Below are 57,092 nucleotides of genomic sequence, written 5' to 3'. Positions count from 1 at the left end.
CCATTTCCATCCGCTGAAGTACGTGCTCGGCGTCGCGGCGGCCGCGTCGCGCGGCGGTGCGCGCGTGTATGAACGCTCGGCCGCGCTCGGCATCGCACGCGAAGGCGCCGACTACGTCGTACGCACGGCGCAGGGCACCGTGCGCGCGAAGGACGTCGTGTTCGCCGGCGGCGGTTACGCACGCGGCGTGTCGCCGCGCATCGAGCGCGCGGTGCTGCCGATCGCGACCTACGTGATCGCGACCGAGCCGCTCGGCGCGCGCCTGCCGGACGCGATCGACGCGCCGTACGCGATCTACGACACGCGTTTCGCATTCGACTACTACCGCCCGCTGAAGGACACGCGCATCCTGTGGGGCGGCCGGATCTCCGTGCTCGACCGCGGCCCCGACGCGATCGCGCGCCTGCTGCGGCGCGACCTGTTGCGCGTGTATCCGCAACTCGAAGGCGTGAAGGTCGACTACGCGTGGGGCGGGCTGATGAGCTACGCGCGGCACAAGATGCCGCAGATCGGCCGCGACGCGGACGGCGTGTGGCACGCGATCGCGTTCGGCGGCCACGGGATGGCACCGACCACGGTCGCCGGCGAAGCGCTCGCGGCCGCGCTGGCCGAAGGCCGGCCGGTGCCGGACGGCTTCGCCGCGTTCGGGCTCACGCGCACGTTCGGGCTGGCGGGCCTCGCCGCCGCGCAGCTCACGTACACGGCTTACCAGGCCCGCGACGCGCTCGCGTCCTGCCGCCGCTGAGCCGCCGCGGCGGCCGAAACGGCCCCGCCGATTAGAGCGGAAGGTCGGCCGGACGCGGATTTCCCACATGCTAGAATGGCTGGTCCAAGCTGCCGCGAAGCCAGAACAAGATCACATGAAAGCAGGAAGCAAGGCCGCCACGTCCGAAAGCCGCGCGCTTGCGTCCGACGCGCGCCGCAAATACGATCCCGAGCAAACCAAGCGCAACATCCTCGATGTCGCCACGCAGGAATTTTCCGCGATGGGCCTCGCCGGTGCGCGCGTCGACGCGATCGCCGAGCGCACGAACACGACGAAGCGGATGCTCTATTACTACTTCGAAAGCAAGGAAGGCCTGTACGAGGCCGTGCTGGAGAAAGTGTATGGCGACATCCGCGCGCTCGAGCAGGAACTGCACGTCGGCGACATGGAGCCGCGCGAAGGCATGCGCCGCCTCGTCGAATTCACGTTCGACTATCACGACAAGCATCGCGACTTCGTCCGCCTCGTGTCGATCGAGAACATCCACGGCGCGAAATATCTCGAACAGCTCAAGTCGTTCAAGAACCGCAACGTCAGCATCATCAAGACGCTCGAGGAACTGGTCGAGCGCGGCGCGGCAAGCGGCGCGTTCCGCAAGGACATCGACGCGTTCGACCTGCACCTGCTGATCAGCTCGTTCTGCTTCCACCGCGTGTCGAACCGCTACACGTTCGGCGCCGCGTTCGGCCGCGACCCGTCGGCGCCGCGCCTGCGCGCGCGGCATCGCGACACGATCGCCGACGCCGTGCTGCGTTACGTCGCCGCATAAGCGACGGCTGCCCGGGCTCCCGGGCAGCGCCTACCGGGCACGAAACAGCCGTGCCCGTCACGCGTCAGCGCGTCAATCCGTCGGCGCGGTCGACGCCAGCGCGATCCGCGCCTTCTCTTCCGGGCTTCCCGCCACGTAATACTTCTTCGCCCAGCTCGAATCGGGCGCAAGCGCGAGCCGCGCATGCGCGCCCGTGCCTGTGCCCGTACCCGTGCCGTGCTGCTTCGCATCGATCGCCAGCGCCCGTGCGCGGTAGTGCTCGTAGAGCCGCAGGAATTCCGCGAGATAGATTCCAGCGATCCGCTGGTCGCGAATCTCGAGCAGGTTCTCGTCGTTGAACTGCTCGGAATTGCGGCTCATGTTCGCCGAGCCCGTATAAACGACCGGATTCGCGCCCTCCGCGTCGATCACGATGAACTTGTGATGGATCACGACGGGCGGATAGGCCGGCGCCGGTTCGCCCGGAAACTGCCGCAATTCCGGCTCGAAGCCCTGCGGCACCGTCGCCGCCGAGAAGTACTCGGCGTCGATCACGTCGTGGTTGTCGCGGCTGCGATGGTATAGCTCGAGGTTCGCGAGCGTCGCCGCATCGAGCGTCTGGCCGGCCTGCTGCTCGGCATCGGCCTTCGTCGCGCTGCCGACGTTGATCTTGTTCACCAGCCCGAACATCATCAGCCCGCGGTCGCCGGCCGCGAAGCACGCGTCGCGCAGCGCCGCGTCGGTCGGCATGAACAGGCAGAACGACACCGAATGCTTCGCGGCCGCGATCGCGGCGACGATCGTGTCGATCTCGGTGCGCTGCCCCGTCGGCTCCGGCGAGAACGCCAGCCGCACCTGCGCGCTGCCGATCGTCATCGGCGCGGACCAACCCGGCGACAGACGCGCCGTCTCCGCGATCGGCGGATTCGCGGCCAGCGCATGCGCACGATCGTTGTACAGCGCGGCGAGCGCCGGCGAGTCGAATGCGTGCAGCACGTTCGCCTGTTCGGTGAGCCCTTCGGTCGTGAAGTTCGCGGACCCCGTCAGCACACGCGTGGGCGTCGCGCTTGCCGACGCATCGGTCACGATGAACTTGTCGTGCATGATGTGCGTCTTGTCGCGCGGTGCGAGCGTCGCGAGGCCCTGCAGCGCGTCGACGGCCGGCTGGTTCGGCGACGGCAGCGGCGGCTTGCCCTTGCGCGCCGTCGTGTGCGCGTCGTAGACGATCGCAAGCGACGCGTCGCCGTGCTTGCGCCCGAACGCCTCGAACGCGGGCAGCGCCCACAGCGTGTCCGTCAGGTGATAAACGGCCGACGCCGCGCGCGACGCGGGGTCGAGCATCTCCGCGAACACCTGCTCCATGTCGTTCGCGAGCCAGGTGCGCAACTTCAGCGCCTGCGCGTCGCTCGGCGCCGCATTCGGCGCGAGGCCCAGCGCCGCGACCTGCTTCGCGAACGCCTGCGAGCTGACCACCGCGCGGTTGAACCACGTGCCGATGCCGTCCTCGATGTGCGCGGGCAGCACGACGTCGCACACGCCGGCTTGCGCGTCGAGCACCTGCAGGTCCGCCGGCGTGCCGACGACCGGATACACGTCGTAGCGGAACGATGCATCGCGGTCCTGAGGATCGATGCGCGCGTCCCACCACATGAATTTCTGGATCGGCGCCTGGTCGGTCGGCGCATCGCCCTGCGTGTCGGCGGCCGGGCCGTCGAACGTCAGGCGGTTCGGCAACCAGCTGTTCGGCGCACGCGTCTTGCCGTCGGCCGACCAGAATCCCGGCGTGCGCCGGATCGCGAAACCGAGGAAATCGGACCGCGACGCCGCATCGGGCCAGTCGAAGGCCAGCAGGACGAGAGTGGGGGAAAGATAGCTGCGCACGCTGACGGACATTCGTTGCTCCCTGGCCCTGCGGCCGGTCGAGATGAATGGGTCAGTGTTGACGGCGGTTCTTCCCGCGGGATGACGGTTCGATGAACCTTGTATGTCGGACGCGCGTCAGTCGCACACGAGCAGTTCGATCCCGCGTGCGGTCAACGCGCGGCGCAGCGCCTTGTCGGGCGCGCGTTCGGTCACGAGATAACGCGCGGCGGCCGTGCCGTTGATCCGCACCGGCGTCACGCGGCCGAATTTCGAATGGTCGGCGACGATGATCGCCGTGCCGGCCGCCGCGATCATCCGGCTGCGCACCTCGGCCGCGAGCCGCGAGTAATCGGTGCATTCGCCGTCGGGCGTGATGCCGCCGGCGCCGACGAACGCGAAATCGACGTGGTATTGCGCAAGCTGATGGATCGTGTCGAGCCCGAAGGTTGCGTCCTCATCGTCGGACAGTTCGCCGCCGAGCAGCGTCACGCGGTTGCCGTTGCGCCGCGCGAGCACGAACGCGGTGCGCCAGTCGTTCGTATAGATCGACAGCCGGTGCCGGTCGGCGAGCGCAAGCGCGACCGCATGCGGCGTGCTGCCCGAATCGATCAGCACCGATGCGTCGTCGGGCACGAATTCGGCCGCACGCCGCCCGATCGTGCGCTTCGCGTCCGCGTTCGCGGCTTCGCGCTCGGACAGGCTCGGCTCGCGGCGATCCGCGGCCAGCGCGCCGCCGTGCGTCATCACGAGCAGGCCGCGCGCGGCAAGCGCATTCAAATCGCGCCGCACCGTTTCGCGCGACACGTCGAGCGAACGCACGAGTTCCGCGACCGACAACGCGCCCGATCGTCCGAGCTCCGACAGGATGAATTGATGACGTTGTTCCGCCAGCATCGCGTGTGCGCCCGAGGCGACTGGTAATGGGTAAGCCGGCCATTGTATTACGGACGTTTGACCGACATTTGACGGTGGCGCGAAACGGGGCCGGCCGCGTTCCCCGAAAGCGAAATTCTGAATTGCCTGACGCGCGCGAATCGGCGCGGCGCCGGTTGCTACACTTCGAGCTTCGCCGAACGACAGACAAGCCAAGGGGCTCGCGCAATGTATCGCAAAGGCAGTGTGATCGAAATCCAGTTTCCGCCCGAAAGACTCAACGACGCCGCCGGTGATCCGTACTGGATCGACCTGACGCTCGACGAGGCCCGCCGGCTGTACGAGCAGCTCGCCGCGCGCTTCGCGACCGACGCGCGCGCCAACCAGCCGCTCGATACGTTCTCGATCGACTGATTCGACTGATCTCCGCTTCACCACGCTCGCCCGTCCGCTGCGCACCGCGCAGCAAAACGCACGCCGCCGCATCCTCGCGATATGCGGCATGAGATGAGTGCAGGATTCGACAAGACGCCGGCGGAGCTTGCCCCGATACTGGCCGACTTCACGGTTCTGCCCGGCCGCCTCGCGGCCCGCCTCGCATGCTTACCTCGCTCGTCGCCGCCGCTTTCGTCGCGCTCTGGTCCACCGGCTTCATCGTTGCGCGGGCAATCAAGCCCTACGCCGATCCCAACCTGTTCCTGCTCGCGCGTTTCGCGGGCACGGCCGCGCTGTTCGGTATGGTGGCGCTCGTCGCACGCGCGCCGTGGCCGGCCCGCCGCGAGTGGCCGCGCCACCTGATCGCGGGCGCGCTGCTGCAGGGCGTCTATCTCGGCGCAAGCTACTGGGCCGTCGCGCAAGGGCTGAACGCGGGCGTCATGGCGCTGCTCGGCGCGCTGCAGCCGCTCGCCACCGCCGTGCTCGCCGTGCCGCTGTTCAACGAGCGCCTGCCCGCGCGCGGCTGGCTCGGGATGGCGCTCGGGCTGGCCGGCGTCGCGCTCGTGCTGGCACCGAAGGTCGCGGGCGGCGTCGCATCGCCGCCGGGCGCGGCGCCCGCGTGGCTCGTGGTCGCCGTGTCGGTGCTGGCGGTCGGGTCGATCACCGCCGGCTCGCTGTACCAGAAGGGCAAGCTCGCGCAGAGCGACCTGCGCACCGCGGTCGCCGTGCAGAACTTCGGCGCGGCGATCGTCGCGGCAATCTTCGTCATGCTGCTGCACGAGACACGCTGGATCGGCGCGCCGGCGCTGTGGGTGTCGCTCGTGTGGGGCGTCGTGTTCCTGTCCGGCGGCGCGGTCACGATGCTGATGTGGATGCTGCGGCGCGGCAACGCCGCGCGCGCGACGTCGCTGCTGTTCCTCGCGCCGCCGCTCGCCGCGCTGCAGGGCTACCTGCTGTTCGGCGAAACGCTCGCGGCGATCCAGCTCGCCGGCTTCGCGCTCGCGCTGGTGGGGGTCGTGCTCGCGCGGCGCTGACGCCAGCCGTCGATCAAGCCGGCACCGTCATCGCGGCCGCACGCACGGATGCGCTTCGCGCGGCATCCTGCACCCGCCCGGCGCACCGTGCACCATGGCGATGCAGCGCGTCTCGCCGAAGCAACGCAAGGCCGCCGGATCGCACGCCCGGCGCGGCGCCCCGCCACGATTGCGCTTATGATGGGCGCCTTGCATTTCGTTCCGGAACTCCCTTCATGACATCCGCCGATTACGCCAGCCGCCAACGCGCGATCATTGCCGAACTGAACGTCGCCCCGCAATTCGACGCCGAGGCCGAGATCGCCCGTCGCGTCGAATTCCTCGCGCAATATCTTCGTTCAACCGGCCTGCGGACCTACGTGCTCGGCATCAGCGGCGGCGTCGATTCGTCGACGGCCGGGCGGCTCGCGCAACTGTCGGTCGAACGCCTGCGCGCCGACGGCTACGATGCGCGCTTCATCGCGATGCGCTTGCCGAACGGCGTGCAGAACGACGAAGCCGATGCGCAGCGCGCGCTCGCGTTCGTGCGCGCGGACGAGACCCTGACGGTCGACGTGAAACCGGCCGCCGATGCGATGCTCGCGTCGCTGGTCGCGTCCGGCCATGCGTTCGAAACGCCGGCGCAACAGGATTTCGTGCACGGCAACATCAAGGCGCGCGAGCGCATGATCGCGCAGTACGCGGTGGCCGGCGCGCGGCGCGGCATCGTGATCGGCACCGATCACGCGGCCGAATCGCTGATGGGTTTCTTCACGAAGTTCGGCGACGGCGGCGCGGACATCCTGCCGCTCGCGGGCCTGAACAAGCGTCGCGTGCGTGCGGTCGCACGCGCGCTCGGCGGCGAGGAATCGATCGTGATGAAAGTGCCGACGGCCGACCTCGAGGAACTGCGCCCGCTGCGCCCCGACGAGCACGCGTACGGCGTCAGCTACGACGAGATCGACGATTTCCTCGAAGGCAAGCCGGTCAGCGACCATGTGTACGAGACCGTGCTGCGCTTCCACGCAGGTTCGCGGCACAAGCGCGCGCTGCCGTACACGCTGTTCGACTGGCCGACCGCGTAAGCCGCGACTGCGGCTGAGCGATCGGCGCGTCACAATCATCCGATGCTGCCGCCCGGCGACCGGCCGGCAGCATCGGAGCCCAATCGCCGCGCGCGGCCGTGACGGCGACGCGCGGCAACCCGGCGACGGGCAACGTCACGCGTGCCCGCCCGTCTTCGTCGCCTGCAGCGCACGAATCCGCATCCGCGCGCCCGTATCGCTGACCGTCGTGTCGTACATCGTCGCGAGATCGCGCTTGAGCGCGGTGCGCGAGCCGCCGTCGAGATACACCATGTGCCCCGACGGATAAAAACGCGCGGACAGGTTCTGCCGTACCTTCTGATCCTCGAGCGGCATCTGCTGCAGGTCGATCACGGTCTGGTAGAACGGCGTGACGAAGTCGTAGAAGCCGTTCGCCGACAGCACCTTCAGGTCGACGTTCAGCGCCATCACCGCGGCGAGATCGCCGGCCGTGTAGAGAATCACGTTCCCCTGTGCATCGATGCCCTGCTGCGCGCCGGTCGGGTCGATGTGGCTGAAATCCCAGTTCTGGAACGCCTGGTCGTTCAGGTCCGTGAACGCGGAATTCGACGTGAACTTCAACTGCTCGTTCAGGTAGCTGTTCCACATCGCCGTATACACACCCGTCACGGCCGTCATCGTCGGATCGTTGCCGCCCGAGTTCGGGTCGATCTTGCCGGCGATGCCCGACGAGATCCCGGTCACGCGGCCGTCGTACGAGCCGAGCGCGAGCCCCTGCGCCTGCAGCAGCGTCGTCAGGAACAGCGAATTGCCGCGCGCGTCGTAACTGGCGATGTTGAGGCTCCACGACTGCAGCGTCGCCGTATCGATGCCCGTGTATTGCGACAGTTTCTGCACGGCGGCCGGGTCCGCATGCGGGACCGCGCGCAACGCGTTCAGGTAGTCGGTGCGCGAGAACTGCGCGACTTCCTCGACGAACGCGCCGAGATCGGTCGGCGCCGGCGTGACGCCGAGCTTCTTGTGATACCACGCGTCGGCCGTCGCGGTCGGCAATGCGCCGACCGGGTTGCCGGCCTGCCGGTAGTCGAGGATCGACGATTGCAGCGTGACGCCGTTCAGGTCGACACCGTCCTCGTGCAGCTTGTACGCGAGCACGCAGCTGCGCGCGGTGCCGTACGATTCACCGAACAGGTATTTCGGCGAATTCCAGCGGTTGTTCTTCGTCAGGTAGCGCTTGATGAACTGCTTCAGCGAATCCGCATCCTGGTCGACGCCCCAGAAGTTGCGGTTCTTGTTCGGCGCGACCGCCGCCGAATAACCGGTGCCGACCGGGTTGATGAACACCAGGTCGCTGTGATCGATCATGCTGTCCGGGTTGTCTTCCATCTGGTACGGCGCGGGCGGCGTGAAACCCGGCATCGACGTCTTGATGCGCTTCGGCGCGAACGAGCCGAGCAGCACGAACACCGACGACGAACCGGGCCCGCCGTTATAGAAGAACGTCACGGGACGCGTTTCTTCCTTCGCGCCGTCGGCCGTGAATGCGACGTAGAAGATCTTCGCGGCCGGCTGCGAACTGCTCGGGTCGACCGTCACGAGATGGCCGGCTGTCGCCGTGTACGCGATGCGCTTCCCGTCGATCAGAATCGTGTGATGCGTGATCGCAGCCGCTTCGGTTGTATCGGTCACCGAGTCGTCGGGGCCGTTGCCGTACGCGACCGGATCGAAGAACGGCTGATCGCGGCCATGACTCAGCGCCACGGGATTGACGGTCGGCGGCACGCTATGTGAATTGTGGTCGCCGTGATGCAGCGGATAAACGCCGCCGGAAGATGCGGTATCGATGCCCATCGTGCTGCTCCTGGAGGTGAAAAAAGACGCGGGCAGGAAACCCGCGTCGAACGGAAAGGTAAGAAGCGACGCGTCAGCTCGACGGCTTGCGCGCGAGAATCGCGGCGAGTTGTGCGCCGTTCGGGCTGCCGAGGCCCGTGCATGCGTCCCAGCCCGACGCGGCCGCATACGTGCCGTTCGATCCCTGGGTGATGTCGCGCAGCGCGCCCGGATTCTTGTACAGCACCGGATTGACCCAGCCGGCCGATGCGCCGGCCGCCGCATTGATCCGCGCGATCAGTGCGGCCCACAGCGGGGCGACCGCGCTCGTGCCGCCCATCACCGTCGGCGTGCCGGCAACCGACACCTCGTAACCCGTCTGCGGCGACGCATCGCCAGCCACGTCCGGCACGCCGCGCTTCGCGAGCGGCGTGCTGCTGCCGTCGGCGCGCGTGACGGCGAGCCCCTGCTGCCACGCCGGCAGGTCGAACAGCGTGCTGACGCCGCCACCACCCGCGCCGCCGCCCGACGCCTCGTCGTTCCACGTCACTTCGCTGCGAATGCCCTGCCCGGGCAGCGCATCGAGTTGCGTGCCGCCGCAGCCGAGCACGTACGGGCTCGATGCGGGGAAGTCGACGTGATCGGCACCGTCCTGCAACCCGTCGCCCGAGCCGCTGTCGCCCGACGCCGCGCACACGGTGATGCCCTGCGCGGCGGCCGCCTGCAGCACGCGGTTGAACGCCTGCGCCGACTGCGTCTGCCAGACCGCTTCCGGGCCACCCCAGCTGATCGAGATCACCGACGGCTTGTTGGTCGTGTCGCTGACGGCCGCGTTGACGGCCTGGATGAAGCCCGCATCGCTGTTCGACGCGAAGTAGACCGCGATCTTCGCGGCCGGCGCGATCGCACCGGCGATCTCGATGTCGAGCGCGACTTCGCCGTCCGGGCCGTTCGGGTCGCCGCTCGGCGCATTGCGTCCGGTGCCGACGTTCACGTCGACGAGCGTCGGCGGCGTCGTGATCCCGAGCCCGCGGAAATACTGCTGGATGTCGGCCGCGCGATAACCGCCGCCCAGTTCGACGATCGCGATGCATTGCCCGGCGCCATCGCCGGCCGGAAAGCCGTATAGCGACGCGAGCTGGACCGGCGTGAACGTGACGCCCGCCGCGCCGCCGCGTGCGGGCCTGAACGGCGGACGCAGCCGGAAGTGCGGCCGCGCCTGGGGGCGGCTGTCGAGGCCGAGCACGGCCGTGACGGCATCGCCGAGATCGTCGGGCAGCGCGATCGGGCCCGAGCGGCCGCGATACTGGCCGATCGAACGATGCTCGAAACGCTCGAGCTTCACGCCGAACGCGGCTTCGAACTGCTGGATCGTGCCGGACAGCACAACGACGCTTTCGACCGGATCGACGCGATCGACCGTCAGTTGATGACGACGCGCGAAGTCCTCGGCCTTGCGAATGTCGTCGGGATGGGCGGAGAAACGCTGCGCGAATGCGGCGCGCGACAGCGGTTTCGCCTGTGCGTCGCCGGTGGCGAGCTGGTGGACCAACGTATCGAGTTGCCCTTCTTCCTGCCGCCGCAACATGATCGTGACGTGGATGCGTTCTGCCGGATCGCACGGACCGAGGCACTTGGACTCGGCGACGATTCGGGGTTCACGGTCGGCGTGAAGATGCCTTGCCATGTTCTGACCCTCCTTGGTACCGCGTTGCACGGAACAACCAGGAAATCGGACATGGCCGGCGGAAGTCGGTTCCGTTCGGTCAGTCGGTTCGCGATAGCGCGAAGTTGGAGGAATTTTAGATCAGTCAGACGATTTGCGCGCACGCCCTTCTGCACCGGGGCATGCGCGCGAAGGCCGGCATTGCACGCGGCCTGTGTCGATCGGCGCGACACCGCTGCTGCGGCGACGCTCAATCCATCGACAGACGCAGCGCGAAACCGATCAGCGCCGCGGAAAACGTCCAGCGCTGCACGGTCTGCGCCAGCGGATGCGCACGCATCCACGCCGCGATGCGCGACGCACCGAACACGCAAGCGAGGTCGAAACACACGCCGGCCGCGACCAGCAGCGCGCCGAGCTCGAACATCTGCAACACGACGGGCCCGGCCTCGGGCCGCACGAACTGCGGCAGCAGCACCGAGCAGAACAGCAGCGCCTTCGGGTTCAGCAGGTTCGTCAGCAGGCCCTTCACGAACGACTGCCGCAGCTCGCCCGCCGACGCCGCCGTGTCGCCTTCGCCGAGCGCGAACACGGGCGAGCGGAATACCTGGATCGCGACATACGCGAGATAGAGCGCGCCGCCGTAGCGAATCACCTCGTACAGCCACGGCGCGCTGCGGATCAGTGCCGCGACGCCGCAGGCGGACAGCGTCACGTGCGCGGTACGCGCGAGCGACAGGCCACCCGCCGCCGCCAATCCCGGCCGCACGCCACGGCCGATGCTGGTCTGCAGCACGAGCGCCATGTCGGGCCCCGGCACCGCATAAATGGCCGCCAGCGCGGCGAGATAGATCAACAGCAAATGCGTGGAAATCATGGTCTGCCCCCGTCCTCCAATGACGATATGTTGCCGCTGAAGGAGGAGGGATTATTGGCCATCTTTGGCTCAGGATTGGCGATCCATAGGGGAATCCGCCACAATCATGAAACCAGAACAAGGATTCCGCCAATATGATCGAACTCGACAAAACCGATCGCGCGATTCTCGCTGCGGTGCAGCGCGATGGCCGCCTGCCGATCGCGCGTCTCGCCGAATCCGTCGGCCTGTCCGAGACGCCGTGCGCGCGGCGCCTGAAACGGCTCGAAAGCGACGGCTACATCGAGCGCTATCGCGCGCAGTTGTCGCGCCAGGCGCTCGGCTTCGGCGTCGTCGCGTTCGTGCTCGTGCGCTTCGCGACGCACGACCGCAAGGTCGCCGACCGGTTCGAACGGGAAGTGCTCGGCATCGAGCGGATCCTGGCGTGCCACAACGTCGCGGGCACGGCCGACTACCTGCTGCAGGTGGTCGCGCGCGACCTCGACGACTACGGCACGTTCCTGCGCGAATCGCTGCGGATGCTGCCGGGCGTGACGTCGATCGAATCGGCGCTGTCGTTGCGCGAAGTGAAACACGACGCGGGCTTGCCGGTGCCGTGATGCGCGCGCCGGGGCACGCCGGCGCAACGCTTGTTCACATTGTCGGCGGCACCGGCGTCACGCGACGTCCGGCGGCTGGTGCGCGCGTTCGAGATCCTCGAGAAACGCTTCCACGAGCGGGTTACCGCGCCCGTTGCGCGCGACGACCATGTGGAACGTGACGTCGTAGCGCAACTGCTCCTGATTGAGCGGCGCGAGCAGCCCCTGCGCGACGTACGGCGCCGCGAAGTGCTGCGGCAGGTAGCCGAGGTGGTGGCCGGACAGGATCAGCAGCGCGACGGCCTCCATGTTGTCGGCGGTCGCGGTCACGCGATCGGGTGTCGTCGACAGCTGCGCCTCCGGCAGCGGATACGAGCGCCACGCCCATTCGAAGCCCGCGACGTCGGCCGGCGTCAGCGTGCCGGCGCCGTCGAACAACGGATGGCCGCGGCCGCAGTACGCGACCTGGCGCTCGATGAACAGCGGCGTGTAGTGCAGCGACGGCACGCGGTGCCAGAAGTAGCCGACCGCGATCTGGATCTCGTCGCTCAGCAGCTTCTCCTCGAGATCGCCCGGCGCGCGCACGGAGATCGAGAAGCGCACGGCCTCGTCGCGCGTGCGGAACGCGGCGATCGCCTCGGCGATCCGCGCGTTCTGGCTCACCGGCGTATGGCCGATCAGGCCGATGTTCAGCGTGCCGACCAGCTGGCGGTCCATGTGCCGCGCGGCCATCCCGAACTCGTCGAGCGCCGCGAGCAGCTTGCGGCTCATCGCATGGAACCGTTCGCCCTTCGGCGTGAGCCGGAAGCCGCTGCGGCCGCGCTCGCAGAGCCGGTAGCCGAGCCGCGTCTCGAGCGACGACAGTTGCGCGCTGATCGTCGACTGCCCGACGTTCAGCACCGCCTGCGCGGCCGACACGCCGCCCGCGTCCGTGACCGCGAGAAACACGCGGATCAACCGCAGATCGAGGGTCGACAGATTCCCCAGCACGCTCATCCCCTTCCATACATCGATGAAAATCGATGTTTACGTCGATATCTTCGCATTCTTCTTTCCCGGCGGAGCGCGTAAAACTGTGCGCCAAGCCGCGTCGAATGATACGGCAACCCCACATCGGAAGAGACACCCCATGAACGACCACACCCATTTCCAGCCGCTCGGCGGCAATGAAATGCCGCGCTGCGGCGGCATCGCGACGATGATGCGCCTGCCGCACGTGGCGAGCGCCGAAGGCCTCGACGCGTGTTTCGTCGGCGTGCCGTTCGATCTCGGCACGTCCAACCGCACCGGCGCGCGCTTCGGCCCGCGCCAGATCCGCACCGAATCCGTGCTGCTGCGCCCGTACAACATGGCCACGCGCGCCGCGCCGTTCGATTCGCTGCAGATCGCCGACATCGGCGACGTCGCGATCAATCCCTACAACCTGCACGATTCCATCGCGCGCATCGAAGCCGCCTACGACGCGATCCTCGAGCATGACTGCAAGCCGATCACGCTCGGCGGCGACCATACGATCGCGCTGCCGATCCTGCGCGCGATCCACCGCAAGCACGGCAAGGTTGCATTGATCCACGTCGATGCACACGCCGACGTGAACGATACGATGATGGGCGAAAAGATCGCGCACGGCACGCCGTTCCGCCGCGCGGTCGAGGAAGGCCTGCTGCATGGCGACAAGGTCACGCAGATCGGCCTGCGCGGTACCGGTTACGCCGCCGAGGATTTCGACTGGTGCCGCGATCAGGGCTTCCGCGTGGTGCAGGCCGAGGAATGCTGGAACAAGTCGCTCGCGCCGCTGATGGAAGAAGTGCGCGCACGCGTCGGCGACACGCCCGTCTACATCAGCTTCGACATCGACGGCATCGATCCGGCCTACGCGCCGGGCACCGGCACGCCGGAAATCGCGGGCCTCACGGTGCCGCAGGCGCTCGAGATCATCCGCGGCGCGAAGGGGCTGAACATCGTCGGCTGCGATCTCGTCGAGGTCGCGCCGCCGTACGACCCGTTCGGCACCACGGCGCTGCTCGGCGCGAACCTCGCGTACGAACTGCTGTGCGTGCTGCCGGGTGTCGCCTACCGCGACTGATCCCCGCCAGACACGACCTATTCCAAATCAGAGGATTCCAGAGGAGCACACATAAAGATGGGGACTTCCGTCAAGCAACCGAAGCGGGCGGCGCTCGCGTCGTTCGTCGGCACCACGATCGAGTGGTACGACTTCTATAGCTACGCGACCGCCGCCGCCATCGTGTTCGGACCGCTGTTCTTTCCCGGCGAAAACCGCTTCGTCAGCCTGCTCGCGTCGTTCGGCTCGTTCGCGGTCGGCTTCTTCGCACGGCCGCTCGGCGGCGTGATGTTCGGCTACCTCGGCGACCGCTTCGGCCGCAAGCGTTCGCTGCTCGCGACGCTGATGCTGATGGCCGTGTCGACGGTCGCGATCGGCCTGCTGCCGACCCACGCGCAAGCCGGTGTGATCGCACCGATCCTGCTCGTGCTGATGCGCGTGCTGCAAGGCATCGCGGTCGGCGGCGAATGGGGCGGCGCGGTGCTGCTCGCCGGCGAGCATGCGCCCGAAGGCAAGCGCACGTTCTTCGCGTCGTTCGCGCAGCTCGGCAGCGCGAGCGGCCTGATCCTGTCGATGCTCGCGTTCGGCGCGATCAGCACGCTGTCGAAGGACGACATGATGAGCTGGGGCTGGCGCGTGCCGTTCCTCGCGAGTTCCGTGCTGCTGGTGGTCGGTTTCGTGATCCGCGCGAGCGTGTCCGAGTCGCCCGAGTTCGAGGAAGTCAGGAAGAGCGGCAACACCGCGCAGAACCCGCTGCGCGAAGCGCTCAAGTACTGGCCGCTGCTGCTGCTCGCGATCGGTGCGAACGTGTACGGCATCGCCGGCGTGTATTTCAGCAACATCTTCATGATCAGCTATGCGACGCAGTTCCTGTCGCTCGACCGGTCGATGGTGCTGCATTGCATGACGATCGTCGCGGTGCTGCAGTTCGTCGTGCAGCTCGCCGCCGCGTTCCTCGCGCAGCGCTTCGGCACCACGCGCGTGCTGCTGATCACCGGCGCATGGGCCGCGATCGTCCCGTTCGCGATGCTGCCGCTCGTGCACATGGGCACGCCGCTGTCGATCACGGTCGGCGTCGGCCTCGCGACGCTCGCGGAATCGGGCTACTACTCGGTGGTCGCGGGTTTCGTCAGCGGCATCTTCGTCGCGCGGATCCGCTATACGGCGATCTCGATCGCGTACCAGGTGTGCGGCGCGCTCGCCGGCGGCCTCACGCCGCTCGTCGCGACCATCATCGCGCAGAACACCGCGCCGCAATGGTGGCCGCTCGCGATCCAGTACACGAGTGCCGCAATCCTCTCGTCGCTGTGCGTGTGGCTGATCTCGCGCCGCGTCAGCATCGACGATGCGGGCGCGCCCGGCAAGACGCGCGAGTCGCTGCCGCGCGGCGTGCGCACCGCGTAACGTCCCGCAACGGGCAGGCGATTCGCCTGCCCGTTTTTTTTGCGTTGTCCGGCGGTGCATCGCACCGCCCGCGCATCCCCCGATATTGATTGCTTGCCACGACGACGTCGCGGCAGGCAGGCGCACGCGGTCGCATCGACGAACCGCGCGCGACCCTGGAGACAAGCCGTCATGAACCGCCCCGACACCCTCGACCTTGGCCGCGCCGAATCGGCCGGCCTCGCGATCGAGCACCACTCGATCGACTACATCCCGGAACACGAACGCCACGCAAAACTGGCGAGCCAGGGGCCGTTCTGGTTCCTCGGCAACTTCCATTTCTTCACGATCTCGATCGGTTTCGTCGGGCCCGGCATGGGCCTGTCCGCCGGCTGGACGACGCTCGCGGGCGCGCTCGGGATCATGTTCGGCACGATCTTCATGGCGTTTCACGGCTCGCAGGGGCCGGAGATGGGCCTGCCGCAGATGATCCAGTCGCGCGCGCAATTCGGCTATCGCGGCGTGATCGTCGCGCTGCTCGCGACGCTGTTCGTCTTCGTCGGCTTCAATGTCGTCAACGTGTCGCTGATGGTCGACGGCGTGCACAACGTATTCGGGATCGACGGCGGCTTCGTCGCCGTCGCGGCCGTGGCAATCGGCGCGCTGCTCGCGATCTACGGCCACGACCTGATGCATCGCACTTTCACGTGGGCGCTGATCGCGACGCTGCCGCTCTATGCGCTCGTCACGCTCGCGCTCGCGTTCGGTCATGCGGCGCCTGCGCACGCCGCCATTGCGCCGGCCGCCGCGCCGGGCTTCAATTGGATCGCGTTCGCGACGCAGTTCGCGATCGCCGCGAGCTACAACATCTCGTATGCGCCGTACGTGTCCGACTATTCGCGCTATCTGCCGAAAAATACGAGCCGCGCGAAGCTGATCGCGGTGATCTTTGCGGGCGCGTCGCTGTCGGGCACCTGGATGATTGGCCTCGGCGCGTGGCTCGCGCAGAAGCTGCACGCAGCCGATGCGCTGGTCGCGATGAACGATGTCGGCACGTCGCTCGTGCCGGGCCTCGGCAAGCTGATCGCGATCGTGTCGCTGGTCGGCTTCCTGCCGATCATCGCGCTCAACGCGTACAGCGCGATGCTGACCGTCCTGACCGCCGTCGATTCGATCGTGCCGATCCGGCCGACCCGTCGCGCGCGCGTCGCGTCGATCGTCGCGATCAGCGCCTTCGTGCTCGCGTGCGTGTTCGCGATCCGCGGCAACGGCATCGCGCTGCTGCAGACGTTCCTGACGCTGATGCTCTACTTCCTGGTGCCGTGGACTGCGGTGAATCTCGTCGACTATTTCTTCGTGCGGCGCGGCCACTATGCGATCGCGCATTTCTTCACGCCGAACGGGCTGTACGGCGCGTGGCAACCGCGCGGCATCGTCGCGTACCTGGCCGGCTTCGCGGCGATGGTGCCGTTCTTCTACATCTTCGATGCCGAAGCGAACCGCGAGGTATTCGTCGGTCCGTTCGCACGGATGCTCGGCGGCGTCGACATCGCGTGGCTCGTCGGGCTGATCGTCGCGGGCGCCGTGTATGCGGTCCTGTCGCGCTCGCTCGACCTCGAACACGAACGGCGCGTGATCGCGAAGACGCCTGCGCCCGACGCCCCCGCCAGCACGGGCATTCGCGAACGCGCATAACGGAAAACGGCCCGTCACGGCGGGCCGGTACTTCAGTCGTCGCAGCGCAAGCTGCCGCGCGTCAGTGTGCCTGGTTGCGCAGCGTCTTCGCGGCGGCGACCATGTTCGTCAGCGCCGGAATCACTTCCGCCCACTGGCGCGTCTTCAGGCCGCAGTCCGGGTTCACCCACAGACGCTCCGCCGGAATCCGTTCAGCCGCCTTCCGCATCAGGCCGACGATGTGATCCTGCGTCGGGATGTTCGGCGAGTGGATGTCGTACACGCCCGGCCCGATTTCGTTCGGATACTTGAAGGTGTCGAACGCGTCGAGCAGCTCCATGTCCGAGCGCGACGTCTCGATCGTGATCACGTCCGCATCCATGTCGGCGATCGACGCGATGATGTCGTTGAACTCCGAATAGCACATGTGCGTGTGGATCTGCGTATCGTCCTGCACGCCGTTCGCAGTGATGCGGAATGATTCGACCGCCCACTTCAGGTACTCGCCCCATTGCGCGCGGCGCAGCGGCAGCCCTTCGCGCAGTGCCGCCTCGTCGATCTGGATCACGCGCACGCCGGCCTTCTCGAGATCGAGCACTTCGTCGCGGATCGCGAGCGCGAGCTGGTAGCACGACACCGAACGCGGCTGGTCGTCGCGCACGAACGACCAGTTCAGGATCGTCACGGGGCCGGTCAGCATGCCCTTCATCGGCTTGTTCGTCAGCGACTGTGCATACGTGATCCATTCGACCGTCATCGCCTTCGGGCGGCTGATGTCGCCAAACAGGATCGGTGGCTTCACGCAGCGCGAACCGTACGACTGCACCCAGCCGAACTGGCTGAATGCGTAGCCGTCGAGCTGCTCGCCAAAATATTCGACCATGTCGTTACGCTCGGCTTCGCCGTGCACGAGCACGTCGAGTTCGAGCGATTCCTGCTCGCGCACGCTGCGTTCGATCTCCGCGCGCATCGCCGTGCGGTAACCCGCTTCGTCCAGCGTGCCGGCCTTGAACTGGCTGCGCGCCTGGCGGATTTCGACGGTCTGCGGGAACGAGCCGATCGTCGTCGTCGGGAAGGCCGGCAGGCTCAGTCGGGCCGACTGCTTCGGCGCGCGCTGCGCATAGGGGCTCACGCGATTGCCGAGCTGCGCGTCGATACGCGCGATCGCGGCCTTCACGACCGGGTTGTTCACCCGCGGCGAGCGGCGGCGCGAGTCGATCGCGGCGGCATTCGCGGCAAGCGCATCGGCCACTTGGTCGCGGCCTTCGTTCAGCGCGGTCGCGAGCACCTTCAGTTCGTCGAGCTTCTGCAGCGCAAACGCGAGCCACGAACGGATCTCCGCGTCGAGCTTCTCCTCGCTCGCGAGATCGACCGGCACGTGCAGCAGCGAGCACGACGGCGCGAGCCACAGGCGATCGCCGAGCTGCTTCGCGAGCGGTTCGAGCCAGTCGAGCGTCGCGTTCAGGTCCGTCTTCCAGATGTTGCGGCCGTTGATCGCGCCCACCGACAGCACGCGCCCGGCCGGCAGTTCGCGCACCAGCGCGTCGACTTCGTCGCGTGCATTGATCGCGTCGATATGCAGGCCGTCGACCGGCAGCGAGGCCGCGAGCGTCAGGTTGTCCTGAAGCTGCCCGAAGTAGGTGGCGAGCAGCACCTTGATGCGGCGCGTTTCCAGCGTCGCATAGGCGGTGCGGAATGCGTGCCGCCACTCGGCGTCGAGTTCCGTGACGAGAATCGGTTCGTCGATCTGCACCCATTCGACGCCTTGCGCGGTCAGCGTGTCGAGCAGCGCGCCGTACACGGGCAGCAGCTTCGGCAGCAGCGCGAGGCGATCGGAATCGTCCTTCGCCTTGCCGAGCCACAGGTACGTGACGGGACCGAGGATCACCGGCTTCACGGCCACGCCCTGCGCCTGCGCTTCCGCCAGTTGCTGGAGCAGGCGCGACGGGTCGAGCGAGAAGTTCGTGTCCGCGTGGAATTCCGGCACGATGTAGTGATAGTTCGTGTCGAACCACTTCGTCATTTCACCGGCCGAGACACCGCCGCAGCACGCGGCATGCTCTTCGGCCGACTGCGCCGACCGGCCGCGCGCGACGCGGAAATAGTTGTCGAGCACGTCGCCGTGGAAGCCCTGCACGCGCTTCGGCAGGTTGCCGAGCGTGAAGCTCATGTCGAGCACCTGGTCGTAGAACGCGAAGTCGCCGAGCGGCGCCAGGTCCAGATCGCGCTGGTCGTTCCAGTGGCGCTGGCGCAGCTGCGCGCCGAGCGCCTTCAGCTCGTCGCGCGACGATTCGCCTTTCCAGTAGCGTTCGAGACCGAACTTGAGTTCGCGCTTCGCGCCGATGCGCGGGAAACCGAGGTTGTGTGTGGTGACCATGACGCTGCCGTCCAGATGTAGTGAATGTCCGGCAGCCATGATAGGGATTTCAACACATGAAATAAAATGGCATTATTTCATTCATCCATTAAAATTGTTCATGCATCTGTCGGGTGAGCGATAACCATGCTGGAACGATTCCATCTCGTCGTGATTCGTGAAGTCGAGCGCCAGGGCTCGCTGACCGCGGCCGCCAACGCGCTGCACCTCACGCAATCGGCGCTCAGCCATACCGTCCGGAAAATCGAGCAGCAGCTCGGCACGCCGATCTGGGACCGGGAAGGTCGCGGCCTGCGGCTCACGCAGGGCGGGCAATATCTGCTGAAGCTGGCGAACCGGCTGCTGCCGCAGTTCGAGCTCGCCGAGGAGCGGATGAAGCAGTACGCGAAGGGCGAGCGCGGCACGCTGCGCATCGGGATGGAATGCCACCCGTGTTACCAGTGGCTGCTGAAGGTCGTGTCGCCTTATCTGTCGCGCTGGCCCGACGTCGACGTGGACGTGAAGCAGCGCTTCCAGTTCGGCGGCATCGGCGCGCTGTTCGGTTACGACATCGACGTGCTCGTCACGCCCGATCCGCTGAACAAGCCGGGTCTGCACTTCGTTCCCGTATTCGATTACGAGCAGGTGCTGGTGGTCGCTGACTCACACCGGTTCGCGAACGCCGACTACGTGACGCCCGCGCAATTGACGGACGAGATCCTGATCACCTACCCGGTCGAAACCGACCGGCTCGACATCTACAACCAGTTCCTGACGCCGGCCGGCATCGTGCCGAGGCGGCACAAGTCGATCGAGACGACCGACATCATGCTGCAGATGGTGGCGAGCGGGCGCGGCGTGGCCGCGCTGCCGAGATGGCTCGCCGACGAATACGCGGACCGCATGCCGGTCGTGCCGGTCAAGCTCGGCAAGAAGGGCATCGCGAAGCAGATCTTTCTCGGCATCCGCGAGGCGGACGCGGCGATCGACTATCTGGCCGCGTTCGTCGCGCTGGCGCGAGAATCGACGTGGAGCGCGCCGCGCATGATGCGCTAGGCGCGCCCGGTTGCAGGACGTGTCAGGCGGCGCGCATGCCGATGCGTTCGCCGCGCTCGACCCACGCGCCGAACAGCAGGCCGATCGTCGTCCACATGATCACCTGCATGCCGATCGCCGCGACGCGGAACTTCCACAGCACGGCGGCCGGGAAAGCGGCCGGCACCTCGTTGATCGACGGCAGCCCGAACTGCACCGCCGCGATGATCGCGACGAACACGAGCCCGGCGACGATCGACGCGTTCCATTGGCCGAGCTTCGCCAGCAGATGGCGGCGCACGCTGACCGAGAACACCATCGTCGCGATCGAGATCGCGATCATCAGGAAGAACAGGCCCGTGCGATAGCCGATCGTGTCGGGATCGCCGACCGACGGCGGATTGGCCGGGTACTTGAGGTTCGGCACGATCACGAGCGCGATGAACGCCGCCAGTGCGAGCCACGCGGCCAGCGGCCGCGCCGGGAGGCGGCCGCCGCGCCCGTACGCGAACGCGAAGACCAGCGAGAACAGCCCGCCGAATGCCGCACCGTAGGTCACGACACCGGTCAGCAGGCCAAGGCCGGCCTGCGTGTGACGACTGACCAGCTCGGGCTCCGGCGCATCGCCTTTGGCGGTGTCGAGCTTTTCTTCAAAGGAAATCGCCTGATCGACTTGCGGTTCGCCGACGATTTTCGCGAAACCGAACGTGAGGAGGCCCGCGGCGATGCCTGCGAGCATCCCGCGCATGAGCAGCTTTCCGACCATCGTGTTCTCCGCGTCAGTGGCAGGGAAAGCCGAGCAGATGGCGGCCGTCGTGGACGAATTCGTGAACGTACATACCCGGCACGAGCGACGTCGCGCCTTGTTCCGCGCCGACGAAATACAGGGCGAGCAGCAGGATCAGGCCGACGAACACGGCCCACGGCAACAGTTCACGGACGGGGATGGGTGCCGGCACGACGACCGGCTTCAGCACTGCTTCGCTCATGGATGCACCTCAGGGGAATCGCGCCCCGACAAATGTTGGATGGGTACGAAGGCAGGTCTGGCTTCCGGGATCGAGATTCCCCGGTTACAGTGGCGCGACCGCGCCGGAATTGCACCGGCTTCCGCGTTTCGTATCGGGCGGATTGTACGCGCGAAAGTCCGCGTGTTGAAGTGACGGCGTGCGAGCGACCGCACGTTCCGCCCGGCCCCTCCGACAACCGACATGACCCTGCATGCCTCGCTGCGCCTGATCGCACACGCATCGACCCGTGCGATGCGCACCGGCACGTTTCCCGACGACGATCCGCTCGACGCGCGCGGGCTCGCCGACGCCGCCGCATTGCGCGACCGGTGGGCGGGCGTCGCCGGCGCGATCGTGCTGTGCAGCCCCGCCCGCTGCGCGCGACAGACTGCCGATGCGCTCGGGCTGCGCGCCGACATCGATCACGCGCTGCGCGACATCGACTACGGCAACTGGCGCGGCCAGCGGCTGCACGATCTCGGCCGCGACTGTCCTGACGAATTGGGTGCATGGATCGGCGATCCGTCCGCATCGCCGCACGGCGGCGAATCGTTCGACGCAGCCATGCGGCGCGTCGGCACATGGTTGAACGCGCTGCAGCACGACCGCGACATCGTCGCGATCACGCATGCGGCGATCATTCGCGCGGCCGTCGCGCAGGCGCTGCGGATGGATTCCAGGGCCGCGACTCGCGTCGACGTCGCGCCGCTGTCATGCACGACATTCGCCGCATCGCCGCATGGATGGATGTTGATCGCGGATGTCGATCGGCGCGACACTGATGCGTAAGCCCCTGTCGTGCCGAGTTGCGTGCGCCATGTGGCCGAAGATGCGTGCCGGCGCTCGGCTTACATCGCTGTAAGACATGCCGTTCGTCATCCCGACTGTCATCAAACTGACTGCTGGCCGAAGCTAGGATCAGACGCGATTCCCCTACGAGATGCCGTCATGAATCAACCTGCTTCGTCCGCCTCGAACAATCCGGGCTCCGTCGAACGCACCCGGCAAGTCGGTTATGCCGTCTTCGTGCTGGTACTCGCGATCGGCGCCGTCTATATCGCCATGCACCTGATCGACGATCTGTCGTCGGTCCGCGAAGCGTCGCTGTTCCCGTACCTGATGCTCGGCGCCGCGCTGCTGATCGCGCTCGGCTTCGAATTCGTCAACGGGTTCCACGACACCGCGAACGCGGTCGCCACCGTGATCTACACGCACTCGCTGACGCCGAACGTCGCGGTGATCTGGTCCGGCATGTGGAACTTCCTCGGCGTGATGGTCTCGAGCGGCGCCGTCGCGTTCGGCATCCTGCAGTTGCTGCCGGTCGAGCTGATCCTGCAGGTCGGCAGCGGCTCGGGCTTCGCGATGGTGTTCGCGCTGCTGATCGCCGCGATCGTCTGGAACCTCGCGACCTGGTATTTCGGATTGCCGTCGTCGAGCTCGCATACGCTGATCGGGTCGATCATCGGCGTCGGGCTGATGAACCAGCTGATGCACGGGCCGTCCGGCACGAGCGGCGTCGACTGGGGCCAGGCGCTCGGCGTCGGCAAGTCGCTGCTGTTCTCGCCGATCGTCGGCTTCCTGTGCGCGTCGCTGCTGCTGCTCGTGCTGAAGGCCGTCGTGCGGATTCCGGAGCTGTACAAGGAGCCGCCGAAGGATCAGCCGCCGCCGTTCTGGATTCGCTGCCTGCTGATCCTGACCTGCACGGGCGTGTCGTTCGCACACGGTTCGAACGACGGGCAGAAAGGGATGGGCCTCATCATGTTGATCCTGATCGGCACGGTACCGACCGCGTATGCGCTGAACAAGGCCGTTACGCCGGCCGAATCGCAGACCTTCGTTGCGGTCGCGAACCAGGCGGCCGCAACGTTCGGGAAGTACACGAACGGCGTCGCGCCGTCCGCGAACCCGCGCGCCGACGTCGAACACTACGTGCAGCGCCGTGAGCTGACGCCGGCCGTGCTGCCGGCCGTGCAGCAGTTGTCCACGTCGCTCGCGACCGCGGTCGGCGCGTCGGGCTCGATGGCGGCCGTGCCGCAACGCGACGTCGACAACGTGCGAAACACGATGTATCTGGTGTCCGAAGCAATTCGCCTGATCGAGAAATCGGGACAACCCGCGTTCGCCGCCGACGACAAGCTCGCGATCGACAACTATCGCAAGCAGCTCGACCATGCGACCAAGTTCATTCCGACCTGGGTGAAGGTCGCCGTCGCGATCGCACTGGGTCTCGGCACGATGGTCGGCTGGAAGCGGATCGTCGTGACCGTCGGCGAGAAAATCGGCAAGCAGCATCTGACGTACGGACAGGGCGCGTCGGCCGAAGTCGTCGCGATGCTGACGATCGGCGCCGCAGACATGTACGGGCTGCCGGTGTCGACGACACACGTGCTGTCGTCGGGTGTCGCGGGCACGATGGCGGCGAACGGGTCCGGGTTGCAATGGAGCACGGTGCGCAGCCTCGTGCTCGCATGGGTGCTGACGCTGCCGGCGTCGATCGCGCTCGCGGGCGGGCTCTACTGGCTGTTCCGGTCGGTGGTCTGATCGGGGACGCTTTGGGTGGCCGGTGAGCGCCGGCCACCTGTAGTGGAAGGTTCGACTCTCGCTTCTCCGCTCCGACACGTCGCCGCATGCGGCGTGTCCGTGCCGCATCGCACGCCTCTCCCCCTTCCTTTTCCGAATTGGAGCGCAAGATCTGGAGCGCGCCGTCTCACGGACGTCGGTAGACTGGGTTCATCAACTTCCATCGTGGATTCAACCGTGCGCGGAACGCTTCCTAAGCATTCCACGCGACCGCACGGCACCACGTTGCTGACGAACCGAGGTAGCCCGTGAACATTGCCGATCTGCAACCTGCCGTCGAATCGCTGAACATCGCGCAACGTGTCGACGCAATCGACTGGACGACTGTCGATGCGGAACTCGATCGCCATGGATGCGCGCGTGTGCCAGGCCTGATCTCGGCGAGCGAGTGCGATGCGCTCGCATCGCTCTATCCGCGGGATGCGCTCTATCGTTCACGCGTCGTGATGGCGCGGCACGGATTCGGGCGCGGCGAATACAAGTATTTCGCGTACCCGCTGCCAGAGGTCGTCGCCGAGTTGCGCACGACGATCTACCCGCATCTCGCGCCTATCGCGAATCGCTGGAACAACGCGCTCGGGCTCGACGTCCGTTATCCGAACGACCACGCGACCTTCCTCGATCGCTGCCACGCGGCGGGACAAACACGGCCGACGCCGCTGATCCTTCAATACGGTCCCGAAGACTACAACTGCCTCCATCAGGACCTGTATGGCGAGCATGTCTTTCCACTCCAGGTCGCGATCCTGCTGTCGGCGCCGGGCCGCGATTTCACCGGTGGAGAGTTCGTGTTGACGGAACAGCGGCCACGCATGCAGTCGCGCGCGGAAGTGGTGCCGCTGACGCAAGGCGACGCGGTGATCTTCGCCGTGCACGGCCGGCCCGTGCAGGGAACGCGCGGCTTCTACCGCGTCAACCTGCGCCACGGCGTAAGCCGGATCCGCAGCGGCCACCGCCACACGGTCGGCATCATCTTCCACGACGCACAGTGACGGCAACCGGAACGAGCGCAACGCTATCGTGCCATTCGTCTCGCGGATGAATTCGCACAGGAAACACCGCGCGTCCGCTGCACCAATCGCGCGTTATCGTTCGGGGGTGGTGCGACCGGGCATCATCACGCGATCTGCTCACTCGTTCACAGTGGCCGATGACGGAGTTCGCTGCCCGTCAGGCCATCTTGGCCATGACGAACAGACGCTTCAAGTGAGCGACAGGAAACGAAAGCATTCACCTGTCGCGACACAAAGGCGATTGGCGGCCCGGCCTATCCTCGCGCCACATTCGCCCGCAGCCGGTCGCCCGCATCGAAGGCCAGCCGCGCGTAGCCCGGCAACGTCAGCAGTGCAAGCACACCTGCGGCGACGAACGCCCAGCGGAAATCGTCGAGCACGTAGTGCATGCCGGCCGCATCGCCCCGCACCAACGCCGCGAGCCGCAGCGACAACGCGCCGAACGCGATCCCCATCCCGATCGTCATCTGCTGCGCGGCGCTCCACAACGTGCTGGCCGCGCTCGTCTGGTGAGCCGGGATATCGGCATAGGCCAGCGTCGCGAGCGTCGTGAACTGCATCGACCGCGTCAGCCCGTAGACGAACACGACGAACAGCGTGATCGCCAGCGGCGTCGATGCAGTCAGCCAGCCGCACGCGATCGTGAAGATGCCGACGATCGTCACATCGACGAGCGCGACGCGCCGGAAACCGAAGCGATCGAGGATCCACGACGTTCCCGCCTTCATGCCGAGATTGCCGAGCGCGCTCGCGAGCAGCAGCAGGCCGGACTGGAACGGCGACAGCCCGAAACCGATCTGGAACAGCAGCGGCAGCAGGTACGGCACGGCGTTGATCGCCATTCGCGTGATCGAGCCGGTGAACACCGTCACCGAGAACGTCGGCACCTTCAGCGTCGTGAAATCGAGCAGCGGATGCGCGCAACGTCGCGCATGCAACCACGCGGCAACACCGAACAGCACGCTCGCCCCCACCAGGACCGCCGCGCGCGTGAAGTGCACGTCCTGCTGGCCGGCCGCCTCGGTTCCGATCAACAGGCAGGTCAGCGCTCCACCGGCCAGCACGAAGCCGACCCAGTCGAGCGGCCTTTGTTCGTCGGCCCGCGTGTTCCGGACGATCAGCCAGGTACAGGCCAGCGCGGCAATGCCGAACGGGACGTTCAACAGGAAGATCCAGCGCCATGACGCATAGGTCGTGATAAAGCCGCCGATCGGCGGCCCGACGACCGGCGCGACGATGCCCGGCCACGTGATCGTCGCGATCGCGCGCATCAGCTTCGCCTTCTCGGTGCTGCGCACGACGATCATCCGCCCGACCGGCACCATCATCGCCCCGCCGATACCCTGCAGCAGCCGCGCAGCCGTGAACGTCACGACGCTATCGGACAGCCCGCACAGCACCGACGCTCCAGTAAAAACGACGATTGCACTGGCGAACACCGTGCGGGATCCATAGCGGTCCGCGATCCAGCCGCTGATCGGGATGAATACGGCGAGCGCAAGCATGTAGGCCGTCATCCCGAGACTCAGCGCGTTCGGCCCGACGCCGAACGAGCGCGCCATTTGCGGCAGCGCGGTCGCGATCACGGTTGTGTCGAGGTACTCCATGAAGAACGTTGCGGCGACGAGATACGGCAAGAAGTCGGTCGTCCGACCACCTTGGACAGGGCTGTCAGTCATGAACGGTGCAGGAGACGGAATGCTGAAGACACCGACCGCCAGCGCATGCAGACAAACGCCTAGGATCGGGACGAATGGCGATATTACCTCGAAGGGCTTGCTGTCCGCTCTGCCGGGCATGTCGTGGGAATGCACTTTATGCGCATAGATTTCTGTGACGAATTCGCGATGCGTGCGCCCAGTGGCACCCACGATCGGGTTGGCGCGAGGTGTCGATGGATGGGTAAATGAAGCAGAGGTTTTTCGGAAAAACGCGCCATTTATCGGTCATTGCCGATTAACGTCGCTCATCACCATTCATCTCCACATCGTCGTTGGATGCATCGACGTCAGATCGATGCTGGCTGGAGTCGCCTTGATGTGGCGCCAGAGGGAAGCACCTGGGGATTTCAGTGAGCAGAACTGCGGGTCGCACAGGAACGGCGGCTATCTGGATCGATGCCATCGAAGCACCAGCTCCGGCCGCACCGCCCTTCGCCGGCGCGCGTACATTTCCGTCGCCGAAATGCAAAAACCCCCGCCTTTCGGGCGGGGGTTCTTGGCTTAGGGAGCCTGACGATTACCTACTTTCACACGGGAATCCGCACTATCATCGGCGTAGAGTCGTTTCACGGTCCTGTTCGGGATGGGAAGGGGTGGGACCGACTCGCTATGGTCATCAGGCAAAGAGGGTTGTCGCGTTGCTTCGCAGCGCGACCAATCTTGGAAGAAGCAGTAATTTTGGGTTGTGAGCTGTATCTCACACTAACGCGGTTACTCAACCGCTGTACGTCGAGTGCGCTGCACTCGACGCTCGATGTCCGTAAGCGCTAAAGCGCTAACGGGCATCGAGACAGACTTGTTATAGGATCAAGCCTTACGGGCAATTAGTATCAGTTAGCTGAACGCATTACTGCGCTTACACACCTGACCTATCAACGTCCTGGTCTCGAACGACCCTTCAAGGGGATCTAGTCCCCAGGGATATCTCATCTTAAGGCGAGTTTCCCGCTTAGATGCTTTCAGCGGTTATCTCTTCCGAACATAGCTACCCGGCGATGCCACTGGCGTGACAACCGGTACACCAGAGGTTCGTCCACTCCGGTCCTCTCGTACTAGGAGCAGCCCCCTTCAAATATCCAACGCCCACGGCAGATAGGGACCAAACTGTCTCACGACGTTTTAAACCCAGCTCACGTACCTCTTTAAATGGCGAACAGCCATACCCTTGGGACCGGCTACAGCCCCAGGATGAGATGAGCCGACATCGAGGTGCCAAACACCGCCGTCGATATGAACTCTTGGGCGGTATCAGCCTGTTATCCCCAGAGTACCTTTTATCCGTTGAGCGATGGCCCTTCCATACAGAACCACCGGATCACTATGACCTGCTTTCGCACCTGCTCGACTTGTCGGTCTCGCAGTTAAGCACGCTTATGCCATTGCACTATCAGCACGATTTCCGACCGTACCTAGCGTACCTTCGTACTCCTCCGTTACGCTTTGGGAGGAGACCGCCCCAGTCAAACTGCCTACCATGCACTGTCCCCGACCCGGATCACGGGCCAAGGTTAGAACCTCAAACAAACCAGGGTGGTATTTCAAGGACGGCTCCACCGAAACTAGCGTTCCGGTTTCATAGCCTCCCACCTATCCTACACAGATCGGTTCAAAGTCCAATGCAAAGCTACAGTAAAGGTTCATGGGGTCTTTCCGTCTAGCCGCGGGTAGATTGCATCATCACAAACACTTCAACTTCGCTGAGTCTCGGGAGGAGACAGTGTGGCCATCGTTACGCCATTCGTGCAGGTCGGAACTTACCCGACAAGGAATTTCGCTACCTTAGGACCGTTATAGTTACGGCCGCCGTTTACCGGGACTTCAATCAAGAGCTTGCACCCCATCATTTAATCTTCCGGCACCGGGCAGGCGTCACACCCTATACGTCCACTTTCGTGTTTGCAGAGTGCTGTGTTTTTATTAAACAGTCGCAGCCACCAGTTTATTGCAACCCCTTCACCCTTTGCCCGCAGGGGCATCAAGCTACAAGGGCGTACCTTATCCCGAAGTTACGGTACCAATTTGCCGAGTTCCTTCTCCCGAGTTCTCTCAAGCGCCTTAGAATACTCATCTCGCCCACCTGTGTCGGTTTGCGGTACGGTCATCATTAGACTGAAGCTTAGAGGCTTTTCTTGGAACCACTTCCAATTGCTTCGCTCCCTAGGGAGCTCGCGCCACACCCTTGAATTCCGCGCCCGGATTTGCCTAAGCGCCTTCTCCAATGCAGCGACCGGGACTTCCAACACCCGGACAACCTTCCGCGATCCGTCCCCCCATCGCATCTAACAATGGTGCAGGAATATTGACCTGCTTCCCATCAGCTACGCATTTCTGCCTCGCCTTAGGGGCCGACTCACCCTACGCCGATGAACGTTGCGTAGGAAACCTTGGGCTTACGGCGAGGGGGCCTTTCACCCCCTTTATCGCTACTCATGTCAGCATTCGCACTTCCGATACCTCCAGCACGCTTTTCAACGCACCTTCGCAGGCTTACGGAACGCTCTCCTACCATGCGTGCAAAGCACGCATCCGCAGCTTCGGTATATAGCTTAGCCCCGTTACATCTTCCGCGCAGGACGACTCGATCAGTGAGCTATTACGCTTTCTTTAAAGGGTGGCTGCTTCTAAGCCAACCTCCTGACTGTTTTAGCCTTCCCACTTCGTTTCCCACTTAGCTATATTTGGGGACCTTAGCTGGCGGTCTGGGTTGTTTCCCTCTTGACACCGGACGTTAGCACCCGATGTCTGTCTCCCGTGATTGCACTCTTCGGTATTCGGAGTTTGCTATGGCGGGGTAATCTGCAATAGACCCCCCAACCATGACAGTGCTCTACCCCCGAAGGTGAGACACGAGGCACTACCTAAATAGTTTTCGGAGAGAACCAGCTATTTCCAAGTTTGTTTAGCCTTTCACCCCTATCCACAGCTCATCCCCTAACTTTTCAACGTTAGTGGGTTCGGACCTCCAGTACGTGTTACCGCACCTTCATCCTGGCCATGGATAGATCACTTGGTTTCGGGTCTACGCCCAGCAACTGAACGCCCTATTCGGACTCGCTTTCGCTACGCCTGCCCTATACGGTTAAGCTTGCTACTGAACGTAAGTCGCTGACCCATTATACAAAAGGTACGCCGTCACCCCTTGCGAGGCTCCGACTGTTTGTATGCATGCGGTTTCAGGATCTATTTCACTCCCCTCCCGGGGTTCTTTTCGCCTTTCCCTCACGGTACTGGTTCACTATCGGTCGATCACGAGTATTTAGCCTTGGAGGATGGTCCCCCCATCTTCAGACAGGATTTCACGTGTCCCGCCCTACTTGTCGTACACCTAGTTCTTTCATACTGTTTTCGCCTACAGGGCTATCACCTGCTATGGCCGCACTTTCCAGAGCGTTCGGCTAACAATACAAATAAAGAGTACAAGGCTCATCCCATTTCGCTCGCCACTACTTTGGGAATCTCGGTTGATTTCTTTTCCTGCGGTTACTTAGATGTTTCAGTTCACCGCGTTCGCTTCGCATGGCCTATGTATTCAGCCATGGATACTCCAAAAGGAGTGGGTTTCCCCATTCGGACATCTACGGATCAAAGCTCGTTTGCCAGCTCCCCGTAGCTTTTCGCAGGCTACCGCGTCCTTCATCGCCTGTGATCGCCAAGGCATCCACCACATGCACTTGTTCGCTTGACCCTATAACGAGTCTGTCTCTCCGACAGTCGTTACAGGTTGAGTTTTCGCGTTGTGCCGTATTCCAATTGAGTCAAACATAGAGTTCGAATCATCTTGAGATACATCGATACAATCACAACCCGGATAGTTTCCACGTCCATCTCAAGACGCTTCCGCTATCCAAATTACTTACTTCTTCCAGATTGTTAAAGAACGACAGCCGATACGTACTACGTATCACTCTGACTGGCTCAATCGCCAATGCAAAATTCTCGGTTCAGTGTCTGAACCAAGCCCTTAGCGTTGGTGATTGGTGGAGGCAGACGGGATCGAACCGACGACCCCCTGCTTGCAAAGCAGGTGCTCTCCCAGCTGAGCTATGCCCCCATGAGTACAGATTCCTCAGGTACTACCGCCAGACAAGACATTGGTGGGTCTGGTTGGATTCGAACCAACGACCCCCGCCTTATCAAGACGGTGCTCTAACCGACTGAGCTACAGACCCCTGAGTCTGTCTTTAATTTACAGCCGATAAGCGTGAGCGCTCAACTTTGCGAGAAGCTCTAGAAAGGAGGTGATCCAGCCGCACCTTCCGATACGGCTACCTTGTTACGACTTCACCCCAGTCATGAATCCTACCGTGGTGACCGTCCTCCTTGCGGTTAGACTAGCCACTTCTGGTAAAACCCACTCCCATGGTGTGACGGGCGGTGTGTACAAGACCCGGGAACGTATTCACCGCGGCATGCTGATCCGCGATTACTAGCGATTCCAGCTTCATGCACTCGAGTTGCAGAGTGCAATCCGGACTACGATCGGTTTTCTGGGATTAGCTCCCCCTCGCGGGTTGGCAACCCTCTGTTCCGACCATTGTATGACGTGTGAAGCCCTACCCATAAGGGCCATGAGGACTTGACGTCATCCCCACCTTCCTCCGGTTTGTCACCGGCAGTCTCCTTAGAGTGCTCTTGCGTAGCAACTAAGGACAAGGGTTGCGCTCGTTGCGGGACTTAACCCAACATCTCACGACACGAGCTGACGACAGCCATGCAGCACCTGTGTATCGGTTCTCTTTCGAGCACTCCCACCTCTCAGCGGGATTCCGACCATGTCAAGGGTAGGTAAGGTTTTTCGCGTTGCATCGAATTAATCCACATCATCCACCGCTTGTGCGGGTCCCCGTCAATTCCTTTGAGTTTTAATCTTGCGACCGTACTCCCCAGGCGGTCAACTTCACGCGTTAGCTACGTTACTAAGGAAATGAATCCCCAACAACTAGTTGACATCGTTTAGGGCGTGGACTACCAGGGTATCTAATCCTGTTTGCTCCCCACGCTTTCGTGCATGAGCGTCAGTATTGGCCCAGGGGGCTGCCTTCGCCATCGGTATTCCTCCACATCTCTACGCATTTCACTGCTACACGTGGAATTCTACCCCCCTCTGCCATACTCTAGCCTGCCAGTCACCAATGCAGTTCCCAGGTTGAGCCCGGGGATTTCACATCGGTCTTAGCAAACCGCCTGCGCACGCTTTACGCCCAGTAATTCCGATTAACGCTCGCACCCTACGTATTACCGCGGCTGCTGGCACGTAGTTAGCCGGTGCTTATTCTTCCGGTACCGTCATCCCCCGACTGTATTAGAGCCAAGGATTTCTTTCCGGACAAAAGTGCTTTACAACCCGAAGGCCTTCTTCACACACGCGGCATTGCTGGATCAGGCTTTCGCCCATTGTCCAAAATTCCCCACTGCTGCCTCCCGTAGGAGTCTGGGCCGTGTCTCAGTCCCAGTGTGGCTGGTCGTCCTCTCAGACCAGCTACTGATCGTCGCCTTGGTAGGCCTTTACCCCACCAACTAGCTAATCAGCCATCGGCCAACCCTATAGCGCGAGGCCCGAAGGTCCCCCGCTTTCATCCGTAGATCGTATGCGGTATTAATCCGGCTTTCGCCGGGCTATCCCCCACTACAGGACATGTTCCGATGTATTACTCACCCGTTCGCCACTCGCCACCAGGTGCAAGCACCCGTGCTGCCGTTCGACTTGCATGTGTAAGGCATGCCGCCAGCGTTCAATCTGAGCCAGGATCAAACTCTTCAGTTTAAACCTGTTACTGTTTTCGGTTCGGTTAAGAACCGGTCGCTCACTCAAAGCTGACAGGAATATGAATTGCTTCATAAACCTGACTTACTTTAGTGTGAGACTCTTGATACTTTTGCTATCTGATCCGAGGATCAGCTCGCTTCCATCAAGCGCCCACACTTATCGGCTGTTAATTTTTAAAGAGCAATCTGCGAGGAACTTGGTGTTTCTCAGCAGCGCTGCGTTTTCAGCAGCAGAGAAGCGAGATTATGAACCGTGTTTCGCAGCTCGTCAACAACTTTTTACTGCTTCGTTGCGACTGCGGGGTTCAACTTCTTCGGCAGCGCCAGCGTCCGAAACCAGACACTCACACTGCTTCGCTTCCCTCGTCCGCGCCGCGTTTCCGTTAGCGCGAAAGAGGCGTGATTCTATGCACCCCGACCCGTTCGCGCAAGGGGTTTCGCAAAAAATATAAGGCCCCGCACGCTGCCGCGTGCGGGGCCTTATATAGAAGCGGCCGAACCGTCAGGCCGCGCGCACCTGGCGCGCGACGATCTCCATATAGTGATCGAGATCCGGCGTCGCCTTGCCTTCTTCCTTCGCCGTATCGTCCCAGCGGCGCAGACGCAGCGCGTCCTCCGCAAACGGGCGCTGCAGGAACGCCGCCGTTTCCTCTTCGCTGAAGATGCCGCCCTGCAGCGCGAGGCTGCGCACCGAGTCCGGCGACAGGCTCTCGAAGTAGCCGGCGTCCGTGCGGCACAGGCAGCGCTTCGCGTCGACGTGCAGCCGGATCGGTTCCAGCACCGCGTCGGAAAACAGCGGCCGCAGGAACGGCAGCACGTAATACTGATGCAGGTCGTCGATCCCGCGCGCGCTCGGCGTGTCGCCCTGGCGATTCAGCAGATGACCGAGGTCGTGCAGGAACGCCGCCGCGACCAGCGCTTCGCCGGCCCCCGCCTCTTCCGCCAACAATCCGCTCTGCAGCGCATGCTCGAGCTGGGTCACCGGCTCCCCGCTGTAGGCCACATGGCCATGCTCGCGATACAGCCCGTGGATCTCTTCCACCGTCAATGCCATCCGCTTACTCCCAAGGCAGCGAAAACGTCTTCAGGTTCGTGAAGCTCTTCATCGCCTCCTGAACGCCCTCCTTGTAACCAAGGCCCGAATCCTTGATCCCGCCGAACGGCGACAGTTCGATCCGGTATCCGGGCACCTCCCACACATTCACGGTGCCGACGTTCAGCTCGTTCACGAAGCGCACGACCGCGGCCGTGCTGTCGGTACAGACACCCGACGACAGCCCGAACGCCGTCCCGTTGCTGATCCGGATCGCGTCGTCGATCGTGTCGAACGTCATCACGGGCGATACCGGGCCGAAGGTCTCCTCGCGCACGATCGTCATCGACGGGTCGACGTTGTCGAGCACGGTCGGCGCATACAGCGCGCCGCGCCGCACATTGCCGGTCAGCAGGCGCGCGCCCTGCGCGACCGCTTCTCCGACCCGCGCCGCGAACAGCCGCGCCGCCGCCTCGTCGATCACGGTGCCCATTTCGTTCGCGGGATCGAACGGATCGCCGTACTTCCACGCGCGCGTCTTCTCGACGAGCAACTCGGTGAATGCGGGCGCGATCGAGCGCTGCACCAGCATCCGCTTGACGGCCGTGCAGCGCTGGCCCGAATTCCGGTACGAACCCAGCACCGCCAGCGACGTCGCGCGATCGAGGTCGGCATCTTCGAGGACGATCAGCGGATCGTTGCCGCCCAGCTCCAGCACGATGCGCCGGTAGCCGGCCCGCGCGGCAATCGCCTTGCCGATCGCCACGCCACCGGTAAATGTAATCAGCGACGCATGCGGATGCGTGACGAGTTCGTCCGCGATCTCGCCCGGATCGCCGGTCAACACCTGCAGCATCGGCTCCGGCAGCCCGGCCTCGTAAAGCAGGTCGGCCAGATAGAACGCCGACAGCGGCACCTTCTCCGACGGCTTCACGATCACGCGATTGTTGGTCGCGATCGCCGGCGCAATCTTGTGCGCCACCTGGTTCATCGGATGATTGAACGGCGTGATCGCAACGATCACGCCGTCGAGCGGCTGCCGCTGCGAGAACACGCGCCGCGCCTTGCCGTGGGGCGTCAGGTCGCACGAGAAACTCTGCGCATCGTCGCGCAACGCCTCGATCGCCGCGAACTTCAGCACGTCGGCGACTCGGCCGATCTCGTAGCGGGAATCCTGCTTCGACAACCCCGATTCGAGCGTGATCAGGTCGGACGCTTCCTCGGTGCGCTCGCGCAGCAGCGCGGCCGCGCGCTCGAGGATCTGCGAACGCTCGTAGCGCGTAAGCGTCGGCCGGTAGGCCATCGCGTAATCGAACGCGGCGCGCACGTCGTCGACGCTCGCGAGCGGCGCGGTGCCGACCCGCGTGCCCGTATAAGGATCGTCGATGTCGAAGGTGCGCTCGCGCGTCGCGCGCGTGCCGCACCAGCGCAACGCCTCGGCGCGAAACTCGGGGTGGTCTTGCCGGGGATGAGCCATCATGTCGCGACCCGGTTCAGCACGAAATCGAACACGTCGAAGTTACGCGGGCGACGCGCGGGATCGTCCCGCTCGATACGGCGATTGAACAGCAGCGGCACTTCCTGCTCCGACACGCCGCCATGCGAACGCAGCGGCACCGTGAGACCCGACAGATCGTGTTCCCGCTCGCGCGTGCCGAGCGTCATGTCGCGACGGCCGATCACGACGAGGTCGCCAATCCGGTCGGCCGGCAATTCGAAGCGTGCGGCGGCTTCCGCGTTGTCGAGCACGAGTTCGACGCCGTCGAGGCCGCCGACGCGCCACATCGCCTCGGCCCGGTCGACGCCCGGCGCCAGGTAGAGGGTTGCAAACGAGCCGAGCGCGCCGTGGTGCACGACGTACGGATCGGTGATCGGCAGGATCACGCGTGCAGACTGCGCGCCGTACCAGCCGTCGAACGCATCCTGCAGATAGATCACGTTCCGCCGGCCCGTCGCGGGGTCGTGCTTCGCGTTCATCCCGTGATCGGCCGTGAGCCCGATCGCCCAGCCGAGCGCGTCGAGCTGCGCGAGGTAACCGTCCATCATCGCGTAGAACGCGTTCGCGCCGGCACTGCCGGGCTCGCACTTGTGCTGCACATAGTCGGTGGTCGACAGGTACATCAGGTCGACCTGGCGTGTCTGCGCGAGCCGCACGCCGGCCGCGAACACGAATTCGGACAACGCCGCGCTGTAGACGTCCGGCGACGGCAGGCCGACCCAGTCGAGCACGTCGACGATGCCGTTTTCCGCGAGATTCGCCTGCGCGGCCTTCTCGGCGGAAAAGCAGACGCCGTTCAGTTGCCAGCCGAGCAGCCGGCGCAGCTTGTCCTTCGCCGTCACGACGGCCACCTTCGCGCCGGCGTCGGACGCCGCCGCGAGCAGCGTGCCGGCCCGCAGATAGGCCGGGTCGTTCATCATGACTTCGGCGCCGCGCCCGCCGTCGGCGGTCGCGTCCCAAAAGTAGTTGCCGCAGATTCCGTGGACCGACGGCGGCACGCCGCAGACGATCGACAGGTTGTTCGGGTTGGTGAAGGTCGGCACGACGCAATCGGCGCGCCACGCCGTGCCTTCCGCGATCATCCGGCCGACGAACGGCGCAACGCCCGCTTCCACCGCACGTTCGAGATACGCGTACTCGCAGCCGTCGACGCAGACGACGACGGTCGGCTCGACCGGTAGCCGGTAGCGCCGGCCGTTGACGTCGACCGAGCGTCCCGCGAGATCCGTCGAGACCTTGCCCGGTGCGGGTTGCTCGCCGGGTAGCCGCATGGCGAACGCGGCGTTCATGATGCCACCCGCTTGCCGCGCGGCACACGCGCGGCGATCAGCAGCAGCGCCGCGAGCGACGCACCGAGCATCAGCAGCGACAGCGCCGACGCCGGCAGGTAATAACCGCGCTCCACCTGGCCGATCACGACGATCGGCACGGTCGCGAAGCCGGGCGGATAAACCGTCAGCGTCGCGCCGAGCTCACCGAGCGACAGCGCGAAGCCGAGTGCGAGGCTCGCGCGCAGCGCCGGCACGAGCTGCGGCAGCAGCACGCGGCGCAGCACCATCGCGGGCGGCGCACCGAGGCTGGCCGCGGCTTCGCGCAGCACGGTCAGCTCCGGACGCAGCGCGGCGGCCGCGCAGCGATAGCAGAACGGCAGAATCAGCGCGAGCTGCACGAACACGACGATCGCCGCGGAGCTCGACAGGTCGACCGGCTTCTGGTGATACGCGATCAGCACCGCGAGCCCGAGCACGACGCTCGGCACGCCGTTCGGCACCATCACGAGCGCATCGACGACCGCGCCGAGGCCGCGCCGGTCGCGCCCTTCGAGCGCGAGCGCGAGCCACAGCCCGAGGATCGTGCCGACCGCCGACACGCCGAAGCCGATTTCGAGGCTCGTCAGCAGCGCGTCGTATTCCGGCGACCCGAGCCGCTCGAACCAGCGCAGGCTGTAGCCGGCCGGCAAGATCGTGCCCGACCATTGCGTCGACACGCTCGACAGCGCGACGACGACGACGGGCAGCACGAACAACCAGAAACACGCGAACGCGGCCAGCGCGAGCGCGATGCGCGACGCATGCTTGAGCAGCGTGTCGCTCCAGCCGATCTGGTGGCGCGGCACGGCCGGCCCGATACGGAATTCAGCGGACATCGTTCCCTCCCGTCGCACGCCGGTTCACCCGGCGATAAACCGTATAGAGCGCCAGCGACAGTGCCAGCATCACGACCGCGCCGGCCGATGCGGTCGGCAGATCGAGATCGACGGTCGCGCTGCTGTAGATCGCGACCGGCAGCGTCACGAGCCGCGCGCTGCCGAGCACGAGCAGAATCCCGAACTCGTTCAGCGTCAGCAGGAAACACAGCACGGTGCCGGCGGCGATGCCCGGCCACGCGATCGGCAGCACGACGCGGCGCGCGAGCATCCAGCCGGGCGCGCCGAGACTGCGCGCGGCTTCGATCAGCCGCAGGTCGAGCGTGGCGAACGACGCGAGCGTCGGCCGCACGACGAACGGCGTATAGAACACCGTCTGCGCGAGAATCACGCCGCCGATGCCGAACAGGAAATCGAGCGGCGGATTCTCGAGATGGAACAGGTGCTGCAGCGCGATGCTGATCGACCCTTGCGAGCCGTACAGGAAGATCAGCGTGAACGCGACGAGGAACGACGGAAACGCGACGTACAGCTCCAGGAAGCGCGTGACGAGCGACGCGCCCGGAAACGGCCTGAAGAACAGCAGCGCGGCCAGCAGCACGCCCAGCACCGATGCGGTGCCGGCGCTCGCGAACAGCACGCCGAGCGTCGTCAGCAGCACGTTGCGCGTGTCGGGGTTGCCGAAGAAGGTCCGGTACGCGTCAAAACTCAGCCCGTGATCTCCCGACACGCTCAGCAGCACGAGCCGCACCAGCGGATAGACGACGAGCGGGCCCAGCACGACGATCGCGAGCGCGACCAGGTGCAGGTCGCCCATGCGCTTGCGGCGCCGCGCGACGGCCGCGTGCGCGGCGGCCGACGCGAGCACGTGCGGCGGCAGGCCGGCTTCAGGGCTCGATAAGGACGACATCGTCTGCCTCGTAATGCAGGGAAACGCGCGCACCGCGCTCGGGGGCCGCGCCGCGGCCGCGTTGCATCGTGACGCGCACGGGTTCGTCGGGCGCCGCGTCGATCACGACTGCAATCGACAGGTCCGCGCCCTGCCATTCGACGGACGACACGGTGCCGTGCAGGCCGCCCGCCGCGGGCGGCATCACGGTCAGGCGCTCGGGGCGCACGCACGCGACCTTGCCGCGCACTTCGTGGCGCGGATCGCCGAGCGGGAAGATCACATGCGGCGGCAGCAGGTTCGCCGGGCCGAGATAGCGTGCGACGTAGCCGTCCTGCGGCGCGTCGTACAACTGCTGCGGCGTGCCGAGCTGCGCGATATGGCCGTCGCGCATCAGCAGCGCACGGTCGGACAGCACGAGCGCGTCGTCGCGGTCATGCGTCACGCAGACGACGGTCAGGTTCGGCAAGCGCTCGTGCAGCGCCTTCAGTTCGCTGCGCACCGACGCGCGCAGGTTGGCGTCGAGTGCCGACAGCGGCTCGTCGAGCAGCAGCACATCCGGCTCGATCACGAGCGCGCGGGCCAGCGCCACGCGCTGCTGCATCCCGCCCGACAGTTGCGCGGGCAGGTGATGGCCCGCATCGCCGAGCTGCACGAGCTTCAGCCCGTCGGCGACGCGGCGCGTCACTTCCGACGACGCCATCCCGCGCGCGCGCAGCCCGAATGCGACGTTCTCGAACACCGACAGGTGCGGGAACAGCGCGTAATTCTGGAACAGCAGACCGAGATTGCGCTTGTGCGGCGGCGCATAGGTCAGGTCACGCCCGGCAACGGTCAGCGTGCCGGTCAGGCCGTCGGCCTTCACGAACCCGGCGATGAAGCGCAGCAGCGTGGTCTTGCCGCAGCCGCTCTTGCCGAGCACGGTCAGAAATTCGCCGGCGCCGATCGACAGCGACAGATCTTCCAGTACCGTGCGTGCGCCGTAGCGCACGCTCAGGTGTTCGATCTGCACGCCGCCCGGCGCGCCGGACCGCAGCGTCGCGTGCGGTTCGGCGGCGCCGAATGCGCCGGGATGGGTCAGGGTGGTTTCCACCGGGTTCATCCTCTTGCTCACAAATACAGGCGGCGTGCGCCGATCACTTCGGCTTGACGACGTCGAGCTGCTTGCCCGAACTGCCGATCACATCCTTCTTCCAGCGCTCGATCCACACCGGCTTCTTCGCCATCACCTGGGTCCAGTCGACCGGAATCAGCTTCACGCCCGCGATCGCCTTCTTGACCGCCTCGCCGTTCTTGCCCGTCAGCGGCACGTCGGTGCGGCCCGGGATGCCGAACATGTCCGGCACCTTCGACTGCACGTCCGTCGACATCAGGTAGTCGATCAGCTTCTTGCCGACGTCCTGGTTCGGGCCGCTCTTGATCAGGCCGATGCCGTACGGGAGCTGGAACGTGGTCGGCTGGTCGCCGTCCTTCGCGGACAGGAAGATCGGCTTGACGGACAGCGCGCCGTGTTCGGCGTCGTCGAGGTCCATCTGCAGGTCGCCGTTCGCGACGCTGATCTCGTTACGCGACAGCAGCACGTTCAGGTAGCCCGTGCCCTTCGTGTGGAACTTCACGCTCTGCGACAGCTTCGCGAGGTAGTCGAACGCCTTGTCCTCGCCCATCAGCGACGTCGTCAGGATCAGCACGGCCATCCCGTCGCCGGCGGTCGCCGGGTTCGAGTACGCGACCTTGCCGGCGTAGGCCGGCGACAGCAGGTCGCCGAACGTCTTCGGCTGGTTCTTCACGACGTCCGGGTTGATCGCGAACGAGAAGTAGTTGTTCACGAACGTCGCCCACGTGCCGTCCTCGGCCTTCGCGATGGCCGGCACGTTCTTGTAGTTCACGCTCTGGTACGGCTGCAGCAGACCCATCTGGCCGGCTTGCTGAATGAACGGCGGCAGCGTGACGATCACGTCGGCCTTCGGGGAATTCTTCTCGATGTTCGCGCGGTTGACGACCTCGCCGCTGCCTGCCGTCACGATGTTGACCTTGACGCCTTCCTTCTTCTCGAAGGCCGGCAGCACATCGCGGTACAGGTTCTCGAGACCGTCCGCCGTATACAGCACGACCGCGCCTGCCGCATGCGCCGGCATCGCGGCGCCTTGCAGCAGACCGGCGGCGCAGGCGGCCAGCGCGAGCTTGCGGAACGCGCCGGCAGCGGCGCGCGAGGAATTCTGCAGTGTCATCTCACTTCTCCGTAGGCGGAACACCAAACGGCCGGGGGCACGATCCCGGCTCCTTTTATCTCCGGGCAGGCCGATCAACGGCCCGCCTCGCTGCCGCGCTGAGGGTGGTTTCGCGCGGCAACCGAAGGATCACAGCGTTCGATGACAAAGCCGTGACGAATGCCACAATTTCCAAAAAATGACACATTTTGCCACTATCATGCAAGTCATTCAGAAATGCCGCCCGGCGTTTCGTTCGACTTCCGCTGGAGAAAAATGATGTCCGACCCGATCCTGCTTACGCCCGGCCCGCTCACCACGTCCGCCACAACCCGCCTCGCAATGCAACATGACTGGGGGTCGTGGGACGCCGCTTTCAACCAACTCACGGCCAGCGTCTGCGCGGACCTCGTCGCCATCGCGCACGGCGGCGACGAGTACGTGTGCGTACCGATGCAGGGCAGCGGCACGTTCTCGGTCGAGGCCGCCCTCGGCACGCTGGTGCCGCGCGACGGCGTCGTGCTCGTGCCCGACAACGGCGCGTATTGCGCGCGCATCCTGAAGATCCTCGGCCGGCTCGGCATCGACGCGATCGCGTTGCCGTTCGGCGAGGACGCGGCCGTCGACGCGGCAGCGGTCGAGGCCGCGTTCGCGCGCGAGCCGCGCATCACGCACGTCGCGCTCGTGCACCTGGAGACGAGCGCCGGGATCCTGAACCCGCTGGATGCGATCGCGGCCGCGTGCCGGCGCCACGGCAAGCGGCTGATCGTCGACGCGATGAGTTCGTTCGGCGCGCTGCCGATCGCGCTGGCGGGCACCGGCATCGACGCGCTGATCTCGGCGAGCGGCAAATGCCTCGAAGGTGTGCCGGGAATGGGTTTCGCGATCGTGCGGCGCGACGCGCTCGACGCATGCGAAGGCAACTCGCCGTCACTCGCGCTCGATCTCCACGATCAGTACGCGTACCTGCGCAGGACGGGCCAATGGCGCTTCACGCCGCCGACGCACGTGATCGCCGCGCTGCGCGCCGCGCTCGACCAGTACCTCGCCGAAGGCGGCCAGCCCGCGCGCGGTGCGCGCTATCTGGACAACTGCCGAACGCTGATCGAATCGATGCGCGAGCTCGGCTTCGCGCCGTTCCTCGACGCGAGCGTGCAGGCGCCGGTGATCGTCACGTTCCACGCGCCCGACCATCCGGCCTACGATTTCCGCCGCTTCTACGACGCGGTGCGCGACGCGGGTTTCATCCTGTATCCGGGCAAGCTCACGCAGCTCGAGACGTTCCGCGTCGGCTGCATCGGCGCGATCGATGCCGACGATATCCGACGCGCGGTCGCGGCGATCGCGCAGGCGGTCGAATCGCTCGGCATCGCCGTGCAGCGCGCGTAACGCGCACCCAAGCCGGCACTCCGGCCGGCGCACAAACAAAAAAGCCCGGCGGCCAACCGGCCGCCGGGCGAACGCACGAAATGTGCGTGGAGCCGGTGCTTACAGTTCGATCCGCTTGATGTCGCCGACGACGAAGATGTACGACAGCGCACCGACCAGCGCGATCACGCCGATGAACACGAGCGCACCGACGAACGACCCGGTCGACGCGACGATGAAGCCGACGACGAGCGGCGTGACAATCCCCGCGAGGTTCGCCGCGAAGTTGAAGATGCCGCCCGTCACGCCGAGCAGGCCGTCCGGCGCGATGTCCGACACGAGCGTCCAGCCGAGCGCGGCCATCCCCTGCGCGAAGAATGCGACCGACATGATCGCGATCACGGCCTCGTTGCTCTTCACGTAGTTCGCGAGAATGATCGTCGATGCGAGCAGCAGGCCCGCGATGATCGGCAGCTTGCGCGCGAGGTTAGCGGACTTGCCGCGGCGCAGCAGCCAGTCGGAGAAGATCCCGCCGAACATCACGCCGACCGACGCGGCGATGAACGGCATCACCGCGAAGAAGCCGATCTTCAGCCAGCCCATGTGGCGCTCGGTCGCGAGGTAGGTCGGGAACCAGGTCAGGAAGAACACGAGCGTCGAGTTGCCGGCGAACTGGCCGAGGCAGATGCCCGCGAGCTGGCGCTTCTTCAGCAACTGGCCGGCCATCGCCCAGCTGAACTTCTTCTGCTCGCCCTTGCCGCCTTTGTCGCCGTCCTTGCGCGCACCGTGCACGAGACCGCCGCCCGCCTCGATATACGCCAGCTCTTCCGAGTTGGCGCCCGGATGGTTGCGCGGCTCGTGATAGAACTTCCACCAGACCAGGCCGAACGCGATGCCGATCGCGCCGACGACCCAGAACAGCGAGCGCCAGCCGAACGCGCCCATCAGCGCGAACAGCACGGGGCTGAAGAACGCGAGGCCGATGTACTCGCCGACGGTGTAGGTGCCGGTCGCCATCGCGCGCTCGTTCTGCGGGAACCAGGTCGCGACGACGCGGCTGTTGGTCGGGAAGCACGGCGCTTCCGTCACGCCGAGGCCGAGCCGGCATGCGAACAGCGTCGCGATGCCCGGCACGAAGCCCTGCAGGAACGTGCACAGCGACCACAGCGTCATCGACCAGTAATAGGTGACCTTGCTGCCGAAGCGGTCGAGGAACAGGCCGCCGGGCACCTGCATCGCGACGTACGTCCACGAGAACGCGGAGAACATGATGCCCATTACGGCCGCGTTGATGCCGAGCTCCTTGGTGAGCTGCGGCGCAGCCACCCCCAGCACGGTGCGGTCGAGATAGTTGATCATCGTGCCGATCGCGAGCAGCGCGAGAATCTTGTAGCGCGCCGAAGTGCGCCGGACCGTGCCGGCGGCGGGCGCCGACGCGGCGCCCGTGTGGGTGGTGTGCTGCATGGTCGTCTCCTGGTCTCTCTTTATGGAATGGGATCAGCGCGCGACGAGCGACTGAAAGTGATCGAACATCCGCTCGGCGTCGGGCGTGCGTCCGGTGAAGATCTCGAACGCGTCGACGGCCTGGTACACCGCCATCCCGCCGCCCGGCAACGTGGCGCAGCCGGCCGCGCGCGCGGCGTGGATCAGTTCGGTTTCGAGCGGGAAATACACGATGTCGGCCACCCACATGCCCGCGTGGAGCAATTCGGCCGGCAGCGGCAGGCCCGGGTGCTTGACCATGCCGGTGGGCGTCGCGTGGATCAGGCCCGTCGAGGCCTGCATCGCGGCCGCGAGATCGCCGCCCTGCGCGACCCGTGCCGCGGGGAAACGCTGCTGCAGTTCGGCCGCGAGCGCGGTGGCACGCGTGCCGTCGACATCGAAAATCGTCAGATCGGCCGCGCCCATCTGCAGCGCCGCATGGGCCACGGCCGCGCCCGCGCCGCCTGCGCCGAGCTGGACGACATGCTCGAGCGACGCGCCAGGCAGGCCGCGGCGGAACGATTTCGCGAAACCCGACCAGTCGGTGTTGTGGCCGATCCGCTTGCCGTCCTTGAACAGCACGGTGTTCACCGCACCGAGCGCGCGCGCATCGTCCGACAGTTCGTCGAGGTGTTCGATCACGCGCTGCTTGCACGGGTGCGTGATGTTGAGCCCGGAGTAGCCCATCCGCTGCGCGGCATCGAGCAGCTGCGGCAGCGCGTCGACGGTCACGCCGAGCGCGTCGAGATCGAGGCGCCGGTAGACATAACCGAACCCCTGGCGGAATCCTTCTTCCTCGTGCATCGCGGGCGACAGCGAACCGCCGATGCCCTGGCCGATCAGGCCGATCAGAAACGACGGGCGGCTCATCGCGCGGCTCCCTGCGCAAACAGGGTCGACAGACGCTGCAGCGCGAACACGTAGCCTTCGGTGCCGCAGCCGCAGATCACGGCTTCGGCGACCGCCGACACATAGGAATGGTGGCGAAACGCCTCGCGGCGATGCACGTTCGAGATATGCACTTCGATCACCGGCTTCGCGATCGCGGACAGCGCATCGGCCAGCGCCACCGACGTATGCGTATAGGCGGCCGGGTTGATCACGATGCCGTGCGTGTCGTGACGCGCGGCATGCAGCCAGTCGATCAGCTGGTGCTCGGCGTTCGACTGGCGGAAATCGATCTCCAGCCCGAGCCCTTCGGCGGCCGTGCGGCAGCGCTGCTCGACGTCGGCGAGCGTTTCCGCGCCGTAGATATGCGGCTCGCGCGTGCCCAGCAGATTCAGGTTCGGGCCGTTCAGCACCAGCACCTTGTGCTTGCTCATGGTGTTTCTGCTCCTAAAACGGGGGCGAATCGCTAGTCGATTTCGCCCCCTGACGTCAAGATTTGGCGCTAGTGTGCGCTTGCGCAAGCGCAATGTCTTTTCGGGTTTTCGCTAATTTGTACCACCTAGTTAGTTTGTATAATCCGTCTCACTTACCCAGTAAATTCGGGATATGGCGCGCGCCCGGAACTCAACGACTGGTTCATTCAGGGCCGGTTCGACCAACGCCATGCCCCGCTCATCCGCAGGATTCGCCCCATGAAGCGCTCGATCGCCACCGTGTCACTGTCCGGCACGCTCGCCGAGAAACTCGCCGCCATCCAGGCCGCGGGTTTCGACGGCGTCGAAATCTTCGAAAACGACCTCGTCTACTTCGACGGATCGCCGGCCGACGTCCGGCGCATGGCCGCCGATCTCGGTCTCGACATCGTGCTGTTCCAGCCGTTTCGCGACTTCGAGGGCGTGAGCGCGGCCCAGCTCGCACGCAACCTCGATCGCATCAAGCGCAAGTTCGACGTGATGCACGCGCTCGGCACCGACCGCATCCTCGTCTGCAGCAACGTGTCGGCCGACACGATCGCGGACGACGGGCTGCTGGTCGACCAGCTCGGCGCGCTCGCGGAAGCCGCCCGGCAGGCCGGCGTGGTCGCCGCGTACGAAGCGCTCGCGTGGGGCCGCGTCGTGAACCGGTACGGCCATGCGTGGAAGCTCGTGAATGCCGTGAACAGCCCGCATCTCGGCCTTGCGCTCGACAGCTTCCACACGCTGTCGCTCGACGATTCGCCGGACGCGATCGCCGACATTCCCGGCGACCGGATCGCGTTCGTGCAGATCGCCGACGCGCCGAAGCTCGCGATGGACGTACTGGAATGGAGCCGCCACTACCGCTCGTTCCCGGGCCAGGGCGACTTCGACCTCGCGCGCTTCACCGCGCGCGTGATCGAGTCGGGCTACACGGGGCCGCTGTCGCTCGAGATCTTCAACGACGGTTTCCGCGCGGCGCCGACCGCGATCACCGCCGCCGACGGTCATCGCTCGCTGCTCTACCTGGAAGACCTGACGCGCGAGCGGCTCGCGGAGGACGGCCGCGCGCCGGCCGCCGGCCAGCCGCTCTTCGCGCCGCCGGCGCCGCCCGCGCACGTCGGGTTCCAGTTCATCGAATTCGCGGTCGACGCCCACGCGGCGGCGACCGTCGGCGAATGGCTCGGCAGGATGCGCTTCCGGCTCGCCGGCCGGCATCGCTCGAAGGACGTGACGCTGTTCCAGCACGGCGCGGCGTCGATCGTGCTGAATGCGGAGCGCGATTCGTTCGCCGATGCGTTCTTCCAGCAGCACGGGCTGTCGCTGTGCGCGTCGGCGTTCCGCGTCGACGATGCGAAAGTGGCGTTCGAACGCGCGGCCGGCTTCGGCTACGTGCCGTTCTCCGGGCGCGTCGGGCCGAACGAGCGCGTGCTGCCCGGCGTGCAGGCGCCGGACGGCAGCCTCGAGTATTTCGTCGACGAAACGCCGAACGCGCCGACGCTGTATGAATCGGACTTCGTGCTGACCGACATCGACGGCCCGAGCGAAGTCGGACCGCTGACGGGCATCGACCATGTGTGCCTCGCGCTGCCGGCCGACGCGCTCGACACGTGGATCCTGTTCTTCAAGACGGCCTTCGGCTTCGAAGCCGAGCGCAGCTGGCTCGTGCCCGACCCGTACGGACTGATGCGCAGCCGCGCGGTGCGTAGCGCCGACGGTTCGGTGCGGATCGCGCTGAACGCGTCGGTCGACCGTCACACGGCCGTCGCCGAATCGCTCGACCGCTACCACGGCACGGGGTTGAACCACGTCGCGTTCCGCACCGACGACATCGTGAAGACGATCGCCGCGTTCGCGGCCGACGGCGTGCCGTTCCTGCGCATTCCGGCCAACTACTACGACGATCTCGCCGCGCGCTACGCGCTGTCGGACGAACTGATCGACACGCTGAGCGCGCATCACCTGCTCTACGACCGCGACGAGCACGGCGGCGAATTCCTGCACGCGTATACGGAACTGGTCGACAACCGCTTCTCGCTCGAGATCGTCGAGCGGCGCGGCGGATACGACGGCTACGGCGCGACGAACGCAGCCGTGCGGCTGGCCGCGCAGGCGCAGCGCAGGAAATAAGGGAAGGACGCGAAGCGGGAGGTTGGGGGCGGGATCACATGGCGGCCCGAGGTTCGACGCTCGCGGCCGGATCCAAGGGCCACATCAGACGCGCACCATCGTGGTGAATCGAGCGGCCGCGAACCAGCCCGCGCGGCTGCCCGCGATCGGGCCGGGAGCCGCGCTCCGTATGACGTTACATACGGTAACCCGTACCGCAGCGCAGCATCCCGTCGCAGGCTACGGTTTTAAGAATCGCTTAAGTCTTCGTGGGCACCATCCGCAACCAGTACCCGATGGTTATCTCGAAAAGGAGGAAAGCGATGAGCGCCGTAGAAGCACCCGCGGGCCGCCAGGCCGCGCCCCCTGTAAAGAAGACGATGCTGCGCCGCCTGCTCAGTCATCATGAAATCGCGACGCTGCTGGTCCTGCTGCACGCACCGATCGGCGCGAACGCCAAACCCGAACTGCCTGCGCTGCAGGAAGCCGGCCTCATCGAGATGGTCAAGCTCGACCCCGATACGGCACCGAGCTTCCGCTTGACCGAAAACGGCACGGCCGTCCTGAAAGGGCTCGGCTACCGCTGAGCCGCCGCTGTTCCCAGCGGTTCCACCACTTTCCCGCCGTTTTACGCCCCACCCCGTTCATGCGCCGCGTCGGCTTCGCCGGCCGGCATCTCACCCCGCCCGCTCCTGCAGCATCAACCGGTATTCCGTCGGCGTCACGCCGACCGTCGCCTTGAACTGGCGCGTGAACGCGCTGTGATCCGTATAACCGCATAGCGCCGCGACGTCGGTCACCTTGTCGTGCGTGATCAGCAACGCGGTGGCCGCATCGAGCCGCGTCTTCAGCAGCACCTGGCGCGGCGTCAGGTGAAACACCTTGTGGAAGTAGCGTTCGAGCTGCGCGACCGACATCCCGGCCATCTGCGCGAGCTGCTTCAGGTTCAGCGGCTGCACGTAGTGATCCTGGATGTGCTGGACCACGTCGGCGAGCCTGCTGTACGCCGGGTGCGATCCCTCGTGCGCCTTCAGGTCGCGCGAGATGCCCGCGAGGCCGACCACCTTGCCCGCGGCGTCGCGCAGCGGCTCCTTGCAGGTCAGGCACCAGCCCGGCAGGCGCCCCGGATACAGGTGCAGCTCGAGCTGGTCCATCAGCTGCTGGCCGGCGTTGATCGTCGCCATGTCCTGCTCGAAATAGCTGCGGCCGAAACGGCGCGGAAACACTTCGTCGGTCGTCTTGCCGAGCAGGTCGCGCTTGTCCTTGTAGCCGCAGCGCATCGCCAGCGTGCGATTGACGAGCGCGTAGCGGCCGTTCGCATCCTTCACGAAGAACGCGACGTCGGGCAGCGCATCGAACACCGGTTCGAGCAGGCGGAAGTGCGCGAGCATCGCGCCGAGATCGGCGTTGTCGGGCTGGTAGCGCAACGTGTCGGACAGGCTCATGGGCGGTACGGCAAGCAAGGTCGTCATCCCGGCAACCGCGTAGCGAGTGGCAGATGGCGTCGATTATAGGAGCGCCCCGTCAATCGCGTCGCGCCGATCGCGGGGCAGGCAAGCGTGCGGCGGCCGGCCGCATCGCGCTTGCCGAGCGGCCGGCATCGGCCGGCGACATACGTTGTGCGCGCAACCACTTCGATGCGCGTGCGCGGCCCGCAGCGATTCCGCTTCCGCCGCTGCCGGCGTACCGCGCCGACGCACCGGCAACGCGCATCCGAATCCGCCATCCTAAAAATGCCGACGTACCGCGTCTTGGCGCGTTTGCGCATTCGTCGTGACGATTTCAGCACATATCAGGGTTATCGACGATATGCCGATATCGTCGCCGGCCGCGCACCGAACGCGCAAGACGCGCGCATTTTCGCTATCTAGACTTCGCTTCACGGTGACGAGACGACATCACGCCGCTGCCGCAATCGGCGCGCACGGCCCGCCGCACCAGCCAGCGCGCACGCCGATTCCGGCACAGCCCGGGCTGCACGCGGCGAGCACGCACGGCCTTCTCATCGGCCTGCCGACCGAACCGTCTCGCCCGGTTTACCGGCGCCGGCCCGCAAGCCGGCGGCGGCCCAACCACGCCATCAAGGGGAAGTGAAAGTGAAGCTGAAGGTATCGCACGTCGCGCTGGCTGCTGCCTGCGCACTGTCGGGCACGCACGCCATCGCCGCCGACGTCGTCAAGATCGGTTTCGCCGCACCGCTGACCGGCCCGCAATCGAACTACGGCACGGACATGCAGAAGGGCGTGCAACTCGCGATCGCCGACTTCAACGCGACGCGTCCGACGATCGGCGGCAAGCCCGTCACGTTCCAGCTCGACTCGCAGGACGACCAGGCCGACCCGCGCACGGGCACGACCGTCGCGCAGCGGCTGATCGACGACAACGTCCGCGGGGTCATCGGCCACTTCAACTCGGGCACGAGCATTCCAGCGTCCGACCTGTACGATCGCGCGGGGCTGCCGCAGATCTCGATGGCGACGTCGCCGCAATACACGGCGCGCGGCTACAAGACGACCTACCGGCTGCTGACGAGCGACGCGCAAGCGGGCCGCATCGTCGGCACGTACGCGGTGAAGACGCTGCGCTTCAAGCGCATCGCGATCATCGACGACCGCACGGCCTACGGCCAGGGCATCGCCGACGAATTCGCGAAGGCTGTCGAGGCGGCGGGCGGCACGATCGTCAAGCGCGACTTCACGAACGACAAGGCGCTCGACTTCTCCGCGATCCTGACCAACCTGAAGGGCGTCAATCCGGACGCGATCTTCTACGGCGGCGGCGACGCGCAATCGTCGCCGATGATCCGCAAGATGCGCCAGCTCGGGATGAAGTCGGCGTTCGTGACGGGCGAGATGTCGCGCTCGCCGACGTTCCTGAAGGTCGGCGGCGAAGCGGCCGAAGGCGCGATCGTCTACATGGGCGGGCTGCCGAAGGAAAAGATGCCGGGCTTCGCCGGCTACGCGGCACGCTACAAGGCGCGCTTCAACGAAGACGTGATCACGTACTCGCCGTACTCGTATGACGGCACGATCGCGCTGCTCACCGCGATGAAGGACGCGAACTCGACCGACCCGAAGGTCTATACGCCGTACCTCGGCAAGGTGTCGATCAAGGGCGTGTCGGCCCCCAGCATCGCGTACGACACGAAGGGCGACCTGAGGGATGCGCCGGTGACGATCTACAAGGTCGAGCACGGCGCGTTCAAGCCGGTCGATACGATCGCCGGCAACTGATCCGACTCGTACACGAGACCCTGCCCCGCGCGGCGCGCAAGCGGCTCACCGGCCGCCCGCGCCGCGCGCGCTTCAGCTTCACGGTCCGAAGCGTTCCTCGGCGCGCACCCGCGCTCGCGCATTTCGCGCTCCTGTAGAATCCTCCCACCCGCTTTGACGCTTCGTCTCCGCCGCGCCCCATCCCGGTGCGGCGGTGCGTGTTTCGTGCTCCATCCGGCACCCGGCACGCTTCGACGATGCAAGCCGCGCCTTGTCAGTCCATGCCGATAGCGGGCCCTGGAGACGCAGCACCGACAACAACATTCGAAAACCGATCGTCCTGACCATGCAAGCTTCCGAATTGAGCGGCGTGCCTCGCGCCGCCGAACGCGCGCTCACGCGCGGCGACTATAAAACCCTTGGCCTTGCCGCACTCGGCGGTGCCCTCGAGTTCTACGACTTCATCATCTTCGTGTTCTTCGCGCCGGCGATAGGACAGCTGTTCTTCCCGCACGACATTCCCGACTGGCTGCGCCAGTTGCAGACGTTCGGTATCTTCGCGGCCGGCTATCTCGCACGCCCGCTCGGCGGCGTGATCATGGCGCACTTCGGCGACCTGTTCGGCCGCAAGCGGATGTTCACGCTGAGCGTGCTGATGATGTCCGTGCCGACGCTGCTGATGGGCCTGCTGCCAACCTACGACTCGATCGGCATCCTCGCGCCGGTGTTGCTGCTGCTGTTCCGCGTGCTGCAGGGCGCGGCGGTCGGCGGCGAAGTGCCGGGCGCGTGGGTGTTCGTATCCGAGCATGTGCCGTCGCGCCACATCGGTTATGCGTGCGGCACGCTGACCGCGGGCCTCACGGCCGGCATCCTGCTCGGCTCGCTCGTCGCAGCGGGCATCAACAGCCGCTACTCGGCCGCCGAAGTCGGTGCGTTCGCATGGCGCATCCCGTTCCTGCTCGGCGGCCTGTTCGGGCTGTTCTCGGTGTACCTGCGCCGCTGGCTGCATGAAACGCCGGTGTTCGCCGAGATGAAGGCGAAGAAGGCGCTCGCGGCCGAGATTCCGCTGAAGGCCGTGCTGCGCGACCACGGCCGCGCGGTGATCGTGTCGATGCTGCTCACGTGGATGCTGTCGGCCGCGATCGTCGTCGTGATCCTGATGACGCCCGCGCTGCTGCAGAAGCAGTTCCACCTGACGCCCGCGACCACGCTGTTCGCGAACAGCGTCGCGACGCTGTGCCTGACGGCCGGCTGCATCACCGCCGGTTCGCTCGCGGGCTGGATCGGTGCGAAGCGCGTGCTCGGCATCGGCGGCATCGGGCTGGCCGCGTGCTACTACCTGCTGTTCGTGCAGGTCGCGGCCGACGCGTCGACGCTGCCGCTCTACTACGGGATCGCAGGCTTCATGGTCGGCACGATCGGCGCGGTGCCGTTCGTGATGGTCAAGAGCTTCCCGGCCGTCGTGCGCTTCTCGGGCATCTCGTTCTCGTACAACGTCGCGTATGCGATCTTCGGCGGCCTCACGCCGGTGATCGTGTCGCTGATGATGAAGTCGAATCCGCTCGCACCGGTCGTGTACGTCGCGGCAATCTGCGTGCTCGGCGCGATCGCCGTGCAGTTCGCGAAGGATGCGAAGGACGTGAAGGGCACGCACTGAACGCCGGCGCGCGCCGCGCCCGTTCCATGAACAAAGGGCCGAATCCCGCGGGATTCGGCCCTTTCTTTTTGCTTCAGCGCAACGGCATGCGTGCGATCAGCGCAGGCCGCCGTATGACGAACTCGGCCGGCGCAGGCCATCGATGCTCGCGCCGCCGGCACCGGTGACGAACAGCAGCAGGAAACCGCCGGCGATCGCGATGTTCTTCCAGAAGTGGATCACCATGTCGTGCTGGACCGCGGCGTCGGTCGCATCCCAGAAATTGTGCCCGACCATCGCGGTCGCGACCGTATAGAACGCCATCAGCAGCGCAAGCGGCTTCACCTTGTAGCCGACGATCAGCAGCAGGCCGCCGAGCCCTTCGATCGCGACGACGATCGGCCCGATGACCTGCGGATACGGCACGTTCAGCCCGTGCAGGTAACCGACGAAATCACTGTAGCCGAGCAGCTTCATCACGCCGCCCCACAAGAACAACGCCGCCAGCGCCAGGCGTGCGAAAAAAATGACGCCGGAATCGACGGAACGCGTCATGCCTCTCTCCTCGTATGCAATTCAGCCGGCCGCACGGCGCGCCCGGGCGGCTCGGGGCCGCGCGGCTCTGCGGGGCCCGCGGCAAATCGGTCAGCATAGAGGGTCTTTCGGCCGTGCCCAAGAAAAAGGTTGTAGCAAATCTTTACACGGCGGCGACCACGCAGCCCGCGGGCGGCGGCACGGAAAAGACGCTTAACCCGCGTCGCTCAACAGCACGCCCTTCTTGAAGATGAAACAGCCGTAGCCGCGCAGCTCGCCGGTGACGATCACCGCGTACGCCTGCTGCGCGCGCTCGTAGAACGCGAAACGCTCGATGCCGGTGAGCGGCACCGCACGCCCTTCCGCGCGGTCGATCTCGGCCTGCACCTCGCGCTGCACGGGCGGCACCGCGGCCGCATCGCCGACGACTTCCATCCGCCAGGCAGGCGTGTCGACGAACGTATCGAGCGGCAGCACGGACAGCACCGCACGCGCGACGCGCGCCGAATCGGCGCCGTCGATCCGCAGCGCGCGGCCGACCACCGTGTGCTCCGCGACGGATTCCGCCGGAAAATTCGCGTCGCAGATCGCGATTTCGTCACCGTGGCCCATCGCGCGCAGCGTGTGCAGGATGTCGGCGTGCAGCAGCGGGTCGAGATTTTTCAGCATGTCGGGTGGTCTCCGGGATCAGGAACAAACCGCATAACGTTACCTGATCCCGGTGGCCGTTGTGCATCCTTCGCTCGGGTCACGACGCCGCAGCCGGCATCTCGTCGATGAAACCCGTGACCGACTTCAGGCGGCCCGACGCGTCGACGGTGCCGAAGTCTGAGCCCTTCACGATCGCCGCGCCGTCGGGCGACACGAGTGCCCACGAGAACCGCAGGTGCTGGCCGAACGCGTCGACGTCGGTCGTGCGGCGGAAGCGGAATGCCGGGAATCGCTCCTGCACGGCCGCGATCATCGTGTCGATGCCCGCGTGGCCGTCGCCGGCCATCAGCGGATCGCGATAGGCCGCGTCGCTCGCGTAGGTCGCGTCGATCAGTGCGCGGCGGCGTGCGACGTCGGATTCGTTCCATGCGTCGAAGTAGCGGTCGATCAGGTCGGTGTGAACGGACGGGACGGATTGGGTGGCGTTCATGCGAGGCTCCTTGTATCGATGAGGGGACGATGTCGCGGATGTTTCGGGTCCGCGTGCCGCTATCGTCGCCGGCCTCGGGTGGGCGGTCGATTACGTACGAGGTAAGGAAATCGCGCCGGCCGCGTCGAGTACGCACGCCAGCCGTTCGATCTGCCGGACGACGCGCAACTGCGCCGATGCCACCTTTCGCAGCCGCAAAGAAAACGGGCGCCCTCGGGCGCCCGCATCGCATGCCGTCACGACCGTGCGCGTCAGGTCACCGGTGCCGGATTGAACAGCGTCAGCGCATTCGCGAGCTTCCATTGCTCGGCCCACGTGCGGCGCTTGCCGCTCGCGACGTCGAGCATCAGCCGGAACAGTTCCCAGCCCGTGTCCTCGATCGTGGCCGCGCCGGTCGCGATCTGCCCGGCGTCGAGATCCATCAGGTCGTGCCAGCGGCGCGCGAGATCGCTGCGCGTCGCGACCTTGATCACCGGCACCTGCGCGAGACCGTACGGCGTGCCGCGGCCGGTCGTGAACACGTGCAGGTTCATCCCCGCCGCGAGCTGCAGCGTGCCGCAGATGAAGTCGCTCGCGGGCGTCGCCGCGTACAGCAGCCCCTTCTGCCGCGCGCGATCGCCGGGACGCACGACGCCGGCGATCGGTGCGCTGCCCGACTTCACGATCGAACCCATCGCCTTCTCGACGATGTTCGACAGGCCGCCCTTCTTGTTGCCGGGCGTCGTGTTCGCGCTGCGGTCGACGCGGCCGCGCTGCAGGTAACGGTCGTACCAGTCCATCTCGCGGATGATCTCGCGTGCAACCTCCTCGTTCGCCGCGCGCGACGTGAGTTGCGCAACGCCGTCGCGCACTTCGGTCACCTCGGAAAACATGATCGTCGCGCCCGCACGCACGAGCAGGTCGGCCGCGAAGCCGACGGCCGGGTTCGCGGTGAGCCCCGAGAACGCGTCGCTGCCGCCGCATTGCACGCCGACGACGAGATCCGACGCGGGGCACGTTTCGCGGCGGCGGCGGTTCAGCCGCTCGAGATGCGCTTCGGCCATCGTCATGATCGAGTCGATCATCGAGTTGAAGCCGACGTGCGCGGCATCCTGCAGGCATACGACGCCACCGTTGTCGGCCGCGCCGTCGGCGGCGACCGGAATCGAGCCGGGCGGCAGCAGGCGCTCGGGCTGCAACTTCTCGCAGCCGAGACTCACGGTCATCACCTCGCCGCCGAAGTTCGGATTCAGGCTGATGTTGCGCAGCGTGCGGATCGGGATGTCGGCGTCGGGCGCATCGATCGCGACGCCGCAGCCGTACGTATGCTCGAGCCCGACCACGTCGTCGACGTTCGGGTAGCGCGGCAGCAGCTCGGCCTTGATCCGCTTCACCGCATGCTCGACGACGCCCGACACGCACTGCACGGTCGTCGTGATCGCGAGGATGTTGCGTGTGCCGACCGAGCCGTCGGCATTGCGGAAGCCCTCGAACGTATAACCTTCGAGCGGCGGCAGCGGCGGCGCGGCACGCGTCGCGAGCGGCAGATCGTCGAGCCCCGGCGGTTCGGGCATGCGCATCGTGCGCTCGTTGACCCAGCTGCCGCGCCGCAGGTCGGTCAGCGCATAGCCGATCACCACGTTGTAGCGGACGATCGGGTCGCCGGCCGCGAGGTCGGCAAGCGCGACTTTGTGGCCTTGCGGCACGCCTTCGCACAGCGTCAGCCCGTCGGCGAACGTCGCGCCCTCGGGCAGGCCGCCGTCGTTGACGACGATCGCGACGTTGTCGTCCGGGTGCACGCGGATGTAGAGAGGGGAAGCAGTCATCTCAATTCCTGGAAGCTATCGTCCATATCGTTAGTCATCATACGACATTCAACGTTAGCCGGCGATGCTGCGTAAACCCTTATCCGGAAAGACCCTACTATCGAACGGCCAGCAAACCGCTTGCGTCACCTTTCCCCTCGTTGTACGATGACATACAACGACATCGCCAATGTGGCACGTATGCCGTTCCCGACGAACCCAGCACTCGCGCTAGACGGACGACCCCAACTATGACTTCACCGCAAGAACTCAAACAGATCATCTCCCACGGCCTGCTGTCGTTTCCGTTGACGGATTTCGACGCCGACGGCAGCTTCCGCCCAACCACTTATGCCGAGCGCCTGGAATGGCTGGCGCCGTATGGCGCGAGCGCGCTGTTCGCGGCCGGCGGCACCGGTGAATTCTTCTCGCTCACGCAGCGCGAGTATTCGGACGTGATCCGCGTCGCGACGGAAACCTGCAAGGGCAAGGTGCCGATCCTGGCCGGCGCCGGCGGCGCGACGCGCGTCGCGATCGAATATGCGCAGGAAGCCGAGCGCCTCGGCGCGAGCGGCGTGCTGCTGATGCCGCACTACCTGACCGAAGCGAGCCAGGAAGGGATCGCCGACCACGTCGAGCAGGTGTGCCGCGCGCTGAAGATCGGTGTCGTGGTGTACAACCGCGCGAATTCGAAGCTGAACGCCGACATGCTCGAGCGCCTCGCCGACCGCTGCCCGAACCTGATCGGCTTCAAGGACGGCGTCGGCGAAATCGAGAGCATGGTCACGATCCGCCGCCGCCTCGGCGACCGGTTCGCGTACCTCGGCGGCCTGCCGACGGCCGAAGTCTACGCCGCCGCGTACAAGGCGCTCGGCGTGCCGGTGTACTCGTCGGCCGTGTTCAACTTCATCCCGAAGACGGCGATGGATTTCTACGAAGCGATCGCGAAGGACGACCACGCGACGGTCGGCCGCCTGATCGACGATTTCTTCCTGCCGTACCTGAAGATCCGCAATCGCCGCGCGGGTTACGCGGTCAGCATCGTGAAGGCCGGCGCGAAGCTCGTCGGCCACGACGCGGGCCCGGTGCGCGCACCGCTCGTCGACCTCACCGAAGCCGAAGCGGCCGAGCTCGACGTGCTGATCAAGAAGATGGGCCCGCAGTAAGCAGGCGCGGCCGGCGCGGCGCCTGCATCGGCGCCGTGGCCCGCGGTGTTGCGTCGCGGCCGGCTCCCGCCTGCCGCGACCGTATGTTTCCTTTCCGCCCCGACGCACGCATCCGCCGCGATGCATACCGTCGCCGTCACATCTGCGCGATGATCCCGACGATCCGGTAGCGCACGTTCCCCAGCTTGACCCGCGTCGCCTCGATCTGGCCCTGCGCACCCGTACGGACACGCGTATTCGATTCGCCGTCGAGGATCTGCCCGAGCACGTCGCGGTCGACGACCGCATCGAAGAACCGGCCGACCGTGATCGTCGCCGACTGCTTCGCGGTCGCGAGCTGGCTGTTCGCCTGCATCAGCGCTTCGGTGCGCAGGCTCGGGTCGCGTTCGTCGATGCTGCGCCGGTACTGGAGCGCGAATACCAGCGCCTCCATGTCCTGCCGGAAGCGTCGGACGGCCTGCCCGAACATGAGCGAATGCGCATCGGCGCCCGTGACGAGTCGCCCCTGGTTGATCGTCACGTCGAATTCGCTGCCGCCCAGGTCGTGCTGAAACTCCAGCAACGCATTCGCGAGCACGCGCCCTTCGCTGTATTCGCCGATCTGGGTGCGGACGGATTTCGCGACGTCGCCGATCGCTTTCCACAATCCGGCCGCGAACAGGTGATCGCCACGCTTGTTGATGTTCATTGGAGGGTTCCCTCGTTGTCTTTTGTCGGTCTCTCAGGTTCGCCCGCGGACCGCGTGGCCCGGGGCTTCGCTACTGTAGGAGAAATTCGGGGGACGTGGAAGGCGGCAAGATCGGCGGCTGCCTTGCGTTTCCAGTGCCGCCACGCCGACCGCCTGACTCATCAGGTTGCCCCGACACGATGCCGGGCCATCTCCCGATCAGCGCAAGGCATCACCATCGACATCAATTGGTGACATAGTTGATGCACTCATCTTTCGAAAGCCGATCATGCGCACCACCTTGTCCCTGGACGACGCCCTGCTCGCCAGAGCGCAGCAGTTGACTGGCATCACCGAAAAGTCGGCGGTGGTCAGAGAAGCACTGCGCGCGCTGATTGCCCGAGAAAGCGCACGACGGCTGGCTCGTCTCGGCGGCACCGAACCCGACCTCGAATCCGTCCCGCGCCGCCCATCTGAGCCAGCGTGATTCTTGTCGACCCCTCCGTCTGGAGAGACCGGCGGCACGAAAGGCCGCGTCATGCAAAAAGGCGGAAGGGACTCGCGAGCCCCTTCCGCCTT

General features: G+C 65.7%; 46 protein-coding genes, 2 tRNA genes, 3 rRNA genes and 1 riboswitch (1 of these 52 only partly in view). Of the genes, 20 read left to right on the top strand and 31 right to left on the bottom strand.

Going from position 1 to position 57,092, the window contains the following annotated elements:
- Both ACN22W_RS32135 and ACN22W_RS32130 read left to right on the top strand, forming a co-directional pair.
- Positions 1-745, top strand: the 3' portion of a protein-coding gene (locus ACN22W_RS32135) for an NAD(P)/FAD-dependent oxidoreductase (RefSeq protein WP_419688529.1). It extends 524 nt beyond the left edge of the window; only the last 745 of its 1,269 coding nucleotides appear in the window; its start codon lies beyond the left edge, outside the window; the stop codon is at positions 743-745.
- 115 nt (positions 746-860) lie between these two features.
- Positions 861-1,535: a TetR family transcriptional regulator gene (locus ACN22W_RS32130; protein ID WP_034180911.1), complete on the top strand. Its 675-nt coding sequence runs from the start codon at positions 861-863 to the stop codon at positions 1,533-1,535.
- Positions 1,536-1,607: 72 nt separating this feature from the next.
- On the opposite strand, the gene ACN22W_RS32125 is transcribed toward ACN22W_RS32130, so the two are convergent.
- Entirely contained in the window at positions 1,608-3,407 is a 1,800-nt protein-coding gene (locus tag ACN22W_RS32125) for a phospholipase D-like domain-containing protein (protein WP_419688527.1), read from the bottom strand.
- A gap of 105 nt (positions 3,408-3,512) precedes the next feature.
- Positions 3,513-4,271: a DeoR/GlpR family DNA-binding transcription regulator gene (locus tag ACN22W_RS32120; RefSeq protein ID WP_343494900.1), complete on the bottom strand. Its 759-nt coding sequence runs from the start codon at positions 4,269-4,271 to the stop codon at positions 3,513-3,515.
- 207 nt (positions 4,272-4,478) lie between these two features.
- On the opposite strand from ACN22W_RS32120, the gene ACN22W_RS32115 reads away from it, so the two are divergent.
- From ACN22W_RS32115 to nadE, 3 genes are all read left to right on the top strand, one after another.
- Complete coding sequence (locus tag ACN22W_RS32115) at positions 4,479-4,664, top strand: hypothetical protein (protein WP_006480515.1); 186 nt, start codon at positions 4,479-4,481, stop codon at positions 4,662-4,664.
- Positions 4,665-4,849: 185 nt separating this feature from the next.
- Positions 4,850-5,719, top strand: a complete 870-nt coding sequence (locus tag ACN22W_RS32110; RefSeq protein WP_193099766.1) for a DMT family transporter — start codon at positions 4,850-4,852, stop codon at positions 5,717-5,719.
- A gap of 215 nt (positions 5,720-5,934) precedes the next feature.
- Positions 5,935-6,783 (top strand): ammonia-dependent NAD(+) synthetase, encoded by an 849-nt coding sequence (nadE, locus tag ACN22W_RS32105; RefSeq protein WP_419688523.1) that lies wholly within the window; start codon positions 5,935-5,937, stop codon positions 6,781-6,783.
- Between the two features lie 135 nt (positions 6,784-6,918).
- Here the strand turns inward: nadE and ACN22W_RS32100 are convergent, their stop codons facing one another.
- From ACN22W_RS32100 to ACN22W_RS32090, 3 genes are all read right to left on the bottom strand, one after another.
- Positions 6,919-8,595: a S10 family peptidase gene (locus ACN22W_RS32100; protein ID WP_419688521.1), complete on the bottom strand. Its 1,677-nt coding sequence runs from the start codon at positions 8,593-8,595 to the stop codon at positions 6,919-6,921.
- 73 nt (positions 8,596-8,668) lie between these two features.
- Positions 8,669-10,261 (bottom strand): S53 family peptidase, encoded by a 1,593-nt coding sequence (locus ACN22W_RS32095; RefSeq protein ID WP_129515800.1) that lies wholly within the window; start codon positions 10,259-10,261, stop codon positions 8,669-8,671.
- 229 nt (positions 10,262-10,490) lie between these two features.
- The gene (locus ACN22W_RS32090) at positions 10,491-11,117 is read right to left on the bottom strand and encodes a LysE family translocator (RefSeq protein ID WP_419688519.1); all 627 of its coding nucleotides are present in this window, start codon (positions 11,115-11,117) and stop codon (positions 10,491-10,493) included.
- A gap of 134 nt (positions 11,118-11,251) precedes the next feature.
- Between ACN22W_RS32090 and ACN22W_RS32085 the strand changes: the two genes are divergently transcribed.
- On the top strand, positions 11,252-11,716 hold the full coding sequence (locus tag ACN22W_RS32085) for an Lrp/AsnC family transcriptional regulator (protein ID WP_129515801.1): 465 nt from the start codon (positions 11,252-11,254) through the stop codon (positions 11,714-11,716).
- 57 nt (positions 11,717-11,773) lie between these two features.
- Here the strand turns inward: ACN22W_RS32085 and ACN22W_RS32080 are convergent, their stop codons facing one another.
- On the bottom strand, positions 11,774-12,685 hold the full coding sequence (locus ACN22W_RS32080; protein ID WP_419688517.1) for a LysR family transcriptional regulator: 912 nt from the start codon (positions 12,683-12,685) through the stop codon (positions 11,774-11,776).
- Between the two features lie 139 nt (positions 12,686-12,824).
- Here ACN22W_RS32080 and speB point away from each other — a divergent pair, with 139 nt between their 5' ends.
- The 3 genes from speB to ACN22W_RS32065 all read left to right on the top strand — a co-directional run bounded on the left by speB (position 12,825) and on the right by ACN22W_RS32065 (position 16,838).
- Positions 12,825-13,781 carry an agmatinase gene (gene speB, locus ACN22W_RS32075; protein ID WP_419688515.1) on the top strand — a complete coding sequence of 319 codons (957 nt, stop codon included), beginning with the start codon at positions 12,825-12,827 and terminating at the stop codon, positions 13,779-13,781.
- A gap of 57 nt (positions 13,782-13,838) precedes the next feature.
- On the top strand, positions 13,839-15,164 hold the full coding sequence (locus ACN22W_RS32070; protein WP_412023736.1) for an MFS transporter: 1,326 nt from the start codon (positions 13,839-13,841) through the stop codon (positions 15,162-15,164).
- 171 nt (positions 15,165-15,335) lie between these two features.
- Positions 15,336-16,838, top strand: a complete 1,503-nt coding sequence (locus ACN22W_RS32065; RefSeq protein ID WP_419688513.1) for a purine-cytosine permease family protein — start codon at positions 15,336-15,338, stop codon at positions 16,836-16,838.
- 61 nt (positions 16,839-16,899) lie between these two features.
- On the opposite strand, the gene metE is transcribed toward ACN22W_RS32065, so the two are convergent.
- A complete protein-coding gene (metE, locus tag ACN22W_RS32060) occupies positions 16,900-19,194 on the bottom strand; it encodes a 5-methyltetrahydropteroyltriglutamate--homocysteine S-methyltransferase (RefSeq protein WP_419688512.1) in 2,295 nt (764 codons plus the stop codon).
- A 126-nt stretch (positions 19,195-19,320) separates the two neighbouring features.
- Between metE and ACN22W_RS32055 the strand changes: the two genes are divergently transcribed.
- A complete protein-coding gene (locus tag ACN22W_RS32055) occupies positions 19,321-20,229 on the top strand; it encodes a LysR family transcriptional regulator (protein WP_419688510.1) in 909 nt (302 codons plus the stop codon).
- Positions 20,230-20,251: 22 nt separating this feature from the next.
- Here the strand turns inward: ACN22W_RS32055 and ACN22W_RS32050 are convergent, their stop codons facing one another.
- The gene (locus ACN22W_RS32050) at positions 20,252-20,974 is read right to left on the bottom strand and encodes a CbtA family protein (RefSeq protein ID WP_419688508.1); all 723 of its coding nucleotides are present in this window, start codon (positions 20,972-20,974) and stop codon (positions 20,252-20,254) included.
- Between the two features lie 13 nt (positions 20,975-20,987).
- Entirely contained in the window at positions 20,988-21,197 is a 210-nt protein-coding gene (locus ACN22W_RS32045; protein WP_047902386.1) for a CbtB domain-containing protein, read from the bottom strand.
- Positions 21,198-21,229: 32 nt separating this feature from the next.
- Positions 21,230-21,366, bottom strand: a riboswitch (cobalamin riboswitch).
- A gap of 53 nt (positions 21,367-21,419) precedes the next feature.
- Between ACN22W_RS32045 and ACN22W_RS32040 the strand changes: the two genes are divergently transcribed.
- The 3 genes from ACN22W_RS32040 (at position 21,420) to ACN22W_RS32030 (ending at position 24,790) form a co-directional block, all read left to right on the top strand.
- A complete protein-coding gene (locus tag ACN22W_RS32040) occupies positions 21,420-22,007 on the top strand; it encodes a histidine phosphatase family protein (protein ID WP_419688506.1) in 588 nt (195 codons plus the stop codon).
- Positions 22,008-22,166: 159 nt separating this feature from the next.
- On the top strand, positions 22,167-23,759 hold the full coding sequence (locus ACN22W_RS32035; protein WP_412023730.1) for an inorganic phosphate transporter: 1,593 nt from the start codon (positions 22,167-22,169) through the stop codon (positions 23,757-23,759).
- A gap of 287 nt (positions 23,760-24,046) precedes the next feature.
- Positions 24,047-24,790 (top strand): 2OG-Fe(II) oxygenase, encoded by a 744-nt coding sequence (locus ACN22W_RS32030; RefSeq protein WP_419688505.1) that lies wholly within the window; start codon positions 24,047-24,049, stop codon positions 24,788-24,790.
- Between the two features lie 275 nt (positions 24,791-25,065).
- Here ACN22W_RS32030 and ACN22W_RS32025 read toward each other — a convergent pair whose 3' ends face one another.
- From ACN22W_RS32025 to phnS, 13 genes are all read right to left on the bottom strand, one after another.
- Positions 25,066-26,490, bottom strand: coding sequence for a DHA2 family efflux MFS transporter permease subunit (locus ACN22W_RS32025; protein ID WP_419688503.1), 1,425 nt, complete (start codon positions 26,488-26,490; stop codon positions 25,066-25,068).
- Between the two features lie 550 nt (positions 26,491-27,040).
- Positions 27,041-27,153, bottom strand: a 5S ribosomal RNA gene (gene rrf, locus ACN22W_RS32020).
- Between the two features lie 182 nt (positions 27,154-27,335).
- Positions 27,336-30,217, bottom strand: a 23S ribosomal RNA gene (locus tag ACN22W_RS32015).
- 290 nt (positions 30,218-30,507) lie between these two features.
- Positions 30,508-30,583 (bottom strand) — tRNA-Ala (locus ACN22W_RS32010).
- 41 nt (positions 30,584-30,624) lie between these two features.
- Positions 30,625-30,701 (bottom strand) — tRNA-Ile (locus tag ACN22W_RS32005).
- 62 nt (positions 30,702-30,763) lie between these two features.
- A 16S ribosomal RNA gene (locus ACN22W_RS32000) occupies positions 30,764-32,296 on the bottom strand.
- Together the 16S, 23S and 5S rRNA genes with 2 tRNA genes alongside form the textbook arrangement of a ribosomal RNA operon.
- 504 nt (positions 32,297-32,800) lie before the next feature.
- On the bottom strand, positions 32,801-33,352 hold the full coding sequence (locus tag ACN22W_RS31995; RefSeq protein WP_129515813.1) for a phosphonate degradation HD-domain oxygenase: 552 nt from the start codon (positions 33,350-33,352) through the stop codon (positions 32,801-32,803).
- A 4-nt stretch (positions 33,353-33,356) separates the two neighbouring features.
- A complete protein-coding gene (gene phnY, locus ACN22W_RS31990; RefSeq protein ID WP_419688501.1) occupies positions 33,357-34,811 on the bottom strand; it encodes a phosphonoacetaldehyde dehydrogenase in 1,455 nt (484 codons plus the stop codon).
- On the bottom strand, positions 34,808-36,118 hold the full coding sequence (phnA, locus tag ACN22W_RS31985; protein WP_419688499.1) for a phosphonoacetate hydrolase: 1,311 nt from the start codon (positions 36,116-36,118) through the stop codon (positions 34,808-34,810). The genes phnY and phnA overlap by 4 nt, the downstream gene beginning before the upstream one ends.
- Positions 36,115-36,975 carry a 2-aminoethylphosphonate ABC transport system, membrane component PhnV gene (gene phnV / locus ACN22W_RS31980; protein WP_419688498.1) on the bottom strand — a complete coding sequence of 287 codons (861 nt, stop codon included), beginning with the start codon at positions 36,973-36,975 and terminating at the stop codon, positions 36,115-36,117. The genes phnA and phnV overlap by 4 nt, the downstream gene beginning before the upstream one ends.
- Positions 36,965-37,885, bottom strand: coding sequence for a 2-aminoethylphosphonate ABC transporter permease subunit (gene phnU / locus ACN22W_RS31975; RefSeq protein WP_129515816.1), 921 nt, complete (start codon positions 37,883-37,885; stop codon positions 36,965-36,967). Before phnU ends, phnV begins: the two co-directional genes overlap by 11 nt.
- Entirely contained in the window at positions 37,863-38,966 is a 1,104-nt protein-coding gene (phnT, locus tag ACN22W_RS31970) for a 2-aminoethylphosphonate ABC transport system ATP-binding subunit PhnT (protein WP_419688496.1), read from the bottom strand. Before phnT ends, phnU begins: the two co-directional genes overlap by 23 nt.
- Positions 38,967-39,000: 34 nt before the next feature.
- Positions 39,001-40,092 (bottom strand): 2-aminoethylphosphonate ABC transporter substrate-binding protein, encoded by a 1,092-nt coding sequence (gene phnS, locus ACN22W_RS31965; protein WP_412023724.1) that lies wholly within the window; start codon positions 40,090-40,092, stop codon positions 39,001-39,003.
- A 258-nt stretch (positions 40,093-40,350) separates the two neighbouring features.
- Here phnS and ACN22W_RS31960 point away from each other — a divergent pair, with 258 nt between their 5' ends.
- A complete protein-coding gene (locus ACN22W_RS31960; RefSeq protein WP_419688494.1) occupies positions 40,351-41,460 on the top strand; it encodes a 2-aminoethylphosphonate--pyruvate transaminase in 1,110 nt (369 codons plus the stop codon).
- 99 nt (positions 41,461-41,559) lie between these two features.
- On the opposite strand, the gene ACN22W_RS31955 is transcribed toward ACN22W_RS31960, so the two are convergent.
- The 3 genes from ACN22W_RS31955 to aroQ are packed head-to-tail and all read right to left on the bottom strand — an operon-like array spanning position 41,560 to position 44,243.
- Positions 41,560-42,903: an MFS transporter gene (locus tag ACN22W_RS31955; protein ID WP_419688492.1), complete on the bottom strand. Its 1,344-nt coding sequence runs from the start codon at positions 42,901-42,903 to the stop codon at positions 41,560-41,562.
- A 33-nt stretch (positions 42,904-42,936) separates the two neighbouring features.
- Positions 42,937-43,791, bottom strand: coding sequence for a shikimate dehydrogenase (locus ACN22W_RS31950; RefSeq protein WP_419688490.1), 855 nt, complete (start codon positions 43,789-43,791; stop codon positions 42,937-42,939).
- On the bottom strand, positions 43,788-44,243 hold the full coding sequence (gene aroQ, locus ACN22W_RS31945) for a type II 3-dehydroquinate dehydratase (protein ID WP_059528374.1): 456 nt from the start codon (positions 44,241-44,243) through the stop codon (positions 43,788-43,790). Before aroQ ends, ACN22W_RS31950 begins: the two co-directional genes overlap by 4 nt.
- A gap of 258 nt (positions 44,244-44,501) precedes the next feature.
- Here aroQ and ACN22W_RS31940 point away from each other — a divergent pair, with 258 nt between their 5' ends.
- Both ACN22W_RS31940 and ACN22W_RS31935 read left to right on the top strand, forming a co-directional pair.
- Positions 44,502-46,394, top strand: coding sequence for a bifunctional sugar phosphate isomerase/epimerase/4-hydroxyphenylpyruvate dioxygenase family protein (locus tag ACN22W_RS31940; RefSeq protein ID WP_419688487.1), 1,893 nt, complete (start codon positions 44,502-44,504; stop codon positions 46,392-46,394).
- Positions 46,395-46,696: 302 nt separating this feature from the next.
- Positions 46,697-46,960: a hypothetical protein gene (locus ACN22W_RS31935; protein WP_193099741.1), complete on the top strand. Its 264-nt coding sequence runs from the start codon at positions 46,697-46,699 to the stop codon at positions 46,958-46,960.
- A 90-nt stretch (positions 46,961-47,050) separates the two neighbouring features.
- Here the strand turns inward: ACN22W_RS31935 and ACN22W_RS31930 are convergent, their stop codons facing one another.
- Complete coding sequence (locus ACN22W_RS31930) at positions 47,051-47,845, bottom strand: AraC family transcriptional regulator (protein WP_129515824.1); 795 nt, start codon at positions 47,843-47,845, stop codon at positions 47,051-47,053.
- Between the two features lie 624 nt (positions 47,846-48,469).
- On the opposite strand from ACN22W_RS31930, the gene ACN22W_RS31925 reads away from it, so the two are divergent.
- On the top strand, positions 48,470-49,606 hold the full coding sequence (locus tag ACN22W_RS31925) for a branched-chain amino acid ABC transporter substrate-binding protein (RefSeq protein WP_419688485.1): 1,137 nt from the start codon (positions 48,470-48,472) through the stop codon (positions 49,604-49,606).
- A gap of 325 nt (positions 49,607-49,931) precedes the next feature.
- Entirely contained in the window at positions 49,932-51,242 is a 1,311-nt protein-coding gene (locus ACN22W_RS31920; RefSeq protein ID WP_129515827.1) for an MFS transporter, read from the top strand.
- 96 nt (positions 51,243-51,338) lie between these two features.
- Here ACN22W_RS31920 and ACN22W_RS31915 read toward each other — a convergent pair whose 3' ends face one another.
- The 4 genes from ACN22W_RS31915 to garD form a co-directional block, all read right to left on the bottom strand.
- A complete protein-coding gene (locus ACN22W_RS31915; protein WP_048245828.1) occupies positions 51,339-51,776 on the bottom strand; it encodes a DoxX family protein in 438 nt (145 codons plus the stop codon).
- Positions 51,777-51,968: 192 nt separating this feature from the next.
- Entirely contained in the window at positions 51,969-52,424 is a 456-nt protein-coding gene (locus ACN22W_RS31910; protein WP_193099739.1) for an RbsD/FucU family protein, read from the bottom strand.
- Positions 52,425-52,503: 79 nt separating this feature from the next.
- Complete coding sequence (locus ACN22W_RS31905) at positions 52,504-52,896, bottom strand: nuclear transport factor 2 family protein (protein WP_343494756.1); 393 nt, start codon at positions 52,894-52,896, stop codon at positions 52,504-52,506.
- A 251-nt stretch (positions 52,897-53,147) separates the two neighbouring features.
- The gene (gene garD / locus ACN22W_RS31900) at positions 53,148-54,701 is read right to left on the bottom strand and encodes a galactarate dehydratase (RefSeq protein WP_419688482.1); all 1,554 of its coding nucleotides are present in this window, start codon (positions 54,699-54,701) and stop codon (positions 53,148-53,150) included.
- A 230-nt stretch (positions 54,702-54,931) separates the two neighbouring features.
- Here garD and kdgD point away from each other — a divergent pair, with 230 nt between their 5' ends.
- Positions 54,932-55,846: a 5-dehydro-4-deoxyglucarate dehydratase gene (gene kdgD, locus ACN22W_RS31895; protein WP_048245832.1), complete on the top strand. Its 915-nt coding sequence runs from the start codon at positions 54,932-54,934 to the stop codon at positions 55,844-55,846.
- A 136-nt stretch (positions 55,847-55,982) separates the two neighbouring features.
- On the opposite strand, the gene ACN22W_RS31890 is transcribed toward kdgD, so the two are convergent.
- The gene (locus ACN22W_RS31890; RefSeq protein WP_048245834.1) at positions 55,983-56,534 is read right to left on the bottom strand and encodes a hypothetical protein; all 552 of its coding nucleotides are present in this window, start codon (positions 56,532-56,534) and stop codon (positions 55,983-55,985) included.
- Between the two features lie 268 nt (positions 56,535-56,802).
- Here ACN22W_RS31890 and ACN22W_RS31885 point away from each other — a divergent pair, with 268 nt between their 5' ends.
- Positions 56,803-57,000 carry a type II toxin-antitoxin system VapB family antitoxin gene (locus ACN22W_RS31885; RefSeq protein WP_419688480.1) on the top strand — a complete coding sequence of 66 codons (198 nt, stop codon included), beginning with the start codon at positions 56,803-56,805 and terminating at the stop codon, positions 56,998-57,000.
- The last annotated feature ends 92 nt before the right edge of the window (positions 57,001-57,092 follow it).

The sequence above is a fragment of the Burkholderia theae genome, from assembly GCF_048565265.1.
Classification (GTDB): Bacteria; Pseudomonadota; Gammaproteobacteria; order Burkholderiales; family Burkholderiaceae; genus Burkholderia; species Burkholderia theae.
The sequence above is the reverse complement of the archived record's forward strand: the minus strand, read 5'-3'. Positions and strand labels throughout refer to the sequence as shown.

What these genes read in the sequence shown, in the direction of transcription:
- ACN22W_RS32130 (WP_034180911.1), top strand. Translation starts at nt 861, where the DNA reads ATGAAAGCAGGAAGCAAGGCCGCCACGTCCGAAAGCCGCGCGCTTGCG.
- ACN22W_RS32125 (WP_419688527.1), bottom strand. Translation starts at nt 3,407, where the DNA reads ATGTCCGTCAGCGTGCGCAGCTATCTTTCCCCCACTCTCGTCCTGCTG.
- ACN22W_RS32120 (WP_343494900.1), bottom strand. Translation starts at nt 4,271, where the DNA reads ATGCTGGCGGAACAACGTCATCAATTCATCCTGTCGGAGCTCGGACGA.
- ACN22W_RS32115 (WP_006480515.1), top strand. Translation starts at nt 4,479, where the DNA reads ATGTATCGCAAAGGCAGTGTGATCGAAATCCAGTTTCCGCCCGAAAGA.
- ACN22W_RS32110 (WP_193099766.1), top strand. Translation starts at nt 4,850, where the DNA reads ATGCTTACCTCGCTCGTCGCCGCCGCTTTCGTCGCGCTCTGGTCCACC.
- nadE (WP_419688523.1), top strand. Translation starts at nt 5,935, where the DNA reads ATGACATCCGCCGATTACGCCAGCCGCCAACGCGCGATCATTGCCGAA.
- ACN22W_RS32100 (WP_419688521.1), bottom strand. Translation starts at nt 8,595, where the DNA reads ATGGGCATCGATACCGCATCTTCCGGCGGCGTTTATCCGCTGCATCAC.
- ACN22W_RS32095 (WP_129515800.1), bottom strand. Translation starts at nt 10,261, where the DNA reads ATGGCAAGGCATCTTCACGCCGACCGTGAACCCCGAATCGTCGCCGAG.
- ACN22W_RS32090 (WP_419688519.1), bottom strand. Translation starts at nt 11,117, where the DNA reads ATGATTTCCACGCATTTGCTGTTGATCTATCTCGCCGCGCTGGCGGCC.
- ACN22W_RS32085 (WP_129515801.1), top strand. Translation starts at nt 11,252, where the DNA reads ATGATCGAACTCGACAAAACCGATCGCGCGATTCTCGCTGCGGTGCAG.
- speB (WP_419688515.1), top strand. Translation starts at nt 12,825, where the DNA reads ATGAACGACCACACCCATTTCCAGCCGCTCGGCGGCAATGAAATGCCG.
- ACN22W_RS32070 (WP_412023736.1), top strand. Translation starts at nt 13,839, where the DNA reads ATGGGGACTTCCGTCAAGCAACCGAAGCGGGCGGCGCTCGCGTCGTTC.
- ACN22W_RS32065 (WP_419688513.1), top strand. Translation starts at nt 15,336, where the DNA reads ATGAACCGCCCCGACACCCTCGACCTTGGCCGCGCCGAATCGGCCGGC.
- metE (WP_419688512.1), bottom strand. Translation starts at nt 19,194, where the DNA reads ATGGTCACCACACACAACCTCGGTTTCCCGCGCATCGGCGCGAAGCGC.
- ACN22W_RS32055 (WP_419688510.1), top strand. Translation starts at nt 19,321, where the DNA reads ATGCTGGAACGATTCCATCTCGTCGTGATTCGTGAAGTCGAGCGCCAG.
- ACN22W_RS32050 (WP_419688508.1), bottom strand. Translation starts at nt 20,974, where the DNA reads ATGGTCGGAAAGCTGCTCATGCGCGGGATGCTCGCAGGCATCGCCGCG.
- ACN22W_RS32045 (WP_047902386.1), bottom strand. Translation starts at nt 21,197, where the DNA reads ATGAGCGAAGCAGTGCTGAAGCCGGTCGTCGTGCCGGCACCCATCCCC.
- ACN22W_RS32040 (WP_419688506.1), top strand. Translation starts at nt 21,420, where the DNA reads ATGACCCTGCATGCCTCGCTGCGCCTGATCGCACACGCATCGACCCGT.
- ACN22W_RS32035 (WP_412023730.1), top strand. Translation starts at nt 22,167, where the DNA reads ATGAATCAACCTGCTTCGTCCGCCTCGAACAATCCGGGCTCCGTCGAA.
- ACN22W_RS32025 (WP_419688503.1), bottom strand. Translation starts at nt 26,490, where the DNA reads ATGACTGACAGCCCTGTCCAAGGTGGTCGGACGACCGACTTCTTGCCG.
- ACN22W_RS31995 (WP_129515813.1), bottom strand. Translation starts at nt 33,352, where the DNA reads ATGGCATTGACGGTGGAAGAGATCCACGGGCTGTATCGCGAGCATGGC.
- phnY (WP_419688501.1), bottom strand. Translation starts at nt 34,811, where the DNA reads ATGATGGCTCATCCCCGGCAAGACCACCCCGAGTTTCGCGCCGAGGCG.
- phnA (WP_419688499.1), bottom strand. Translation starts at nt 36,118, where the DNA reads ATGAACGCCGCGTTCGCCATGCGGCTACCCGGCGAGCAACCCGCACCG.
- phnV (WP_419688498.1), bottom strand. Translation starts at nt 36,975, where the DNA reads ATGTCCGCTGAATTCCGTATCGGGCCGGCCGTGCCGCGCCACCAGATC.
- phnU (WP_129515816.1), bottom strand. Translation starts at nt 37,885, where the DNA reads ATGTCGTCCTTATCGAGCCCTGAAGCCGGCCTGCCGCCGCACGTGCTC.
- phnT (WP_419688496.1), bottom strand. Translation starts at nt 38,966, where the DNA reads ATGAACCCGGTGGAAACCACCCTGACCCATCCCGGCGCATTCGGCGCC.
- phnS (WP_412023724.1), bottom strand. Translation starts at nt 40,092, where the DNA reads ATGACACTGCAGAATTCCTCGCGCGCCGCTGCCGGCGCGTTCCGCAAG.
- ACN22W_RS31960 (WP_419688494.1), top strand. Translation starts at nt 40,351, where the DNA reads ATGTCCGACCCGATCCTGCTTACGCCCGGCCCGCTCACCACGTCCGCC.
- ACN22W_RS31955 (WP_419688492.1), bottom strand. Translation starts at nt 42,903, where the DNA reads ATGCAGCACACCACCCACACGGGCGCCGCGTCGGCGCCCGCCGCCGGC.
- ACN22W_RS31950 (WP_419688490.1), bottom strand. Translation starts at nt 43,791, where the DNA reads ATGAGCCGCCCGTCGTTTCTGATCGGCCTGATCGGCCAGGGCATCGGC.
- aroQ (WP_059528374.1), bottom strand. Translation starts at nt 44,243, where the DNA reads ATGAGCAAGCACAAGGTGCTGGTGCTGAACGGCCCGAACCTGAATCTG.
- ACN22W_RS31940 (WP_419688487.1), top strand. Translation starts at nt 44,502, where the DNA reads ATGAAGCGCTCGATCGCCACCGTGTCACTGTCCGGCACGCTCGCCGAG.
- ACN22W_RS31935 (WP_193099741.1), top strand. Translation starts at nt 46,697, where the DNA reads ATGAGCGCCGTAGAAGCACCCGCGGGCCGCCAGGCCGCGCCCCCTGTA.
- ACN22W_RS31930 (WP_129515824.1), bottom strand. Translation starts at nt 47,845, where the DNA reads ATGACGACCTTGCTTGCCGTACCGCCCATGAGCCTGTCCGACACGTTG.
- ACN22W_RS31920 (WP_129515827.1), top strand. Translation starts at nt 49,932, where the DNA reads ATGCAAGCTTCCGAATTGAGCGGCGTGCCTCGCGCCGCCGAACGCGCG.
- ACN22W_RS31915 (WP_048245828.1), bottom strand. Translation starts at nt 51,776, where the DNA reads ATGACGCGTTCCGTCGATTCCGGCGTCATTTTTTTCGCACGCCTGGCG.
- ACN22W_RS31910 (WP_193099739.1), bottom strand. Translation starts at nt 52,424, where the DNA reads ATGCTGAAAAATCTCGACCCGCTGCTGCACGCCGACATCCTGCACACG.
- ACN22W_RS31905 (WP_343494756.1), bottom strand. Translation starts at nt 52,896, where the DNA reads ATGAACGCCACCCAATCCGTCCCGTCCGTTCACACCGACCTGATCGAC.
- garD (WP_419688482.1), bottom strand. Translation starts at nt 54,701, where the DNA reads ATGACTGCTTCCCCTCTCTACATCCGCGTGCACCCGGACGACAACGTC.
- kdgD (WP_048245832.1), top strand. Translation starts at nt 54,932, where the DNA reads ATGACTTCACCGCAAGAACTCAAACAGATCATCTCCCACGGCCTGCTG.
- ACN22W_RS31890 (WP_048245834.1), bottom strand. Translation starts at nt 56,534, where the DNA reads ATGAACATCAACAAGCGTGGCGATCACCTGTTCGCGGCCGGATTGTGG.
- ACN22W_RS31885 (WP_419688480.1), top strand. Translation starts at nt 56,803, where the DNA reads ATGCGCACCACCTTGTCCCTGGACGACGCCCTGCTCGCCAGAGCGCAG.